Here is a 56,813-nt window from a genome sequence, read left to right on the forward strand (position 1 = left end):
GCGCCCCCCGCGATGTACCGGGCGCCCCCCCCTCTCCCCCTACCCGCGGCTGGGCGGTGCCCGGCCGGCGCCCCCGACCCCCAAACCCCACCCCCCCCCCCCCCCGGGGGGGGGCGCCCCCCGCCCCCACCCACCGCACCCGGCCCCAGCGACCCCCGGAACGAAGAAAGCTCAGCCAACGACGGAGAACAACCGCCGCCGCGCCCCCAGCAACGCGACGGAAGCCAGCACCAGTCCGACCCCCATCGTGACCAGCAGCGGGCTGGGGTCGCCCGGCAGCAGCCCGGCCACCGACCGCGACGCGGTGCCCAGGGCGAGGTAGAGACCGGCCCAGGCGGCCGCGCCGACCGTCGCGCAGCCGAGAAATCGGCGGTACGACATCCGCAGCCCGCCGGCCGCCAGTGGCAGCAGCGCGTTGAAGACCGGCAGGAACGGCGCGACCATCATCATCCGGCCGCCGCCGCGACGCAGGATTCCTTCGGCCGCTGTCCAGCGGGCCTCGCCGATCCAGCCGCCGACGCGGCTGTCGCGCAGTCGGTCGGAGTAGCGACGGCCGACCAGGAAGCTCAGCGACCAGCCGGCCAGGCAGCCGATCAGCACCGCGGTGAAGGTGGCCAGCCCGGTACTCGGGCGGCCGACCCCGACGGCGGCGAGGATCGCGATGTCGCCGGGGATGAGGACACCCAGCAGGGGTACGGCGTCGAAGAGCATGACGAGCCCGAGCGCACCCATCAGCAGCAGAATCGGTAGTTCTCCGATCTGGGCCAGCCATTGCGTCATGCGTCGACGCTATGGCCGGAGCACCACTTCGGACATCGGGTTGTAGCCCCAGTGACCCCTGGTATCCGCCTCGGGGTCGCCCCTGAGTCGGGGGTCGCCTCAGGCGGGGCGCAGCACCTGCACGTGGCGTAGCGACGAGTCGACCGACGGTTCGGTGGTGGGCACCGGATAGTCGGCCAGCACGGTCAGGCGGTCCGTCGGTAGGTGTCCGCGGCCGGGGTCGCCGACCAGCACGTCGGCACCTGCGGCGGCTGCCCGCTGCAGGAAGGGCAGCATCCGGTCGGCCATCGCGCGGTCGTAGAAGACGTCTCCGGCGACGACCAGGTCGACCTTCGCTTCGGTGCTGTCGAGCAGGTCGTCCCCGGTGGCGTCGACGGCGACGTGGTTGGCCCGCGCGTTGAGGGTGACGGCGGCGACGGCGTACGGGTCGATGTCGTTGGCGGTCACCTCCGCGGCGCCGGCGAGCGCGGCGGCGATGGCCACCAGCCCGGACCCGGCGGCGAGGTCGAGCACACGGCGGCCGGCGGCCAGCTCCGGGTGGTCGAGGAGGTGGCGGGCCAGGGCTTGGCCGCCAGCCCAGGCGGACGCCCAGTACGGCGCGGGCAGGGCGTGCCCGGCGGCGGCTTCCATCCGGGCCCACCAGACGATCGCGTCCTCGGCCAGGTACAGCCGCACCTCGGGGACGAACGGGGTGGGCATCAACCGGAGCCGGTCCAGACCGGCGCCGGGCGCGTGGATCTCGCCTTCCAGCTCGGTCAGCGCGTCGGCTGCGGCATCTCTCATCGGCGCAAGCATGCCCCAGCGGCGGTTGGTCGGGGCGCGTTTCGCATGCCGCCGCGCAGAGTTCACCCGACTTCACACAAAGACCTACGGCACTTCGGCCAGCGGATCGGGGTTTTGCCCGTTACTGTCGAACAGGTACGGGCGATCATCGGCCAGAGGCCGAGGGTCAGCCGCTTTGAACAGGGAGAGATGCATGGCAACCGGCACGGTTAAGTGGTTCAACTCGGAAAAGGGCTTTGGCTTCATCGAGCAGGACGGTGGAGGGCCGGACGTGTTCGTCCACTACTCCGCCATCGCTTCGAGCGGCTACCGGGAGCTCAACGAGGGCCAGAAGGTCGAGTTCGAGGTGACCCAGGGGCAGAAGGGTCCGCAGGCGGACAACGTCCGCCCGATGTAGCTCCGTGCCGGTGACGGCGGCCGGTCCTCCGGCCGCCGTCGCAGCGCACTCAAGACGCCGCCGGGGCGGCGGGCAGGTCCCGCCGCCTCCGGATTGGCCCGATGAACAGAATCAACGGGGTGAGCGCCAACCAGGCGGTCATCACGAATATTGCTGTCGCGACGCCGTAGCGCGCGCCGATCGCACCGGCCAGCAGGGCCGCCAGCGGGATCGTTCCGTAGTTGAGCAGATGCATGCTCACCGTCACCCGGCCCAGCAGGTGGTGCGGCGTGTAGGTCTGCCGGAAGGCGCCCTTGACGACGTTGCCGATGGCGACCCCGAGGCCGATCAGCAGACCTCCGAGGGCTGGCCAGGCCAGCCCGATGCCGGGTGCGGCGAGCGGAATGAGCAGAGCCGGCGGGCCGGTGAACGCCGCCCCGATCAGCACCGCCCGCGCGGTGCCGCAGCGCCGGCCCAGCGTGGTGGCGAGCAACGCCCCGATGATCCCTCCGGCGCTCATCACAGCGATCAGGACGCCCACCAGGCCCGGTTCGAGACGCAACTCACGGACGAGGAAGACCACCAGGACGGCCTGGTAGCCGGTCAGCCCGATGTTGCTGGCCGCGCCGAAAACCGTCAGCACCCGCAGGTACGGGTCTCGGGCGACGAAGCGCAGCCCCTCGGCGATGTCGCGGCGCAGTGACCGGGACTGGTCCACTCGGCGAACGCGCGGTTCGACGGTGCGGATCCGCAGCAGGCACACCGCGGAGACCAGGAAGCTGATCGCGTCCAGCAGCAGAGCGGTGACCGCACCAATGAGCTGGGCGATCAGACCTGCGACGCCGGGGCCGACGACATAGCTCGCGGTCTGGGCGGCGTGCAGCTTCGCGTTGCCCTCCGGCAGTTGCTCGGGTCGCAGCAGCACCGGCAGGTACACCTGGTCGGCTGTTTCGAAGAAGACCCGGGCGACGCCGGCGCTGAGCGCCACCAGGAGCAGGTGCCAGACGGTGAGCCGGTCGAGTGCGGCGGCCAGCGGCACGCTGATGAAGAGCAGGGCGCGGAACAGGTCGCACGCCACCATCACGGGTCGACGGGGCAGCCGGTCGACCCACGCGCCGGCCGGCAGGCCGATCACCAGCCAGGGCAGCCAGGCCGCGGCGGTGAGCACCGCCACCTGGAAGGTGCCGGCGTCCAGGACGGCGACCGCGACCAGCGGAAGCGCGACAGTGGTGACGTTGCTGCCGATGCTGCTGACCGTCTGGCCGGTCCAGAGCAGCCGGAAGTCGCGGTGCCGCAGCAGCCCGCCGGCCTGGCGCACGGGGGTCGGGCCGCTGCGGGTGGCGGCGGTCACGGTCGCGCCGGCACGCCGTGGACGAACACGAAGACCGGTCGGCGCTCGGCGTCGTCGTCGGGCAGGTCCCGGTTGGCCCAGCGCGAGAGGAGGCCGATCATCTCGCGGCTCAGCTCGGCCAGTTCCTCGGGCGTGAGGCGCAGCCAGTGGTCCGTGGAGAACGCGGCGTCGTGCCAGGATGCCTGCTCGGTCTCGTCGGCGGCGTGCCATGCGCGGGCCAGTGCGACGTGCCGGTCGAGGTTGAGCGAGGTGGCCGCGTCGGCGACCGCCCGGGCGGCGGGGTCGGTGTCGAAGTCGGTGTTGGACCAGCGCAGCCCTCGGGTGACCAGACGCCACCACCGCTCGCGCCGGTCCCGGGCCAGCTCGGGGGCCTCGGTGACCAGGTCCGCGGCGGCGAGGACCTTGAGGTGGTGGCTGACGTTCGCGGGGGCCTGGTCGGTGCGCTCGGCGAGCAGCCCGACGGTGGAGGGGCCGTGGACCTTGAACACGTCCATCAGCCGGCGGCGCAGCGGGTGGGACATGGCGGCCAGCACCCGGGAGTCGGTGATCTGGCGTACGTCGGAGCTGTCCATGCCGACAGCCTGACATCCGCAACGACTGTTGCGCAACAGTTATTGCCTAACAGTCGTTGCGGATTGCGTCAAGAGGGACGGCCCGGCGGCTACGAGCCGCCCCTCGCTCAGGCGACGAGCCGGCGGGCCAACTCGTCGGCTACCTGCTTGGCGATCGTGGGCGGGATCGCGGCAGCGATCTCCTCCGGCGTCAGCCCGGCCAGCACGCCCTGGATGATTGCGTCCTCGTCGGTGAAGTCCCGGTTGGACAGCTCCGTCAGCGCGGCCTGCAGGGCGGTCACCTGCAGGCCTAGCGACTTCAGGGTCGGGTGGGCCGATTTGAAGTTCGGAACGGTGGCGTCCTCACCCATCGCCATCCGGGTGTAGATCTGCCCGATCGGGTTGCGGCCGTCCAGGACGGTGAGGTTCTTGTGGACGGTGGCCAGCCAGTTGTGCTCTTCGGGGGTCATGTCGTCGTCCTCCAGGAGTCCGATGGAACTGAGGTAGCGGCGGAACAGGGGCCGCTGGTCGCGGCCCGCCTTGATGGCGTCGCGGAAGAAGCTGAAGTGGGTGTGCCAGCGGTGTGAGCTGTCGCCGGTGGTGCGCTTGCCCAGGCGATCCCACCGCTTCACCGTGCTGCCGTCGGGGCTGTAGATGATCTCCCGGATGTCCCGGGTGTCGGCCGCGTTCGCGACGCACTGCGCGACGCACCAGACCGAGAAGCTGGACAGGGTGTTCGATCGGCCACCGGAGCGGACGTCGAACTGGCCGACGTCCAGCGCCGCCGCGTCGAGGGTCAGCCCGGCCCGGTCCCGGGGCGACTCGACCACCGAGTAGTCGTTGGGGACCACCCGGTCCGATCCGCAGTGGTAGCCGCCTCGGTGGGACGAGTCGCCGACGATGCCGACCTCGCCCGGGTCCAGGTCGTCGGGCCCAGGGGCGTTGTCGAGGTGAGTGAGGAGCAGGCTTCGGACGGCCAGAAGATTAGCCGGGGCCCGGGTCATGGGGTCCCCCTTTCCGAGAGGCGGGGACCGGGCACGACGTCACACCGCGTACGCGGTGCTGGGCTTCGGGCGAGCCCGGCCTACTGGTGCACGGCGCCGGGCGTTGACCCAACCATAGCCCGCATTTTCGGTAAACGCCCAGCTCAGGATGGGTCTGTTCAGATTGGAGGTTGCTGCGGAGCAGAGTGGACGATCGGCAGCAGCAGCGCCGAGGGGTGCGCCGGGTCGTGCAGAACCTGCCGCCAACCGGCACGCAGCGTCACCGCCGTGCCGAGCGATTCCCCGGTGCCGGGGTTGCGCGCCCACCGTGGATGGGCGCCGCCGGAGACCTGCACGCGCAGTCGGTGCCCGGCGGCGAAGCGGTACGCGGTCGGCCAGAGCGGCACCGGGATCCGCAGCGCCCCGGAAGGGTCGGCCGGGAAGCGCTCGGGCGTGACCCGCACCAGGCCGTCGCACACGTTCCACGAGCGACCCCGGCGGTCCACGTCGCACAGACGAACGAAGACGTCCAGGTACGGGAGATCGCTGCGGACGTGGATCTCGGCGCGGACCGGGCCGATCACCTCGACCGGCGCGGTCAGTGGGGCGCTGGTGTAGGTCAGCACGTCGGGGCGGGCCTCGACACGCCGGTTGTCGACCGGGCCGGCCCGCTGGGCGACGAGCAGTGGACCGCCGAGCGACGGGGTGGGGTCGGCGGGGTCGTAGCGGAGTGCGTCCGGTGTCGACGCGACAGGTGGGCGCGCCGCCAGCTCGCCACCGGGTTGCAGGTGCCAGGCGGTCTCGACCGCCGGGGGTGGCCAGTCCGGCAGGTCCCGCCAGCCGCCACCGGCGCCGCTGACGTGGATGCGCACGGGCGGCCGGGCTGGTCCCGCCGGGACGGGCGACCGCGGCGCGGCCGGCAGGTGCTCGTCGAGCCAGGCCAACCCCTCTCGCAGCGCGGCCACGAACAGGCCGGGGGTGCCGTGCGTCCACGGGCCGATCACCAGGCGCGGCGGTGTGCCGGCGGCGCGCAGAACGGCGTGGTCGTCGAGCTGGGCGGGCAGGAAGATGTCGTGCCAACCGGTGACCATGACCACCGGGGCCTGCACCTTCGCGACCTGGTCGGCGAAGACCCGGGTTCGCCAGTACGCGGCCTGCGGGGTGTGGTGGCGCAGCCACTCCTGGAAGAACGGGATGGTCACGCCGGTGGCGACCCGGTCGGCGTCGGTCAGGGGGAGGTGCTCCAGCGCGGCGGCCAGCCGGGGTTGCCCGCGCTTGAGTTCCCACTGCCGGGCGAGCCACGGCACGGTCTGCGCGTGCAGCAGCTCCGCCCAGGTCAGCACGGTGTCCAGGGCGAAGGACTCCCCCGCGTACGTCGAGTCGCGGGTGGCCGAGGCGGTCACCACGGCGACCATCGCGCGCAGCTCCTCGCCGGCGTCGGCGGCCAGGGCCCACTGGGCGAAGCCCTGGTAGCTGACGCCGAACACGCCGAGTTGCCCGGACCACCAGGGCTGGCGACGCAGCCAGTCCAGCGTGTCCGCGCCGTCGTCGCGCTCGTGCACGAGCGGGGCGAAGGTCCCACCGGAGCCGTCGGTGCCCCGGCAGGACTGGATCACCGCGTGCCGGCCCCGTGCGGCGAGCAGCCGACCGAGCAGCCGCGGCGGTCCACCCCGCCCGTACGGGGTGCGGATCAGCACGGTCGGCGCGCTGCGGACGGCCGGGGCGTAGTGGTCGGTGCGCAGCACCACGCCGTCGCGGGTCCGTACCGGGATGTCGCGGGTGACCCGCACCGAACCGGACCGGACCGGTGGCAGTCGCAGTGCAGCGGCGGCGAGCCGTTGCGGCACCGGTCAGCCCGTCGGGCGGCGGGGCGACTCGGGCCGGGCGGCGCGTACCGCGTCGCGGTGGCCCCGCAGAGACTCGCTCATCTCCGCCATGAACCGCTGGACGATCTCCAGCTCGTCCTCGCTGAAGCGGGCCATCACCTCGTCGGTACGGGCGCCCAGCGGCCGGAAGAACTGCATGGCCAGGGCGGCGCCCCGGTCGGCGTAGTGCAGCAGCACCTTGCGCCGGTCGACGGTGTCACGGTCGCGGCGGATGTGGCCGGCCCGCTCAAGTCGGTCGATCAGGGCGGTGACCGAGCCGGAGGAGAGGTTGAGTTGCTCACCGAGACGGCCGGGGGTGATCGGGTCACCGAGCCTCTCGGCGTCCATCACGGCGATCAAGGCCTGCAGGTCGGTCGGGTTGAGGCCGTGCAGGTTGGCGAAGGCGTGGCCGACCTGCTGGGCGTCCGCCGAGTACCGCCGGAGGCTGTTGGTGATCTCCGCGGCCAGCTGCTCGCGGCGCGTGTCGCGCCGTCGGTACATGCCGTGAGTCGCCACCTCGCGCCGCTCTTCCCGTCGTCGGTCTCTCGGGTTGCAGCATAGAACAACCGTCGATAATCTCGAAAGCCAAGATACTCGGCTTTCGAAGGACTTCGAGGTCAACTGATGTCTGTGTTCACCAGAGTCGCCCGCGGCAGGCTGGCTGCCTGGCTCACCGTGGCTGCGGCGATTGTCGTCGCCGCGGCCGTCTTCGGGACACCCCAGCCGGACAACCCGGCACCGGTCTCCGCCACCGGACTGTCGGTGGAGTGGCAGTCGACCCAGGTGCAGCGCCTACAGGACCAGCTGCCGTCCAGCGACGTGCAACCGGCGATCGTGGTGGTCAGCCGAGGCGACCGGGGCGCGTTGAGCGAAGCCGACCGGGCCAGCGTCGACGCCCGCGCCGGCGAGCTGGGCCGCCTCGCAGTGGGTGGGCAGGTCAGCCCCGCACAGGTCTCCCCGGACGGCACGGTGGCGCTCATCGCCATCCCGATCGACACCGCTGGCGGGCAGGAGGCCGTCACCGAGACGGTGACCCAGCTGCGCAACGCCCTGGCGGACCTCCCCGGGCTGACCGCCGAGGTGACCGGCTCCCCCGCCTTCACCGCCGACCTCTCCTCGGTGTTCGACGGCGCCGACATCACCCTGCTCGCGGTGACCGCGGCCGTCGTGGCGCTGCTGCTGCTCATCACCTACCGCAGCCCGTTCCTGTGGATCGTGCCGCTGGTCGTGGTCGCCGCCACCGAGCAGCTCACCCTGCGCGCGGTGGACGTCATCGTGCCGGGCGTCGGCATCAACCTCCAACAGGGTCAGGTCACCGGCATCGCCAGCGTGCTGGTCTTCGGCGCCGCCACCGACTACGCGCTGCTTCTCATCGCCCGATACCGGGAGGAACTGCGCCGCGATGAGGACCGGTTCGCGGCGATGCGCGCCGCGCTGCGCCGCACCGCGGAGCCCATCCTCGCCAGCGGCGGCACCGTCGTGCTCGGCGTCCTCACCCTGCTGCTCAGTGAGCAGGAGACCAATCGGGCGCTGGCCGTGGCGTGCGCCACCGGTGTGGTCTTCGCCATGCTCTCGGCCCTGTTCGTGCTCCCCGCCGTGCTGGTGCTCTTCGGTCGCGGACTGTTCTGGCCGTTCGTACCCCGGGTCGGCGGCGCGGTGCGCGAGGGTCGGCTCTGGGGTCGACTCGGCGCCGCCGTGCAACGCCGCCCGGTGGTGGTCGCGACGCTGGCCACCCTCCTGCTCGGCGGCCTGGCACTGGGTGGGCTCGGCATCCGTACCGGCCTGTCCGAGACCGAACAGTTCCGGGCCGAGCCCGAGGCGGTGAGCGGGGCACAGACCCTGGCCAGGGCCTTCCCCGCCGGCAGCACCCAACCCGTCGCTGTGATCACCACCCCGGCGGCGGTGCGGGCGGTCACCGACGCCGCCACCGCGGTACCCGGTGTCGCCTCGGCGCGCCCCGGCGACACCGGCGCGGCCGTCGCCCAGGTCGACGTGGTCCTCGACGCGGAACCCGGCACCACCGCCTCGGACCGGGCGATCGAGGCGCTGCGCGCTGCCGTCGCCGCCGTGCCCGACTCCGCGCCGCCGGCCGCCGCCGGCGCCGACGCCCCGTCCGGGGCGCTCGTCGGTGGCTCCGTGGCCGCCACGTACGACTCCGACGAGGCCAACGACCGTGACCTACGCCTCATCCTGCCGATCATCCTGCTGCTGGTCGGCGCCGTGCTCGTGCTCCTGCTGCGCGGCCTGCTCGCACCGCTGCTGCTGGTGCTCACCGTGATCGCGTCGTTCTTCGCCAGCCTCGGCGCGGCCTGGCTGCTCTTCGACCACGTGCTGGGCTTCCCCGCCCTGGACAGCGGGGTGCTGCTGCTCGCCTTCGTGTTCCTGGTGGCGCTCGGGGTGGACTACAACATCTTCCTGGTCACCCGGGCCCGGGAGGACGCCCGCAGCACCGGCACCCGCGCCGGCATGCTCTCCGCCCTGAAGGTCACCGGCGGCGTGATCACCAGCGCCGGAGTGCTGCTCGCCGCGGTCTTCGCCGTGCTCGGTGTGCTGCCGCTGATCACCCTGACCCAGATCGGGATCATCGTCTGCATCGGTGTCCTGCTCGACACCCTGCTGGTCCGTACGGTCCTGGTGCCGGCGCTGGCGTTCCTGCTCGGCGACCGCTTCTGGTGGCCCGGCCGGATCACGCGCGACCCGGTGCAGGCCACCCCGAGCTCACCCAAGCCGGTCAGCGCGCACGTCTGACCGACACGTCGGGGCCGTGGCGAATCCGCCACGGCCCCGACGAGGTCAGTACGCCAGGCAGACGCACTCGCTCATCAGCGCCCGCACGTTGCGCACGTACGACGGGTTGGGGATGGCCAGCGGCTTCCCCTCCTGCGCCACCGCACCGTGCCCGAAGTTGTACGCGGCGATGACCGCGTTCAGCAGGCAGGAATTCAGTTCGCTGGTGCACAGTGCCGGGTCGAGCCGGAAGTCGGACTCGAAGTACATGTCGCCGATGTACTTCGTCGCCCAGGCCAGGTAGGTGGCGCCGAGGTAGGCGTTGTCCTGGTAGTCGTCGATCTTGTAGCTCTTCTCGAACCGCTGGTTCATCCAGGTCGCGGTGTCCGGCATCACCTGCAACAGCCCGACCCCACCGTCGCAGGCGTAGATGTTGGACTGCCAGCCGCTCTCCTGCCACGCGGTTGCCTTGAGCAGGTTGAGCGGGATCTTGATGTCCGGTGCCGAGACCGGCCAGTAGGTGCGGTTGGCCGCGTCGGTCAGCGCCGCCTTCACCTGGGCCCGGGTCGCCTGGGTGCCCTTGTAGGTCGGCTTGCAGGAACTCGGTGCCGGCTTCGGTGGCGCCGGCGGAACCTCGGTCTCGGTGGGCGGCTTCGGCACCGGGCGCGGCTTCGGTGCCGTCCGCGTCGGCTTCTTCGTCGGCTTCGGCTTCGGGGTCGCGCTACGACTCGGCGCGGAGCCCATCGACTCCACGGCGCTCACCGACGGGCTCGGCTCCCCGCTGACCTCGTCGGACGGCATATCGGTCGAACCGTCGGTGACGGCGACCGGCGCGGCCAGGCCCGATGGGCTCTCCCCCTTGGCGGCGCAGCCGACCAGCGCGCTCGCCAGCAGAAGCCCGGCGAGCACCGCGGCGCCCAGCCGATCGGCGCGTCGAACCATGCCGTTGCCTCCCCCGTGTGATCGTCGTCGCACCCTAACAAGGTTCGACCGGTCGGCGGTGCCCCTGCGACGGCCGCCGGGGGGCCTGGTCCACCGGGGGTTGACCGTTGCCCACCGCCCGGTCCCGAGTCGCCCAGGCGACCATGAACACCACAGTCCAGAGCACCCCGAGCAGCACCGCCGCGGCCGTCCCGCTCGCCGTGTCCAGTCCGAGGTAGAGCCGCGCGCCGCCGATCCCGAGCACCCCCGCCGCCGCAGCGGTCCAGGCGGCCACCGCCACCGGCCAGCGGGCGCTACGCGACACCAGCCAGGCCAGGGTGCAGAAGCTCGCCGCGACCACGGCGTTCTGGGTCGAGAGCGGAGCCGCCTCACCGCCGCCCGGGGCGGTCCCGTTCGGGCCGGTCAGTTCGGCCACCACGGCCAGCACCACCAGCGGCACGAACGCGCCCACCGTGCCGACCACGCTGAGCAGGTCCGCCCGCCAGGGTCGGTTGCGCCACGCCAGCACCGCCGCCACCAGCGCCACCAACAGGATCAGCACCGACCCGCGTACCACCGACACCACGACCAGTGTGGCGTCGGCGGCGTCCGGGGTACGCCGGGCGGCGAACCACCCCGCGATGGCACCGTCCAGCGCGGCCAGCCCACTGTTGCGGACCGCCACCGCGAGCAGACCGGCGATGGCGAGCCCGGCGGCGAACAGCAGCAGCAGCCCGGCGGCCAGATTGAGCAACAGCGTCCAGGCCGGGCCGACCCGCATGGCCACCAGGAAGAACAGCACCCCGTAGCGGGCGGTGAGCCACCGCACCGGGGGCAGAGCGCCGGCCCGGGACAGCAGGGCGCGCACCGGGTCGGGATTACGGCCCAGCCACCGACCCACGAGCACCACACCCACCAGGCCGGCCAGCAGCAGGAACGCCACCCCGCTGGCCCGGCCGAGGAGCCGGGAGACAGTGTCGTACGACTCACCGGCGAGGTGCCCGAGCAGCACCGATCCGCCCACCCAGGTCACCACTCCGGCCAGGTTCCAGAGGGCGAACCGCCGGTACGGCATGCCGGCCGCACCGGCCAGCCGGGGCACCAGGGTCCGGGCGAAAGCCACCCAACGGGCGGCGAACACCCCCCGCCCGCCCAGGCGGGCGAGCATGGCGTCGGCGCGGGCCCACCGCCCGGGCCCGACCCGGTGGCCCAGACCGGCGCGCAGCCGAGGGCCGTACCGCCGCCCGGCACGAAAGGCCAGCCCATCGCCGAGGACCGCCGCGACGATCATCGCGAGCAACGCCGGCCCGAGCCGCAAGGTACCGTTGTAGGTGAGGAAGCCGACGAGCAGCAGGGTAGCCTCACCCGGCACGAGCAGGCCGAAGATCACCGCGGTCTCGCCCGCCACGATCAGCGCGGCGACCAGGTAGATCCACAGGGTGGGCAGACCCTGCACCCAGGTCAGCAGGTCGTGCACTCAGGCCCCCGGGACACGGGTGCCAGCATGCCAGCCGGGGGAACCACCGGCACAGCGGTTTCACCATAGATCAGGGGCACCTGGGGGTGACCCCGACGCAGCCTGCGCGAGCGCAGGCGGAAGGATAGAGGGTATGCAGCTTCGCACCGACCTCCGCAACGTCGCCATCATCGCTCACGTCGACCACGGCAAGACCACCCTGGTCGACGCCATGTTGCGGCAGGCCGGCGCGTACGGCGCACGCGGCGAGAACACCGAGCGGGTGATGGACTCCGGTGACCTGGAGCGGGAAAAGGGCATCACGATCCTGGCCAAGAACACCGGTGTGCGTTACCTGCCGGCGGACGGCTCCGACCCCGTCACCATCAACATCATCGACACCCCCGGCCACGCCGACTTCGGTGGCGAGGTGGAGCGCGGCCTGACCATGGTCGACGGTGTGGTGCTGCTCGTCGACGCCAGCGAGGGCCCCCTGCCGCAGACCCGCTTCGTGCTGCGTAAGGCGCTGCGGGCCCGGATGCCGATCATCCTGGTGATCAACAAGGTGGACCGTCCGGACGCCCGGATCAAGGAGGTCGTGGACGACACCTACGAGCTCTTCCTCGACCTGGACGCCGACGAGGAGCAGATCGACTTCCCGATCGTCTACGCCTGCGCCCGCGACGGTATCGCCTCGCTGACCCAGCCCGCCGACGGCTCGGTGCCCGACGACAGCACCTCCCTGGAGCCGCTGTTCCGCACCCTGCTGGACACCATCCCGGCACCCTCGTACGAGGACGGCGCGCCGTTGCAGGCGCACGTCACCAACCTGGACGCCTCGCCGTTCCTCGGCCGGCTGGCGCTGTGCCGGGTCCGCCAGGGCACCATCAACAAGGGTCAGACGGTGGCCTGGTGCCGTACCGACGGCAGCACCCAGCGGGTCCGCATCTCCGAGATGCTGATGACCGAGGGCCTGGAGCGCACGTCGGCCGAGACCGCCGGCCCGGGCGACATCATCGCCGTCGCCGGCATCCCCGAGATCATGATCGGTGAAACGCTCGCCGACGTCGAGAACCCGGTCGCGCTGCCGCTGATCACCGTCGACGAGCCGGCCATCTCGATGACCATCGGCACCAACACCTCGCCCCTGGTCGGCCGGGTCAAGGGCTCCAAGGTCACCGCGCGGATGGTCAAGGACCGGCTCGACAAGGAGCTGATCGGCAACGTGTCCCTGCGGGTCCTGCCCACCGAGCGGCCGGACGCCTGGGAGGTGCAGGGCCGCGGCGAGCTGGCGCTGGCCATCCTGGTCGAGCAGATGCGCCGGGAGAGCTACGAGCTGACCGTCGGCAAGCCGCAGGTGGTCACCCGGGAGATCGACGGCAAGACCTGCGAGCCGGTCGAGCGGCTCACCATCGACGCCCCGGAGGAATACCTGGGCGCGATCACCCAGCTCCTCGCCACCCGCAAGGGCCGGATGGAGCAGCTGGTCAACCACGGCACCGGCTGGATCCGGATGGAGTGGCTGGTGCCGGCGCGCGGCCTGATCGGCTTCCGCACCGAGTTCCTCACCGACACCCGGGGCACCGGCATCCTGCACCACGTCTTCGAGTCGTACGAGCCGTGGTTCGGCGAGCTGCGCACCCGTAACAACGGTTCGCTGGTCGCCGACCGGGCCGGCGCGGTCACCGCCTTCGCGATGATCAACCTTCAGGAGCGCGGCCAGCTCTTCGTCGACCCCACCACCGAGGTGTACGAGGGCATGATCGTCGGGGAGAACTCCCGCTCCGACGACATGGACGTCAACATCACCAAGGAGAAGAAGCTCACCAACATGCGGGCGTCGACGTCCGACGAGACGGAGAAGCTGATCCCGCCGCGCAAGCTCTCGCTGGAGCAGGCCCTGGAGTTCTGCCGCGAGGACGAGTGCGTCGAGGTCACCCCGACCGCGGTGCGCATCCGCAAGGTCGTGCTCGACCAGCAGCAGCGGGGCCGCGCGGCCGCCCGCCGCAAGCACGCCGGCTGACCCACCAGCACCCGACACCGGGCGCGTCGACCGCTTGCGGTCGGCGCGCCCGTCGTTTTTACCCCGACGGGTACGCGAGCCCACCCCCGCTTGATCCGCTACGGTCACCGGCATGACCTGGGATGATCTCGACGCCCACCTGGACCGGGTGCCCGGCACCGTCTCCGCGTACGTGGGGCGACTCGACGCGCCGCCGACCTGGACCCGTCACGCGGACGCCGGCCACTACGCCGCGAGCACCATGAAGGTGGCGGTGCTCGCCGCGCTGCACCGCGCCGCCGAGGCCGGCACCCTGGACCTGGACGCTCCGGTCCCGGTCGTCAACGACTTCGACTCCGCCCGGCCCGGCGCACCCCGCTTCGCCAACGCGCAGCACTACGACAACGACGACGCGGTCTGGGACCGCATCGGCGGCACCGCGTCGCTGCGCTGGCTGGCCGACCGCATGATCGTGCGCTCCAGCAACCTCGCCACCAACCTCGTCCTCGGCCACATCGGGCTGCCCGCCGTCGCCGAGGTCTGGGCGCTCGCCGGTGCCCGCAACAGCGTCACCGGCCGCGGTATCGAGGACTTCGCCGCCCGCGAGGCCGGCATCACCAACACGGTCACCGCCGCCGACCTGGCCGCCCTGCTCGGCACCCTGGCCACCGGGGCAGACACCCCCGGCCCACTCGCCTCACCGGCCGCCTGCACCACCATGCTGGACGTCCTGCTCGCCCAGGAACACCGCGAGGACCTCGCCGCCGGCCTGCCCGAGGGCACGCCCATCGCGCACAAGAACGGTTGGGTACGCGGCGTCCGCCACGGGGCCGGCGTGGTGCTGCCCGACGACGCCCCGCCGTACCTCATCGCCGTCTGCACCACCACCGAGCTGGCCGAGGGCGACGACCAGGTCGAGGACGACGCCTGCCTGCTGCTCGCACACATCTCGGCACAGGTCTGGGCCGCCCGCCACCAACTCTGACCCCGACAGCCTCGGCGGCGAGGCCAGCGCCGCCGACTGCGGCTAAGCTGCTCGGCACCCCCACCCCGGAGCCGCAGATGCCCCGCAGTCGCACCATCCTCGTCGCCTTCCTCGTCGTGACGGCGGCGAACCTGCTGGCCAACGCCACCGATGGCCGCGTGGCCGAGGTGCTCACCAAGCCGTTGCTGATGCCGCTGCTGGCCGCGTACCTCTGGCGGGTCAGCGCCGAACGCGCGGCCCGACCGGACCGGCTGGTGCTCGTCGGGCTGGCCTTCTCCACCGGGGGTGACGTGTTTCTGCTCGGCGACGGCACCGGTTGGTTCATCGCCGGCATGGCCTGCTTCCTCGGTACGCACCTCTGCTACATCGCGGCGTTCACCCGACACGGCGCCGCGACCGCGCTGCGGCGTGCGCCGCTGCTCGCCGTCCCCCTGGGGTACGCGGTGCTGACCGTCGTCGCGCTGTGGTGGATGTGGGCGGGGCTGACCGACGTCGGGCTCGCCGTGCCGGTGGCCGGCTACGCGCTCGCGCTGGCCGCGATGGCCACCACCGCCACCACAAAGGGCTGGCGGGTCGGTCTCGGCGCCGCGCTCTTCCTCGGCTCCGACCTGCTGATCGCCGCCGGGGTGGCCGAGGTGGCCCAGCCACCCGGCGCGCCGGTGCTGGTCATGGCGACCTACGCCGCCGGCCAGGCACTGATCGTCCTCGGCCTGGCCGCCCGCATCGGCGCACCCCCGCAAGCACCGGTCACTCCAGCAACTGCGCCCGCAATGCCCTGAGGTCGGAGTCGGTGAGCCCCAGCCCGTCACGCAGGTACGCGTCGAACGAGCCGTGCACCCGACGCACCTCGGCGTAACCGGCGTCGAGGTACTCGGCGCGGACCTCCAGCACGGGCAGCACCGCGTCGACGTCCAACTCGGGATTCCGCCGACGCATCGCCTCGACGATCACCGCCCGCAGGCTGTCGGTCAGCTCGTTGTTGCGCAGGTAGTCGGCGCGAATGGCCGCCTCGTCCACCCCGAGCGCCGTCAGCAGGATGACGGTCAGCCAACCGGTGCGGTCCTTGCCGGCGGAGCAGTGGTAGAGCAGCGGCAGATTCTCCGGCCGGGACGCCAGCCGCACCGCCTCGGCGAAACCGACCCGCGCCGACTCACCGGTGACGAACCAGCGGTAGATCGCCGCCATCGCTCCCGCCGTGCCCTGCCGGGCCAGCTCCGCGTACGCGTTCAGGTCGTGACCGAGCAGCACCGCCGAGACGTACGTGAAGACCGGGTGCTCCGCATCGTGCACCGGCAGGCACACCACCCGTGGCTCACCGGCGAACCGGTCCTCCGGCGCGACCGTGATCTCCGAGGCGTCGCGCAGATCCACCACGCACGCCGGCCCCAGCTTCGCCAGCACCGGTAGGTCCTCGTCGGTCAGCCGACCCAGCGCCGGAGTGCGGATCAACTGGCCGACCCGGACCCGCCGCCCGTCCGCGCCGACGAGCCCACCCAGGTCACGTGCGTTCGGTGCACCCACCAGCTCCCAGCCCTGCCCGGTCATCCGGTCTCCCCTCCGAAGATGAACCTCCGTATAGGGTGCCCCATATGACGATCTCGGCGGTACGCACCCACCGGGTTTCCGCCCCCTTACACACCCCATTCGTCACCGCGCTACGCCGCACCACCACAGTGGACACGCTGGTCGTCGAGCTCGTCGACAGCGACGGCCGGTCCGGCTTCGGTGAGGCGCCCCAGGTCTGGCAGGTCACCGGCGCGTCCGTCGCCGGCGCGCAGGCGTGCGTCCTCGAGTTGCTCGGCCCACAGCTGATCGGCCGCGACCCGGACGACCTGGTGACCCGTTGCGCCGAGGTGCAGCGCGCCGTGGTCGGCAACGAGGCCGCGAAGGCGGCGGTGGACGTCGCCCTGCACGACCTCGCCGCGCGGCGGTTGGGCGTACCCCTGGTGCGGTTGCTCGGGGGCACCACGCTGCGGGTCCCGACGGACGTCACGCTGGCGGCGGGCGACGCGGTGGACCTGGCGACCGCGGCACGGCAGCGGCAGGCCGACGGCTTCGGCGTGCTCAAGCTGAAGGTCGGCACCGACGCGGCCGGTGACCTGGACCGGGTGCGCGCGGTACGGGCAGCCGTCGGCCCCGGCACCCGGATCCGGCTGGACGCCAACCAGGGCTGGACGCCCCGGGAGGCGGTCCGGGTGATCCGCGGCATCGAGGACGCCGGGCTCGACGTGGAGTTGGTCGAGCAGCCGGTGGCCCGCTGGGACCTGGACGGGCTGGCCTGGGTCAGCGACCGGGTGTCCGTGCCGATCCTGGCCGACGAGGCGGTCTTCGGGGTTCGTGACCTGGTGGAGGTGATCCGCCGCCGGGCCGCCGACCTGGTCAACGTCAAGCTGGCCAAGTGCGGTGGGCTGCATCCGGCCCGTACCCTCCTCGACCTGGCCACCGCGCACGGGCTCGGCACGGTCGTCGGCTCGATGATGGAGAGCCAGGTCGGCATCGGGGCGGCGGCGAGCCTGGTCGCCGCGTACGGCACCACAGCGGTCGCCGACCTGGACGCCGCCTGGTGGCTGGCCTGGTCACCGGTGCAGGGCGGCATCCGTTACGACGGGGCGACCGTGGTGCTGCCGGACGCCCCTGGCCTGGGCATCTCCGGCCTTACTGAAGCAAAAGTGCAGACTCGTGGTTGATGACCGTCGGTTTCTTTCATAGGGTTTCCCTGGACAGCCGACACGATCTGGGGGTTGACGTGGAGCTGCAACCGGGCCGCGAGGCCGTCGTCCGGGTCGCCGTGGCGACGCTGTGGACCTCCCCCGAGGCAGTCCGCCCGGTCGACCGTCCGGCGCTGACCGCCGGCGCCGACATCCCGACCTGGGTCTCGGGCATGGACACCGACCAGCAGGTCGGCGACTGCGTGCTGAGTCAACTCCTGCTCGGCGAACGGGTCCTCGTCAGCGAGCTACGCCCGGACGGCTGGGCCCGGGTCGTCGCCGTCGAACAACCAGCCGCCAAGCTGGACCCCCGCGGCTACCCGGGCTGGCTCCCCGCCGAGCAGTTGGCCGTTCTCGACCCGGCCCACACCAGCATCGACCACCCGCTGATGGTGGACGCCACGGTCACCGGGCTGCACGCCGCCCCGGACGGGCCGGTGGTGCTGCCCGGCGTCGTCGTCGGCACCCGGCTCGTCCCGGCCGGCCCCACGCTCGACGACTGGCGGCCGGTGCACGTCCCCGGCCGGGCCACGCCGCTCTGGCTGCCGGACGGGCACCTGGTCCCGGCGTCGGCCGCGTCGCCGGCCGCCGAGCAGGCGCTCGCGGTGGCGCAGCGACTGCTGGACGTCGTCTACATCTGGGGCGGTCTCTCCGCGCACGGCATCGACTGCTCGGGGCTGGTGCATCTGGCCTGGCGGCGGTTCGGGGTGCTGCTGCCCCGCGACGCCGACGACCAGGCAGTGGCCACCACCCCGCTGCCATTGGGAGCGGAGCGCCCCGGCGATCTCTACTTCTTCGCCCGACCCGGCCGCAAGATCCACCACATCGGCATCGTCACCGCCGCCCCCGGCGACGCCGGGCAGCGCCGGATGCTGCACGCCTGCTACCGGCGGCGGCGGGTCATCGAAGAGGAACTGCCGGCCGACCGGACCGCCACGCTGGTGGGCGCGCACCGGGTCTAGGGCGCGTTTCCGAACACGCCCTTCACCGGCCGGGCGCGTGTCCGCACCCGGCCGGTGGCCGGTCAGCGGCGGGCGTCGGCCAACTCGCGACGCCGGTCCCGGGAGGACTTGATCAGGCTGGCGGCGGTGGCGATGCCCAGGGTGCCGATGATGACCAGCAGCGACAACCAGATCGGGATGTGCGGCGCCCAGCCGACGTGCTCGCCACCGTTGATGAACGGCAGGTTGTTGTCGGCCAGCGCCTCCAGCACCAGCTTGACCCCGATGAAGCCGAGCACGACGGCCAGGCCGTAGCTCAGATAGATCAGCCGGTCCAGCAGGCCACCGAGCAGGAAGTAGAGCTGCCGGAGGCCCATCAGCGCGAAGACGTTCGCGGTGAAGACCAGGTACGGCTCCTGGGTGATGCCGAAGATCGCCGGGATCGAGTCCAGCGCGAAGATCAGGTCAGTGGTGCCGATCGCGATCATCACGATCAGCATCGGGGTGAACAGGCGCCTGCCGGCCACCTGGGTGGTGAGCTTCGCGCCGTCGTAGTCCTTCGAGATCGGCAGCGCCTTGCGGCTCCACCGGATCAGCAGGTTCTCGGAGAACTCGTCCTCGTCCGGCTCACCCTGCCGGGCCAGGTTCACCGCGGTGTAGATCAGGAACGCGCCGAAGATGTAGAAGACCCAGGAGAACTGCGTGATAAGCGCCGCACCCGCGGCGATGAACCCGCCGCGCATCACCAGCGCCAGCACGATGCCGACGAGCAGCACCTTCTGCTGGTACTGCCGAGGCACCCCGAAGCGGGCCATGATGATCACGAAGACAAAGAGGTTGTCCACCGAGAGGCTGTACTCGGTGAGCCAGCCCGTGTAGAACTGGCCGGCCGCGCTGGCCCCGGAGGTCAGCCAGACACCCGCACCGAAGAGCAGGGCGAGACCGACGTAGAAGCCGACCCAGAGGCTCGACTCCCGCACACTCGGCTCGTGCGGGCGTCGACCGATGATCAACAGGTCGACGAGCAGGACCGCAGTCAGTGCGACAAGCGTCCCCGCCCACACCAATCCGGACACGTCCAACGTTCATTCCTCCGGCAGACACGCGGCGTCGGGCACACCGTACGCCCCTGCGGGAGCCGGCGTGCCGCTGTCGCTCACTCTGGTGACTGTCGGAGGTCTCTTCCGCCGTCGCCCCGGTTCGGGGCGGCGACCTACGGGGCCGGGTCGGGCCGCCGTGGTTCCGGCGATCGACCGTGCTGACGACTCCGTTGCGGGGGAATACTCCCCTCCTCGATGACCATTGTTGCCCACCACGCCCCGTGATCACACCCCGGGCACCCGGTGGCGCCGCACATCGTTCGACGTGTCACACCGGCCAGGGCTTCCTAGGAGGCTAGTGCACGTCGGGTGCGGCGATCGGGTCGGCGAGCGACCAGCCGGCGGCGAGCAGGTCGTCGCAGGCCCGCACCGCTCGGGCCACCCGATCGGCGTGCGACCCCGCCAACTCCACCACCGGCACCCCGCACCCGGCCAGCTCGGCCCGGAAGCGCTCGGTCATCCAGGCCCGCAGGTGCTCACCGTCGCGCAGACCGTCATCGGTGAACGGCACCCCCCGGTGATCCGTCAGCAGATACAGCGCCGGCCGGCGGGCCGCCGCCCGTACCTCCTCCGACGCGCTGCCCAGGTAGCGCTCCTCCCACACCGCCGTCGCCCGCGCGTCGGTGTCGCAGACCAGCAGCGGCCCACTCGTCCGGGCCGCCGCGTCCTCGGCCGCCTGCTGCTCGCGGACCACGGCGCGGAAGTCGTCCCGGTCCCAGGCGACATCGAAGACGGTCGCCTCCGGCATGCGTTCCCGCAACCGGGCCAGCTTGCGAGCGGTCAACTCCCGGCCGTACTCCGGCACCCAGGACGTGCCGTAGTGCGCCGCGAGCGCCGCCGCCATCGTCGTGGTCCCGGTCGACTCGGCGCCGACCACCACCACCCGCCGGACGAACCACTCCCGCACCGGCGGGCTCAGCCACCGCCAGTGACCCGCCGGGTCCGCGCGCACGGCCGTCCCGGACACCGGCACTGTCCGCCGATCCGGATCCACCGCCACGGGTACCGCGTGGAAGCGGCGCGCCAACTCGGCGCCGTACGCCTCAGAGGAGAAGACCGCGTCCACCGACCCCGACCCGACCGCCTCGCGGAACACCGCGCAGTGCGCGTCCCAGACGGCCGGATCGGCGTAGTCCACCGGGTGGTCGTCGTACCGGCCGACGAAACGGACCCACGGCGTGTCCGCGTGCACCTCGCGCAGCCAGTCCAGGCGCAGCGGGAGCGGAATGGACTCCCGACGCGAGGGCGCCACGACGACGGTCACCTCGGCGCAGCGGGCGGCGGCGGCCCGGATCAGCGCGTGGTGCCCGGCATGCGGTGGATAGAACTTGCCCACCACCATCCCGTGCTCGAACTCCGCCGAGCGGGACGGCCCACGAGGCGTCGGTGCGCGGCCGGACGTCTCGGCGTTCACGCGGTGACCGGGGCCGGGCCGGGCGGAACCGCGCTCGGCCGGTCGGCCCGACGCAGGTCGGCGCGCCAGGCCCGCAACCCGAGTACGCACAGAGCGAGGAAGACCAGGTAGAGGACGGCCGTCAGGTGTAGCCCCTTGTACGCGTACAGGGGGATGTAGATCAGGTCGGCGGCGATCCAGAGCCACCAACTCTCCACCCGCTTGCGGGTCTGCCCGTACGTGGCCAGCAGGGACAGCGCCGTGGTCAACGCGTCCGGCAGCGGAACTGTCGAGTCGGTGGCCCGGTCCAGCAGCACCCAGAGCGCGCCGGTGAGCAGCAGCCCGGCGGCGGCCAGCGCCAGCCACTCCCGCCGCCCCGTCCGGCTGACCGTGAGCCGGGTACGCCGCTCGCCCCCGAACAGCCAGTGCCACCAGCCGTAGCAGCCGAGCGCGACGTAGACGACCTGAAGCCCCGCGTCGGCGTACAGCCCGGCGGTCCAGAACAACACCATGAGCAGCAGCACGTTGGCGATGCCGATGGGCCAGTTGGCGATCTTCTGCCGGGCCACCAGCCACACGTTGAGCACACCGGTCACGAACCCCAGCAGCTCCGCCCAGGTGGTGCCCGTACCGGCCACCCGAAACGCGGTGCCGGTGAGCCAATCGATGATCACGAGGCCACCCTAGGGTCTGTGTCAACGTCCTCGGTCGAGCCGAGCGGAGTCCAGGCAGTGGTCGGCACAGACCCGCGACACCGACTGCCCCGACCGCCGTGGGAGGCTGTCCGACATGGTGCTTGAGGTTGCGCTGATCGACGTACTACCCGGACACGAGGACGCTTTCGCCGCCGCGTACGCCGAGGGTCACCCGGTGCTCGCCGGAGCGACCGGCTGCCGGTCCGTGCGGATGACCCGAGGAATCGAGTCACCGACCCGCTTCGTGCTGCTCGTCGAATGGGACTCGGTCGAGGCGCACGAGAAGAACTTCCGGGCCACCGAACGGTTCGACAAGTGGCGGGCGCTGATCGGGCCGCACTTCGCGGGACCGCCCGTGGTCGAACACTTCCTCGACGTACCGGCCTGAGCCGAACTGTCGTACCCCGCGGTTATCGTGCCGGGCGCACGCGCCGGCCGCCGGTCCCGACGGGCTCGGGGGCGCCGGGCCCGGTGGCCGCGCGGCGCGTCACCGTCGGCACCGGTCAACCGTTACTCGCCGACGCGGCGGGCCAGCACGGTGACCGTCTCCTCCGGTGACAGCGCCGCGGCCAGCAGCGCGGCTGTCATCCGCTCGTAGCGGCCGACGTCGAGCACGGTGGCCAACCGGACGTCGGTGGTCAACGCCTCGAGCATGACCGTGCGCGGGTCCGCCGGGTCGGGAAAGGCGTAACAGGAATACGGTGTGAGCGGATGCAGCCCGCCACCGGCCGCTCCGCGTGGCAACAGCCGCACCGTGACGTGGGACAGGCCGGTCACCGCGACCAGATGACGCAGCTGTTCACGCCAGACCGCCACCGGCAGGTCACCCCGGTCGCAGACGGCCTCGGCGAGCACCGCCGTGTAGCGCGGCGGGTAGGCCCGCCGAAGCACCTCCTGCCGCAGTGCCCTTGCGCGCACCTCGGCCTCCACATCGACCTCCGGCGTGAGCTGGGCGCCGGCGGTGACCAACACCCGGGCGTACGCGGGCGTCTGGAGCAGCCCCGGCACCACCGACGGCTGGTATTCGACGATGTCGGCGGCGCCCGCCTCCAACTCGGCGTAGGTGCGCTGCCGTTCGCTCATCTCGCCCAGCGTCTTCCACCAGCCTCGACTGGTCGCCGCGTCCCGGGCGATGACGATCAGCGCCTCCCGGGCGGGCGTGGGCACCTTGTAGACATCCAGCAGATCGAGCACGTCGGCGAGGTCCGGGCGACTCTGACCCAGCTCGATGCGGGACAGCTTCGACGTCGAGGCCCAGCCCAGCCGGTCGCAGACCTGCTCCAGGGTCAGCGACTCGCGCCGACGGAGTTGGCGCAATTCTGCGCCGAGACGTGCACGTCGAATGACAGGACTTGTTGGCAGCGGCATCCCGGCCTCCCCACCGAGGGAGACTACGCAGGACGATCACCCAGTGCAATAGCTCGCTCGCGCACCGCAATCAGGGCATTCGACGCCGCCGGCCGGTCGGGCCAGCCCGAACACACCGTTTCCGCAGGTCAGTGCGGTTCAGGACGCTGAGGCTGGTCCCGCCGGGCCGCCCATCCCAGGTCGGCGTGGCCGGCTCAGGGTCGGTAGGTGCCGAAGGACCAGACGTTGCCGGCCAGATCGCGGGCTGAGTAGTCACGGGAGCCGTAGTCGGTGTCGAACGGCTCGCGGATGATCTCGGCGCCGGCCGCGCGGGCCTGGGCGCAGTGGGCATCGACGTCCGGCACGGCCACGTAGACCGACCAGTCGTCGTCGGCCGGCCGGGGCGGGGCGTCGGCCCGAGCACCCAGCATGATCATTCCGGTGTCGAGGACCAGCTCGGCGTGCGCGACCGTACCGTCCGGCGCCTCGTGCACGGCATGCACCCGGAAACCGAAGGCGGCACCGAGCCAGTCGATCGCGGCGCGGGGATCGGGATAACGGAAGATCGGATAGATGGTTCGCATGAACCGATTCTGCGGCCGGCGGCGCGGCTCCGGATTGGACGAATGTGACCTCGGCGGGTCGCCGGCCCGGCTCCGGTCGGCCGGCGGGTCGCCGGCCCGGCTCCGGTCGGCTCGGCGGGTCGCCGGCCCGGCTCCGGTCGGCCGGCGCTCGTCAGCGGCCGGAGAGCAGCGCGGCCGGCGTGGCCCCCGCGAACTCGTGGAAGTCCCGGATCAGGTGGGACTGGTCGTAGTAGCCGCAACCCGCCGCCACGGCGGCCCAGTCGACTCCCCGCCCGACCTCGCCGGCCTGGGTCGACGCGGCGTGAGCCTGCTGAAAACGCAGCAGCCGGGCGGCCATCTTGGGCGGCAGCCCGACCTCCTGCCGGAACCGGGACGCGAGGTGCCGGCGGCTCCAGCCCAACTCGTCGGCGAGCACACCGACGCTCCCCCGACCACCGCTGGCGGCCAGCCACCGCCACGCCCAGTCGAGCCGCGGGTCCACCGGCGGGGACGCCGCCAGCCGGGCGGCGAGCACCCGGTCGAGCAGGTCGAACCGTTCCGACCAGCCGGTGGCCTCGGCGAGCCGGCCGCGCAGCCGATCCAGCCAACGGCCCGGGAGCTGCCCGACGCCGACGGCCCGATTGGTCAGCTCACTCAGGGGCAGACCGAGAAGCCGGCGGGCGGTCAGGGGGGCGAGCAGCAACTCCACGCCCTCCCCCACGCCCACGGTGCGCGTGGTGCACCAACTGTCGAAGGTGCCGGCCACGAACGAGTCGACCGCGGTGACGCCGCGCTGCGCGCTACGCGGGTCGGTCACGTCCAGCGGAGCACCCCAGCCCAGGATCAGCACCACGAAGACGCCCGCCGACTCCCGGCGGACCAGTGGCACGTCCGCCCGTTCCCGGTAGCCCACGTACCGGTCGACGAACGGACGCAAACTGGCATCGGGCAGCCCGAGGACCATCTCGCCGATCGGCGCCACCGCTGTCAACCGTGCCCGCCCTTCGGGTGCCCCGGCCGGCCGGGCCCGAGCGGAGCGCTGGGCGGGGCCGACCGGGTGGCCGTCACTTCACGCCGGCGGCGTCCATGCCGCGCAGCTCCTTCTTCAGGTCGGAGACCTCGTCGCGGATCCGGGCCGCCAACTCGAACTGAAGCTCGCGTGCGGCGGCCAACATCTGGTCGTTGAGCTCCTGGATGAGCTGGGCGAGGTCGGCGCGGGCCATCCCCTCCCGGGAGGTGGTGCTCGCGGCGGACCGGCTCCGGCTGCGGGTCTCCTTGACCGGCGCCTTACCTCGGGAAAGCTGACGCACCGCGCCGCCGACCCGGGAGTTCTCGGTGTCCTCCGCCTCGCGGTAGATGTCGTCCAGGATGTCGTGGATCTTCTTACGCAGCGGCTCCGGGCTGATGCCGTGCGCCTCGTTGTGCGCGATCTGCTTGGCCCGACGCCGATCGGTCTCGTCGATCGCCGCCGCCATCGACGGAGTGATCTTGTCGGCGTACATGTGCACCTGGCCGGAGACGTTACGGGCGGCCCGCCCGATGGTCTGGATCAGCGACCGGCCGCTGCGCAGGAAGCCCTCCTTGTCGGCGTCGAGAATCGCCACCAGCGACACCTCGGGCAGGTCCAGACCTTCGCGGAGCAGGTTGATGCCGACGAGCACGTCATAGTCGCCCTTGCGCAGCTCGCGCAGCAGCTCCACCCGGCGCAGCGTGTCGACCTCCGAGTGCAGGTAGCGCACCCGGATGCCGTTCTCCAGGAGGTAGTCGGACAGGTCCTCGGCCATCTTCTTGGTCAGCGTGGTGACCAGCACCCGCTCGTCCCGGTCGGTCCGCAGCTTGATCTCGTGCATCAGGTCGTCGATCTGGCCCTTGGTCGGCTTGATCACGACCTCCGGGTCGACCAGACCGGTGGGTCGGATCACCTGCTCGACGAACTCGCCCTGGGCCTGCTCCATCTCCCAGGTGCCGGGGGTCGCGGAGAGGTAGACCATCTGGCCGACCCGCTCCAGGAACTCGTCGAAGCGCAGCGGCCGGTTGTCGGCCGCGCTGGGCAGCCGGAAGCCGTGGTCGATGAGCATCCGCTTCCGGGACGCGTCGCCCTCGTACATGCCGCCGATCTGCGGGATGGTCACGTGCGACTCGTCGACCACGGTGAGGAAGTCGTCGGGGAAGTAGTCGAGCAGGGCGTGCGGCGGGCTGCCGGGCAGCCGCCCGTCCATGTGCATCGAGTAGTTCTCGATGCCGGAGCAGAAGCCCACCTGCCGCATCATCTCGATGTCGTAGGTGGTGCGCATCCGCAGCCGCTGCGCCTCCAGCAGCTTGCCCTGCCGCTCCAGCTCGGCGAGGCGCTCGGCAAGCTCCACCTCGATGTCGCGGATCGCCCGTTCCATCCGCTCTGGACCGGCCGCGTAGTGGGTGGCGGGGAAGATCACCAGCTGGTCGACCTCGCGGACCACGTCACCGGTCAGCGGGTTGAGGTAGTAGAGCTTCTCCACCTCGTCACCGAACAGCTCGATCCGGATCGCCAGCTCCTCGTACGCCGGGATGATCTCCAGCGTGTCGCCGCGGACCCGGAAGGTGCCCCGCTGGAAGGCCATGTCGTTGCGGGTGTACTGGATGTCGACCAGCCGGCGCAGCAACTGGTCGCGGTCGAGCTCCTGCCCGATCTGCACCTTCACCGCCCGGTTGAGGTACTCCTCCGGGGTGCCCAGGCCGTAGATCGCCGAGACGGTCGCCACCACGATCACGTCGCGACGGGTGAGCAGCGACATCGTCGCCGAGTGCCGCAGCCGCTCCACCTCCTCGTTGATCGAGGAATCCTTCTCGATGTAGGTGTCGGTCTGCGGGATGTAGGCCTCGGGCTGGTAGTAGTCGTAGTACGAGACGAAGTATTCGACCGCGTTGTGCGGCAGCAGCTCGCTGAACTCCTTGGCCAGCTGCGCGCAGAGCGTCTTGTTCGGGGCGAGCACCAGGGTGGGGCGCTGCAGTCGCTCGATCAGCCACGCCGTGGTGGCGCTCTTGCCGGTGCCGGTCGCGCCGAGCAGCACGGTGTTGCGGTCGCCGCGCCGAACCCGACGCTCAAGGTCATCAATGGCTGCCGGTTGGTCGCCGGCCGGCTGAAAATCACTGACGACCTGGAAGCGGCTGTCCAGCCGGGGAATGTCGAGCGCCATGCCGTCAACGGTACGCCGGAGGTCCGACAGGAACGGCCGTCACGCCAGGTACGTGATCAGCTTCAATATTCCCATTGTGTGGCCCATGTCACCGGGACTACCCTCTTCATGTAGGCCGCTCGCGGCGGCCGACCGGGCCGGTGGCCAGGCCAACATCATGGCCAGTCACCCCCGGCACTGCGGTCGCAGCACCCGGCTCGTCCGGCGTGCGCACCCGTGTGGTCGCGCTCGAGGCGCAGACCGGCCGCCGCGAGCGCCCCTGCTCGTCACCCCGGTGCCTCCCCGCCCGTTTCATCTCCGTGGACACCTCTCCGACCCCGGCGCCCGACACCGCCTGCACCGCCACCCCCCGGCCGGACGACCCGGGCACCGCCCGCACCGCCACACCCCCGCCGGACGACCCGGGCACCGCCCGCAGCGGGCGGCACCGCACCGGCCCGGCCGGCAGCGCCTCGGCGGCCAACCGGACCCCCAGCGACACCGGAGGTAGGCCCACTGCCGGCCGGACCAGCGGCGGCGCGCGCCGAGCCACCCCCGGCCGCACGACCGACGACACGCGGCGGGCCGTCGCCGAGCGAAGCCTCGCGGCAAACCGCGCGACCACCCGCCGCGACGACACCCCGGACAACGCCGACACCACAGAGGCCGCCGACACCACCGGGCCGTCCTCGGCCGGCCGTCGTCGGCGTACGGTGCTGCTGTTGCTCGGTCTGACGGCGGTGACGTCCGCGACGGCGCTGGTGCTCGGGCTGTTGAGCTGGGCGCCCGACCCGCCCGAGCCGGCCCGGCCGCTGACCCTGGGGGAGGGCGAGCGGCTGGCCGCCGTGCGGGTCACCAACCTGCGGGACCTGCGCGCCGGCGTACGGGTCACGGCCGGCACCGGCGCCGCCCGCATCGAACTGGTGGGCTGGGTGGACTGGTCCCGGTCACTGCTGTACCTCGACGTGGGCGGGCCGGGAGCGGGTGCGGAACGCGGGCTGTTGCAGAAGAGCGGTCCGGTGCTGGTGATCCGGCCCGACCCGGCGGCGGTGCCCACCCCCGCCGCCCCACCACTGATGCCCCCGGCGGACCGGTGGCGGCTGCACCGGCTGGCACCCGGGGCGCACCTGGCACCGGTGCTCGACCTGCTCCTCAATCTTGCCGCCGACCGGCCGGACACCACGACCCGGACGGCACCGCCCGACGGGGCGCGCTGGATCACCCGGGAGACCGTCCCGGCCGGCCCACTGGACGTCATACAGGCACCACTGCCCACCGGCGCGCCAGCCGCCAGCACGGCGATCGGCACCCCCAGCGCCGCGACGCCCGCCCCGGACGGACAGACCCGGTACTGGCTCGATCAGGATGCCCGGCTGCACAAGCTGGTGACCCGGCTGCCCGACGCCGGACCGGTCACGATGATCTTCAACCGCGCGGACCGGCCGACACTACGGCCGGTCGACGCACTCGGCGGCCGCTCCGGTCTGCCCCGCGCGCTGACCGACGCCGAGCAACGTCGGCTCGACCGGCTGCCGGCCCGGCTCCGCGCCCACGGCGGTGCCACGGTGACGCTGACCGCGCCGATGGGCACGGACACGAACCTGCGGGGCGCCGGCTGGTTGAGCTGGACCGCGCGTACGGCGTACCTGGCGGTCGCCGACCTGGGCGTACCGGACCGCCGGACCCTGCTGCGCCGCGACGCCGCCGGTCTGGCCCGGGTGGACCTGCCCGCTGCCGATGCCGGCGGCGGCACCGCGGAGGCACCCGCCCGGCCGCCGCTGCCGCCCCCGGCCGACGGATGGCGGGTCTCCCGGCCCGCCCGGGACGACCTGAGCGTGCTGATCGACGCCGCAATCGCCGCCGGGTCCGTCGGGCAGCGCGGCGCGGCCGTGCGGGTACGCGAGGACGTCACCGCCGGGCGGACCGTGGACGTCATCGAGTCGGGTCCCGCCGACGCGCGGTTGCGCTACTGGCTCGACCGGGACGGGTCGCTCCGCCGGCTCGAGTTGCAGACCGACGCCGGTGCGTGGGCACACCTGGATCTCCAGCCCACCGTCGTGCCCCGACTGGCTGCCAATCCTCGGCCCGCCGCCCCTCGACCTTCGGCCCCTCGACCTTCGACCCCTCGCCCCGGTGCCCGCTGACCCACGCCTCAGGGGTGCCAGCCGGTCTGCTCCGCCCACTGCTCGGCCCGCAGGTACTCCTCGTCGAACCATGGGTTGCGGGCCGTGCCGGAATCGCCGGCCTCCGGCGCCGCGTCCACCAGGTCCCGCTTGAACAGCAGGTACGCGGCCCGCTGATCCGGGTCGGCACGCAGGTGGTCGCGCATCAGCAGCGCGTACCGCCAGCCCGGCGAATCCGCCAACCGCACGTGCAGACGAACCGGGCGGGCCGGGTCCGCGCTGCCGTGCAGCCGCTTCTCCCACCGCCCCTTGCCGGCCGGGCGCGGGTCGTCCCACCACTGCCCCGGCACCCGTGGGAACCCGGCGTACGCCAGCCGATCGGCCAACGGCCCGTCGGCGTCGGCGAGGCTGGAGACCGCCACCTGCACGTCGATGACGTTCTGGGCGGCCAGGCCGGGCACCGCCGTCGAACCGATGTGATCGATCCGTAGGGCATCCGAGCCGAGCGCATGCTGGATCCGGGCGGCCAGCCGCGCGTACTGCTCCGGCCAACTCGCGTCGGCCCCGGCCCGCTCGGCCGCGTCCGGCGGGACCACCCGCCGCTGGCGCAGGTTGTCCTCGTAGGGCACCAACCGCTGCTTCCAGAGCAGGTCGACGGCGTGGTGCAGCGCCGAAAGGCTCCCGTCGTTGGTCAGCACCACGTCCGCCGCCGCTCGGCGGCGGGCGTCGTCGGCCTGGGCGGCGATCCTTCGCTCGGCCTCCGCGCGACCCATCCCCCGGTCGCGCGCCAGCCGCTCCAGTCGGGTCGACACGGCCGCCTGCACCACGACCACCAGGTGGTACGTCGGCGCGAGACCCACCTCGACCAGCAGCGGTACGTCGTTGACGACTATCGCGTCGGGTGCCGCCGCGGCGGTCAGCTCCGCGGTGCGGGCACGGACCCGGGGGTGGGTGATCGCCTCCAGCCGACGGCGGGCGGTCTCGTCGGCGAACACCACCGCTCCCAGTGCGGCACGGTCCAGTGCGCCGTCGGCGTCCACCACCGCGTCGGAGAAGGCGGCGATGATCTCGGCCAGCCCGTCCGTACCCGGCGCCACCACCTCCCGGGCCACCCGGTCGGCGTCAATCAGCACCGCGCCCCGCTCGACGAGCCGCGCCGCCGCCGCGCTCTTGCCTGACCCGATCCCGCCGGTCAACCCCACCCTCAGCACCCGAACAGTCAACCGGATCGACAAGCCCGCCGCCAAACCCACCCAGGCCCGGCGACTTCCTAACCACCCCGCCCCGGCCGCAACCCCGCTCGCGCCGCGACGCCCGGCCCACGCCCCACGCCCCGCGCCCCGCGCCCCGCGCCCCGCGCCCCGCGCCCCGCGCCCCGCGCCCCGCGCCAAGATCGTGCTCGAACCAGGATGTAGTGGTGTGCGGCGCCCGGGAGGCCCCTACATCATGGATCGAGCACGATCTTGGCGGTCCGCACCAGCCGCAGGACCAACCGCGCCCGCAAAAGCGCCCCGGACGCCGCGCACCACGCCCGCAACTCGCGCCCCCGCAACTCGCGCCGCCTGCGGCGAGCACGGGGCGCGGCGAGCACGGGCACGGCGAGGGCCCCGCCCCCAGCGATCCGGAGATCGCGGGGACGGGGCCCGTCGTCGTTCAGCGGGTCACTTACCGCCGGCGAGCTTCTCCCGCAGTGCGGCGAGCGCCTCGTCGGTGGCCAGCGTGCCGGCCGGCTCCTCGGCCTGCCGGCTCGGGGCCGGGCTGGACGAAGAGGTGGTGCCACCGCCACCGCCGCCGGCAGCGGCCGGAACGACCGGAGTCGGGTTGGCGGCAGCCTCGGCGTCGGCGGCCCGAGAGGTCTGCACCTGCTTGGTGTGGGCCTCCCAGCGCAGACGAGCCTCGGCGTACTGGTTCTCCCAGGTCTCGCGCTGCTTGTCGTACCCCTCGAGCCACTCGCCCGTCTCCGGGTCGAAGCCCTCGGGGTAGATGTAGTTGCCCTCGGTGTCGTACGTCGCGGCCATGCCGTAGAGGGTCGGGTCGAAGTGCTCCTCGCCCTCGACGAAGCCCTCGTTGGCCTGCTTGAGCGACAGCGAGATCCGGCGGCGCTCCAGGTCGATGTCGATGACCTTGACCATGACCTCGGAGCCAACCTGGACGACCTGCTCCGGGATCTCCACGTGGCGCTCGGCCAGCTCGGAGATGTGGACCAGGCCCTCGATGCCGTCGTCCACGCGGACGAACGCACCGAACGGAACCAGCTTGGTGACCTTACCCGGCACGATCTGCTGGATCGCGTGGGTGCGGGCGAACTGCCGCCACGGGTCTTCCTGGGTCGCCTTCAGCGACAGCGAGACCCGCTCGCGGTCCAGGTCGACGTCCAGGACCTCGACCTCGACCTCCTGGCCAACCTCGACGACCTCGGACGGGTGGTCGATGTGCTTCCAGGACAGCTCGGAGACGTGCACCAGACCGTCGACGCCGCCCAGGTCCACGAAGGCGCCGAAGTTGACGATCGAGGACACGACGCCCTTGCGGACCTGGCCCTTCTGCAGCTTGTTGAGGAACTCGGTGCGCACCTCGGACTGCGTCTGCTCCAGCCAGGCCCGGCGGGACAGGACCACGTTGTTGCGGTTCTTGTCCAGCTCGATGATCTTGGCCTCGAGCTCCCGCCCGACGTACGGCTGCAGGTCGCGCACACGACGCATCTCGACCAGGGACGCGGGCAGGAAGCCGCGCAGCCCGATGTCGAGGATGAGGCCGCCCTTGACCACCTCGATGACCGAACCGCGGACGACGCCGTCCTCGTCCTTGATCTTCTCGATCGTGCCCCAGGCCCGCTCGTACTGCGCCCGCTTCTTGGAGAGGATCAGACGACCCTCCTTGTCCTCCTTCTGGAGGACCAGGGCCTCGATGTGGTCGCCAACCGTCACAACCTCGGCGGGGTCCACGTCGTGCTTGATCGACAACTCCCGAGAGGGGATGACACCCTCGGTCTTGTAGCCGATGTCGAGCAGGACCTCGTCCCGATCGACCTTGACGACGGTGCCTTCGACAATGTCGCCGTCGTTGAAGTACTTGATGGTCTCGTCGATCGCGGCGAGGAATGCCTCCTCGGAACCGAGATCGTCGTGGGTGACCCGGGTGGCGCTCGAGGGGGCCTCGATGCTGCTCGTCATGTGGGCGGTTGCTCCGGTCGGTGGGTTGTCACAGCAGGCTGGTGTGTCGCAGTGACCTGTTCGCGCCAGCGGATCCGTCGCCGGGCACACCGAACGATCGCCTAGTGAGATCATGATGTGGCTCCGTCGACCGCGCACCTGCTCCCTGCCGAGGCAACGCGATCCGCGAGCGCATCGTCTAGCCTACCGTGCGCATTACCACAGCGTGCAAGCCCTCCCGGGTTCTCTTCATGCGATGACCTGCGAAAGCCGAACAATCGCCCGGAAAAGACCCCTGCTGTTTCCTGCGTCACAGCAGCCCCTCCCGCCCCGCCGGCGCGCACCGCGGAGGCCGCGCCTGACCGACCCGGCATCCTGGATGCCGGCGCGGCCCGCCGGCTCGGACAGCGCGACGTCACCGAAGACGAGCCGATCAGGCCGGCCGTGCGAGGGGGTCGCGCAGATCGTGGACGCGCGCCGCCGTACCCAATGGGCTGGGTGGGGCCTAGCGTGAGCGCGTGGATGACGACAGCCGGGTTACCCGGCGCCGGGTGGGTGACGCCGAGGCCCGGCGCGCCAACCGCGGCTGGTGGGACACCGACGCCGACGACTACCAGGCCGAACACGGCGCGTTCCTCGGCGACGTGGACTTCGTGTGGTGCCCCGAGGGCCTGCGCGAGGCCGACGCCCGGCTGCTCGGCGACCTGTCGGGGCGGCGGGTGCTGGAGGTGGGCGCCGGCGCCGCGGCCGCCGCCCGCTGGCTCGCCACCCAGGGCGCCCGACCGGTCGCCTTCGACCTGTCCGCCGGCATGTTGCGGCACGCCGCCGAGGCCGCCGACCGCACCGGGGTACGCGTACCGCTGGTGCAGGCCGACGCGCTCGCCCTGCCGTTCGCCGACCGGTCGTTCGACGTCGCCTGCACCGCGTTCGGCGCGATCCCGTTCGTGGACGACTCGGCGGCGCTGCTCGCCGAGGTGCACCGGGTGCTGCGCCCGGGCGGTCGGTGGGTGTTCTCGGTGACCCACCCGATGCGGTGGATCTTCCTCGACGACCCCGGCGAGGGCGGCCTGACGGCTGTGCACTCGTACTTCGACCGCTCCCCGTACGTGGAGCAGGACGAGGCCGGCGTGGCCACCTACGTCGAGCAGCACCGCACCCTCGGCGACCGGATCCGCGAGCTGGTCGGCGCCGGGTTCCGGCTGCTGGACCTGGTGGAGCCGGAGTGGCCGGAGGGTCACGAGGGGATCTGGGGGCAGTGGAGCCCGCTGCGCGGACGACTCTTCCCCGGCACCGCCATCTTCGTCACCGAGAAGCCCGCCGACTGAGCGCCGCACCCGTCGTCCGAGGTGATCGAGCTGGCCGAGCCGTTCGACATCAAGCTGCCGATCGCTGAGATCACCCTGTAGTCGTTTCTCCCCGGCCGGGTCGGGTAGCCGAGGACCATGGCCGAACAGAGATTCCACCAGGGCGATCATGTCTCCTGGTCGGCCCATGGCAGCCGCGCGTACGGCGTGGTGCAGGGGACGATCACCGAACGGACGCGGATCCGCGGGCGGGCCGTGAACGCGGCCCCCGAGGACCCGCAGTACCGGGTCCGCAGTGACGGCACGGGCCGCGACGTGGCCCACCGCCCCGAGGCGCTGCGCCATGAGCAGAAGTGACGATGGCCGGGACACCTACCGGGAGTTCACCGAGGCGGTGAACATGAAGCCCGGTGAGCTGTCCACGTGGCTGGAGACCGACGAGTCGAAGCAGGTCGGCTGGCACAAGGGCGGTCGCGCCGGTGGTGGCGAATCCGTCGGGCACGAATCCGGTCGGAAGATCATCAACCTGCTCCGCCGCAAACGCGGTGACCTGTCCGAGGGCGACTACAAGCACATGCGCAAGGTGGTCGGCTACGTACGCCGGCACATGGCGCAGCGCCCCTCCGGCAACGTCCGCGACACCAAGTGGCGCTGGTCCCTCATGAACTGGGGCCACGACCCGATGAAGTAGGAACCGGCGCGCGGCCGTCGGTGCACGCCGGGCGCTGTGGGGACGGACGGGCGGCGCGGGGGCTCCGCTCGATCTGGTTAGCGCGTACCACGCCTACGGCCGCGACCAGGGCGACCCGGTCAGGGGTTCCGGGGCAGCCCGACCACGCAGGGCGCAAGCCTGACCGCCCGGAGTGGGTCGGGCTGCCCCGGAACCCCCACCCGCAACCCAGAATCAGTGATCGGCGCTGTTCCAGTCCCGGCCCAGACCGACCGACACCTCCAGCGGCACCGACAGCGGGTACGCCTCGCCCATCTCCCGCCGGACCAGGGCCTCCAACGACTCCCGCTCACCCGGGGCGACTTCGAAGACCAACTCGTCGTGCACCTGCAACAGCATCCGTGAGCCCAGCCCGGCCTCGGCGAGCGCGGTGTCGACGTGCAGCATCGCCACCTTGATGATGTCGGCGGCGGAGCCCTGGATGGGGGCGTTGAGCGCCATCCGCTCCGCGATGTCGCGGCGTTGCCGGTTGTCGCTGACCAGGTCGGGCAGGTAGCGGCGTCGGCCGAGGATGGTGGAGGTGTAGCCGTCCTGGCGGGCCCGGGCGACCACCTGCTGGAGGTAGTCGCGCACCCCGCCGAAGCCGGCGAAGTAGTTCTCCATCAGCCCGCGCGCTTCTTCGGTGCTGATGCTGAGCTGTTGGGACAGGCCGAAGGCGCTCAGGCCGTACGCCAGGCCGTAGTTCATGGCCTTGATCTTGCGGCGTTGGTCGGGGGTCACCTCGTCGAGTGGCACCCCGAAGACCGACGAGGCGGTGGCGGCGTGGAAGTCGGCGCCGGAGTTGAACGCCTCGATCAGCGCGTCGTCCGAGCTGAGGTGCGCCATGATGCGCATCTCGATCTGGCTGTAGTCGGCGGTGAGCAGAGACTCGTAGCCCTCCCCCACCACGAAGGCCCGACGGATCCGACGGCCCTCCTCGGTGCGGATCGGGATGTTCTGCAGGTTGGGCTCGGTGGAGGAGAGCCGACCGGTGGCCGCCACGGTCTGGTTGAAGGTGGTGTGGATCCGGCCGTCGTCGGAGACCGATTTCAACAGCCCGTCGACTGTCGACTTGAGCTTGGCCACGTCCCGGTGACGCAGCAGGTGGGCCAGCACCGGGTGCGGCTGCTGCGCGTAGAGCCACTGCAGGGCATCGGCGTCGGTGGTGTAGCCCGTCTTGATCTTCTTGGTCTTCGGCAGACCCAGCTCGGTGAAGAGGATCTCCTGCAACTGCTTGGGCGAGCCGAGGTTGAACTCCCGACCCACCGCCTCGTACGCGCCCTGCGCGGCGGCCTTCACCTCGGCGGCGAAGTGGGCCTCCAGCTCGGAGAGATAGTGGGTGTCGGCGGCGATGCCGGTGCTCTCCATGGTGGCCAGCACCCGCATCAGCGGCAGCTCCACGCCGGCCATCAGCCGGGCGGACTGCTCGCCGTCGCGGGACAGCTCGGCGTCGATCGCGTCGGCCAGGTCGAGGGTGGCCCGGGCCTGGAGCATCAGGTTCTGCTCGACCACCCCTTCGTCGCCGAGGCCGTCGAGGGTGAGCTGGCCGGACTCCGGGACGTCCACCCGCAGCTCCCGGTGCAGGTAGCGCAGCGCCAGGTCGGTCAGGTCGTAGGACCGCTGGTCGGGGCGGGCCAGGTACGCGGCGATCTGGGTGTCCCTGACGATGCCGGCGAGCTGCCAGCCGTGCGCGGCGCAGGCCAGCACGGCCGGCTTGCTGTCGTGCAGCACCTTGGGGCGCTGCGCGTCGGCCAGCCAGCCGGCCAGGGCGCCCTCGTCGGTCGGGTCGAGCTGCGCCGGGTCGACCCAGGCAGCCGCGCCGCCGGCGGTGGCCAGCGCGAGACCGGTGATCGAGGCGGTGTGCCGGCGGTTGGGGCCGGTGTCGAGCTTGACCGCCAACCCGACCGGGGTGCCGGTCGGAACGTGCGTGGCCAGCCACCCGGCCAGCGCACCGGGCTCGGTGAGCACCTCGCCGGTGAGGTCGAAGCCGGACTCGGCCTCCGGCTCGACCGCCTCCAGGTACTGGTAGAGACGGTCGCGCAGGATGCGGAACTCCAGGGTGTCGAAGACCTGGTGCACCGCCTCCCGGTCCCAGCCCGTCCAGCGGGTGTCCTCCGGGCGCAGCGGCAGCTCCAGGTCGGCGACGAGGCGGTTGATCTCGTAGTTGCGGATCACGTCGGCGAGCCGCTCCCGCAGGCTGTCGCCGGCCTTGCCCTTGATCTCGTCGGCCCGGGCGATCACGCCCTCGACCCCGCCGTACGTGGTGATCCACTTGGCCGCGGTCTTCGGGCCGACGCCCGGGATGCCGGGCAGGTTGTCACTGGTCTCGCCGACCAGCGCGGCGAGGTCCCGGTACTGCTGTGGCGGAACGCCGTACTTCGCCTCGATCGCCGCCGGGTCCATCCGGGCCAGGTCGGAGACGCCCTTACGCGGGTAGAGGACGGTGATCTGATCGTCGACCAGCTGGAACGCGTCGCGGTCGCCGCTGCTGATCAGCACCGACATGCCCTGGTCGCGGGCCTGGCAGGCGAGCGTGGCGATGACGTCGTCGGCCTCGAAGCCCTCTTTCTCCACCACCGGGATCTGCAGCGCGGCCAGGACCTCCTTGACCAGGCTGACCTGGCCCTTGAAGTCGGTCGGGGTCTCACTGCGGCCGGCCTTGTACTCCGCGTACTTGTCGGTGCGGAAGGAGTGGCGGGAGACGTCGAAGGCCACGACGATGTGGGTGGGCTGCTCGTCTCGCAGCACGTTGATCAGCATCGAGGTGAAGCCGTACACCGCGTTGGTCGGCTGCCCCGTCGTGGTGGAGAAGTTTTCCACAGGCAAGGCGAAGAAAGCCCGGTATGCCATGGAATGTCCGTCGACGAGGAGCAGGCGCGGTGTCGTAGCTGTCACGGCAGCGACTCTAGTCCGTAGCCCTGACAGATCCGCCGACCACCTCGCGCTGAGGGGTCACCACCTCAACCACTTCGCGAGCTGAGGTCGAACGGTGCGGCCGGCAGGACCTCTACCGGCCGCATGCCCGTCGTCGGCGACGACCCTGCCGCCGAACGGGGCAGCGACAATGGCGGCCATCGATTAGTTTGATCGCAACGTCGATCAACGGGGGTTTCGAATGCGTAAGACGATCATGCAAGTCGTCGTGGCGATGCTTGTCGCGGTGGGTGGGCTCACGGCCACGGCCGCCCCGGCTCAGGCGGGTGGCTGGATCACCATGTCCTTCTACTATCCCTCGGAGGAGAAGCAATGCGAGGCCGACGGCAAAGCGAAGGTGGCCGCCGGTTACACCACCTACTGGTGCATGCCGGGGTTTAGCGGCGACCGTCCAGTCGCGGCTGAGCGCATCGCCGGTTCGGCAACCACCCAGGCTGACGGCTGTCGGTGCGGTACGCGCGGCTTCTGGCTCCGGCTCTACATTTCCTAGCCCGATTCGGCAAGATGGCGAAACGCTTGGCGGTTCCTCCGCCGGAGCGCGTGTGCGCGCTCCGGATCCAACTGACCGACAGGGCGCGGATCCCGGTCTGATGGATGCGAGCCGGCCGGTGAGGGGCACCCCTCACCGGCCGGCTCGTTCGTTTCGCAGGGGCTGTCAGGCCACGCCGAGGTACGCCTTATTGACCGCCGGGTCGTGCAGGAGTTCCTGACCCCGGCTCAGAGCACCTTGGCCAGGAACGCCTTCGTCCGGTCGTGCCGGGGGTTGGCGATCACCTCGCGCGGCGGGCCGGACTCCACCACCACGCCGTCGTCCATGAAGACCAGCGAGTCGCCGACCTCCCGGGCGAAGCCGATCTCGTGGGTCACCACGATCATCGTCATGCCGTCGCGGGCCAGGTCCTTCATCACGTCGAGCACCTCGCCGACCAGCTCCGGGTCCAGCGCGCTGGTGGGCTCGTCGAAGAGCATCAGCTTCGGCTGCATGGCCAGGGCCCGGGCGATGGCCACCCGCTGCTGCTGCCCGCCGGAGAGCTGCCCAGGGTAGTTGCCCAGCTTGTCGCCCAGCCCGACCCGTTGGAGGAGCGCGGCGGCCCGGTCCCGGGCGGCGCCCTTGCGCTCCCGGCCCGTCAGCACCGGCGCCTCGGCGACGTTCTGCAGGGCGGTCATGTGCGGAAAGAGGTTGAACCGCTGGAACACCATGCCGATCGCGCGGCGCTGGGCGGCGATCTCCTTCTCCCGCATCTCGTGCAGCTTGCCGCCGCGCTCCCGGTAGCCGATCAGGTCGCCGTCCACCCGGATCCGGCCAGCGTTGATCTTTTCCAGATGGTTGATGCAGCGCAGGAACGTCGACTTGCCCGAGCCGGAGGGCCCGAGCAGACAACAGACCTCGCCGCTGCGGACCTCCAGGTCGATGCCCTTGAGCACCTCCACCGGCCCGAACGACTTGTGCACCTGCTCGGCGCGGACCATCACGCCGTCGCCGGCCGTTCCCGCGGCCCCCGCCGCCGGTGTCGTCGTCACCTGTGTCATCAGCGACCCGCCTCGCTCGCGCTACCGCCGGCCTCCGCGGTGATCCCGCGCAGTCTGATCTTCGCTTGGGCGCTCTTGCCGAACCCCTTGGAGAAGTGCCGCTCCAGGTAGTACTGCCCGACGAGCAGCACGCTGGTCAGCAGCAAGTACCACAGGCAGGCCGCCACGTACATCGGGAAGACCTGGAAGGTCCGGTTACCCACGGCCTTGAGCTGGAAGAACAGCTCGGTGGAGACCGGCACGAAGGCCACCAGCGAGGTGTCCTTGAGCATCGCGATGGTCTCGTTGCCGGTCGGCGGGATGATCACCCGCATCGCCTGCGGCAGCACGATGCGCCGCAGGATCTGGGTACGGCTCAGGCCCAGCGCCTGTGCCGCCTCGGTCTGCCCCTCGTCGACCGACTGGATCCCGGCCCGAACGATCTCGGCCATGTACGCCGCCTCGGAGAGCCCGAGCGCCAGCATGCCGGCCACGAATCCCGTGAGGATCTCCAGCGCGGAGAAGCCGAACAGACGTGCCTCGAAGTCGTCGACGCCGAAGAGCGCGCCGATCTGCCGATCGAACGGGAGCCCGAACTCGATCCGGGCCCAGAGGATGCCGAGGTTGCCGAAGAGGATCGCCAGCACCAGCCGGGGCACCGCTCGGAAGAACCAGGTGTACGCCCAGGAGACGCCCCGCAGGATCGGGTTCTCCGACAACCGCATGATGGCGACGACAACGCCGAGACTGACGCCGATCACCATCGCGAGCACGGTCAGCGCGAGCGTGCCGCGCAGACCCTCCATGATCGGCGGCCGGAACATCTCGTCGACCATGAACGCCCAGTTGAACGCCTTGTTCGTCACCAGCAGGTGGACGAACATGGCCACCAGCACCCCGATCACGGCGACCGCTACCCAACGCCCGGGATGCCGGACGGGCACGGCCTGGATGGGTTCCGGCCGTGCCCGTTCGGTTGTGTCCGTTTCCAACGACATGCGTCAGTTGGCGGGGTTCAGCGCCGAGGTGGTGATGGCGCCACCCTCGACGCCCCACTTCTTCAACGCGGTCTGGTACGAGCCGTCAGCGATGACCGCCTGGACGGCCTCCTTGAGCACCTCGGCGAAGGCGGTCTGGTCCTTCTTGACGGCGTAGCCGTACGGGGCGGACTCGTAGATCTCGCCGACGACCTCCAGCGAGCCGTTGCTCTGCTTCACCGCGTACGCCCCGACCGGCGAGTCGGCCAGCATGGCGTCGTTCTTGCCGCTGAACACGGCGGCCGTGGCGTCGCTCTGCGCCTGGTACTGGTCGATGGTGATCGCCGGCTTGCCGCCGGTGGTGCACTTCTTCGACCGGGCGGTGATGTCGTCGAACTGCACGGTGCCGGTCTGCACGGCGATCTTCTTGCCGCAGGCGTTCTCAATGTCGATCTTGGCCGCGTTGCCGGCCTTGGTCACCCACTGGGTGCCTGCGGAGAAGTAGCTCACCATGTTGACGCTCTTGAGCCGCTCGGCGTTGATCGTGAACGACGACACGCCGATCTCGTACTTGCCGGAGTCGACACCGGGCAGGATCGCGTCGAAGGGCGACGACTCGTACTCGGCCTTGAGACCCAGCTTCTGCGCCACCGCGTTGAACAGCTCGACGTCGAAGCCGACCACCGTCTTGCCGTCGGCGTCGAGGAACTCCGCCGGGGCGTACGTCGAGTCGGTGCCGACCTTGATCACACCGTCGGACTTGATGGCGTCGGGCACCTTCCCGGCCAGCGCCGAGTCGGCTGCAGCCGTGACGGTCGGACCGGCACCGGGCGAGCCGCTGTTCTCCTTCTCCCCACACGCCGTCAGCGAGAGGGCGATCAGCGCCGCACTGGCGGCACCGAGCGCCGCCCGGCGGGCACCGTTGGTATTGAACATGTCTCTGCACTCCTTGCGTGAGGGGTGTGACGGCCGCTCAGGCCACGCCGAGGTATGCCTCTTTGACCGCCGGGTCGTGCAGCAGCTCGGCGCCGGTTCCGGTCTTGACGATCTTGCCGGTCTCGAGCACGTACGCCCGGTGCGCTCGGGCCAGCGCCTGCTGCGCGTTCTGCTCCACCAACAGGACGGTGGTGCCCTGCTCGTTGATCTCCTTGATGATGTCGAAGATCTGTTGGATCAGCATTGGCGCCAACCCCATCGAGGGCTCGTCGAGCAACAGCAGCTTGGGCCGGCTCATCAACGCCCTACCGACCGCCAGCATCTGCTGCTCGCCGCCGGAAAGGGTACCTCCGGCCTGCTTACGTCGCTCCGCCAGCCTGGGGAAGAGGTCGAGCACCCGGGCCAGGTCCTCGGCGATTCCGGCGCGGTCGCGCCGGGTGTACGCCCCCATGTCCAGATTCTCGAGCACCGACATGCCGGGGAAGATCCCCCGGCCCTCGGGAGCCTGGCAGAGCCCCCGCCGGACCCGCAGGTCGGCCCGGAGCTTGGAGATGTCCTCGCCCTCGAAGCGAATGCTGCCGGTGGCGATCGGCCGAATCCCGGAGATCGCCCGCATGGTGGTCGACTTCCCGGCGCCGTTGGCACCGATCAGCGCGACGATCTCACCCTCGGCCACGGTCAGGCTGATGCCGTGCAGCGCCTGGATCCGCCCGTAGAGCAGGCTCACATCCTCGATCTCAAGCAACATCGTCCGGCACCCCCAGGTACGCCGCGACCACCTTCGGGTTGTCCCGCACCTCGGCGGGCAGCCCCTCGGCGATCTTCTTTCCGAACTCCAGCACGACGATCCGGTCAGTGACGCCCATGACCAGGCGCATGTCGTGCTCGATCAGCAGCACGGTCACGCCGGTGTCCCGGACCTGCCGGATGAGCTGGAGCAGCTCCTCCTTCTCCGCCGGGTTGAAGCCGGCGGCCGGCTCGTCCAGGCAGAGCAGCACCGGATCGGTGGCCAGCGCCCGGGCGATCTCCAACCGCCGCTGCTCCCCGTAGGAGAGGTTGCGGGCGAACTCGTGCAGCCGGTGCCGGATGCCGACGAACTCCAGCAGCCGCTCGGCCTTCTCCCGTCCCTCGCGCTCCTCGCGCCGGTGCCGAGGCAACCGGAACAGAGCGGAGAGCACGCTGGTCTTGTGGTGCGCGTCCGCGCCGACCTGGACGTTCTCCAGGGCGGTCATCTCCGGGAACAGACGGATGTTCTGGAACGTCCGGGCCATACCCATCTGAGTGATCTGGTGGCGCTTCTTCCCGCTGATCTTGCCGCCACGGAACCGGATCTCACCCTTGGTGGGCTGGTAGATGCCGGTCATCGCGTTGAAGCAGGTGGTCTTGCCAGCGCCGTTCGGGCCGATCAGCCCGAGGATCTCACCCTTGTAGAGAGTGAAGTTGACGTTGTCGAGCGCGACCACGCCGCCGAAGCGCAGCGTGACGTCGTCGACCTCCAGCAGCGGCTCCCGGCTGGGGACCGCCTCCATCGCCGGCGCGCCGGCCTGCGCCGGAACAGCCGGCGTCTGATCGGTGTCACTCACCGACGATCACCTCCTTGCGACGGTCTTTGAACTCCGCCGCCCGTCGTCGGTTCGGAATCAGGCCCTCCGGCCGGAAGATCATCATCACCACGAGGACCAGACCGAAGATCAGGAACCGGTACTCGTACAGCTCCACGCCGAACAGCTCGATGCCGCGGAACCGCTCGATCATGTACGCCACCAGGCCGCCACCGACGATCGCGCCGACGATGTTGCCCGAACCACCGAAGATCACCGCCGCCAGGATGATGATCGAGTTGAGCAGCTCGAAGTTCTGCGAGTTGACGAAGTTCTGCTTACCCGCGAAGAGCGCGCCGGCCAGGCCGGCGATCGCGGCACCCGAGGCGAACGCCCAGAGCTTGAACTTGAACGTCGGCACACCCATCAGCTGCGCCGCGTCCTCGTCCTCCCGGATCGAGATCCAGGCCCGACCGACCCGACTGTGCGTCAGGTTCCGCACACCGATCACCACCAGGATGATCAGCGTGAGCACCAGCCAGTAGTACGGCCGGGCGTCCAGCACGCCGAAGAACGGCTTGCCGTCGGCGTACTTGCCGGGCGGGTGCGGGATCTGGTTGAAGCCCCGCTGGCCCTTGAGGAACTCCGAGCTGACCGCGGCGATCCGGATCATCTCGGCGAAGCCGAGCGTCACGATCGCCAGGTAGTCGCCACGCAGTCGCAGCGTCGGCGTACCGAGCATCACACCCGAGAGCATGGTCAGCCCGATCGCCAGCGGCACCACGAGCAGCCACGGCCAGAGCGTCTTGAGGTTGCTGCTCGGCGAGGTCAGCACCGCGACGGTGTACGCGCCGACGGCGAAGAAGCCGAAGTAGCCCAGGTCGAGCAGGCCGGCGAAACCGACCACGATGTTCAACCCGACGGCCAGCAGCACGTAGATCGAGACGGTGAACAGCACCTGCGTGAAGTTCGCACCGGGGGTCGGGATCGGCCCGAGATACTGGTAGAACTCCCTGTTCGGCAGCGCGTAGAAGAACGCGATCACCGCGACCAGCAGCGCCCAGCGCACCCAGCGCGGCGCGCCACGCCACCGTTCTCCGGCCGCCTCGCGGCCGGAACGCACCCTCTCCAGGACGGTCGTCATGCCCGTGCCCTCCCCAGCGATTCGCCCAGCAGACCGGTCGGCCGGAACATCAGCAGCACCACCAACACCGCGAAGGCAGCGAAGTCCTTCCACTGACTGCCGAACAGACCTGCGGCGTAGTTCTCCACCACGCCCAGCAGCAGGCCACCGATCAGCGCGCCGCGCAGGTTGCCGATACCACCCAGCACCGCGGCGGTGAAGGCCTTGAGCCCCAGCAGGAAACCGACGCTGTAGGTCAGGGTCTGGATCCGCACGTCGTAGAGCAGACCGGCCACGCCGGCCATGGAACCACCGGTGATGAAGACCATCAGGATGATCCGGTCCTTGTTCACACCCATCAGCGCGGCGGTGTTGGCGTCCTGGGCCACGGCCCGGATGCCCCGGCCGGTACGGCTGCGGTTGATGAAGAGGTCCAGCAGGACCATCATCAGCAGCGCCGCGCCGATCGTCAGCAGTTGCACCGAGTCGATCGGCACGCCGAAGAGGTGGAACAGCGGTTTGCTGCTCACCAGACTGGGCGCGCCCTCCGGCAGTCGGCGGGTCCAGATGCCGAAGGCCTCGGAGATCGCGATCGAGGCGCCGATCGCAGTGATCAGGAAGGCCAGCGGCGGGGCGTTGCGCTTACGCAACGGCCGGTACGCCACCCGCTCGATCACCGTCGCGGTGCCCGCCGAGGCGATGGCGGCGACGATCATCGCCACCAGCAGGTAGAACAGGATCGATCCAACCCCGCTGACCTGTGAGTTCTGGTCGAGTCCAAAGCCGTTCCAGGTCCAGATCGCCGCGAACGCGCCGGCGATGAAGACCTCGGAGTGAGCGAAGTTGATGAGTCTCAACACGCCGTAGACCAGCGTGTAGCCGAGCGCGACCAGGGCGTAGATCGCGCCCTGGGTCAGGCCGGTCGTGGTGAGTTCCCCGAAGTTGGAGAACAGTCCATTGAAGTCCAAGGGAGGGACGCTCCATCACGTCTGGAGAGAAAATTGGGGTGCGGCCGGGAGCGAGCAGCTCCCGGCCGCACCCGCGATCACAACTCAATCGCCGTAGCAGCGACCAACATCAGGACTTCGGGATCTCCTGATCCGGGACAACCTTGCCGCCGGTGACCTTGAAGGCCCAGACCTTGACCTGTGCCGGGTCCAGCTCGCCGGTCTCGGTGAACTTGTAGCTCGCCGCGACACCCTCGCCGCTGTAGCCCTTCACGAACTCCAGCAGGCCCTCACGGGTGGTCTTGCCAGCCTTGATGCCGGCCAGCAGGATGTTCGCCGCGTCGTAGGCGGTGTCGCTGTAGGTGCCCGGGTCGGTGCCGTGGAGCGCCTTGAACTCCTGCACGAAGGTGCCCCGGGCCTCAGCGGCCGGCGCGCACGGGCAGGTGAGGATGGTGCCCTCGGCCGCCGCCTGACCAGCGGAGGTGATGTACGCACCGTCGTTGACGCCGTCGCCGGCGACCAGCGGCGCGGTGACCCCGGCAGCGGTGAGCTGCTTACGGATCAGGCCGGCCTCCTGGTAGTAACCGCCGTAGAAGATCGCCTTCACGTTGGCGGCCTTGACCTTGGTGACCACGCCGGAGAACTCGGTCTGCTTGCCCTCGCCCTGGACCTTGTCCGAGCCGACAACCGCCGAGCCGAGCACCTTCTTGACCTCGTCGGCCAGGCCGGCGCCGTACGCGGACTGGTCGTCGATGACGTAGACCTTGTCGGCCTTCATCACGTTCTTCATGTAGTTGCCGGCCGCCGGGCCCTGGCTGAAGTCGTTGCCGACCGCGCGGAAGAAGGTCTTCCACTTCTGGTCGGCCAGGCTCGGCCGGGTCGCGGACGGGGTGATGGTCACCAGGCCGGCCTCGCTGAACAGCGGGCCGGCCGCCTCGGACTCACCCGAGTACGCCGGGCCGACGATGCCAAGGATCTTGGTGTCGTCGATCGCCTTCTGCGCCAGACCAGGCGCCTGGTCGGGGCTGCCCTGCGAGTCCAGGCCGGCCAGCTCGACCTTGCAGTCGGCGTTTTCCTTGTTGTACTTGTCGACGGCGAGCTTGACACCGTTGTTCTCGTTGATGCCGAGCGCGGCCGAGCTGCCGGTCAGCGCGCCGAAGAATGCGATCTTGCTGCCGCAGGCGTCACCGCCCCCGCCTGCCGCATCGTCGCCACTGGAGCATGCGGTTCCGCCGGCGACGAGCGCCACCATGGCGACCCCACCGATAACGCGCGCGAGCTTTTGCCTCAAGGCCCGAACCCTCCTCGTCCCATGGTCCGAACCACCCGCTGGCTATTGGCCCTTGCGGGGGCGGACGAACCAGACCGTCGTCGCCGGTCTGGGGCCGGACGTTATCCCACCGTGGAGCTGTGACGTAAGCCCCAAGCGAGCGGGTTGACCGAACCGTTACACGCCGTGGCGGATTGGAAACGATCCCTGTAAGAACCTTCGGTCGTGAAGCATTTTCACCTTTGTTTCTTCGGCGCCGGCCAGCGGGCTTCCGTCAGCTACCGATCAAGGTCCGACACCCCCGCCCACCAGGCACGCGACGTTTTCCCATCGTCCGTCACCAGCAGCAGTCGATCTCCCGTCGAGGTCACCGCGACCGCAGTGTCTCCGCTGTCCGGTACCGGCTGCGGCATGGTCATCACCCGCCATGACTCGCCCACATCGACCGAGAGCCACAGTGCGTGACGGTCCCCGTCCCTCGTCACCGCCACCAACCTCTGCCCGACGGCCACCAGCCCGGCCGCCGACGCCACACCTGGTCCGGCCGCCCCGAATCCGCCCGCAGGCCGCCAGCCCTGCGGGGTCAGCCGCCAACTGCCGAATCCAGCCCGCACCGGCCCGACCGCCACCGGCACGCCGCCAAGCACCGTCACCCGTTGCGCCTGCCCCCGCCCGTCCACCACCGGCAGGGCGGCCCGCTGCCAGCTCCGGCCGTCCGCCGAGGACCAGGCCAGCGGCGCCAGCGCGGTACCCCCGGGCGGCAGCAGCGCACCCACCATCAGCCAGCCCGACGGCACGGCGACCGCGTCGTACGCCGCCGTCCGCCCCCGCTCATCACCAGCCAGCTCCGGTGCGCCCTCCACCAGCGCGAACCCGGCCGCATCCGGGGAGATCCAGACCGCCGCACCGTCGATCCGAGTACCGGCGATCAACCAGCCCTGCGGCCCCGCCGCCAGCCGGGCCACGTTGACCGCGCGCGGCCCGGCGTACCGCTCGAAGGGCGCGTCCACCTCGTGCAGCGTGCCGTCCGACGCCTGCCTCCAGGTGCCGGTGCGGGGATTGCCGTGCGCGCCCCCGCTCTTCGCCCCGACCGCCGCCAGCCGTCCGTCCCGGCAGGCCGCCGCGGAGAGCACGTGCTGTCGGCCGTAGAACGTCACTGGCACCGTCGGCAACGGCACCCAGGAAATGGCGTCCGGGCTGCTCCAGGCGGCCGGGCGGGTCTCCCCGGCCGGATCGACCACGCCCCCGACCACGAACAACCGGCCGGCACAGGCGGTGGCGTCGCGCAGCACCGGTCGACCCGGAACACCCGGCGTCTCCGGCAGGACCACCGACTGCCAGGCCGGCCGGACCGGTCGCGGCGGCTCCTCGCAGTCGGGACAGGCCGCGGCCTGACAGGCGGCCACCAGCACGGCGACAACGCCGAGCACTGCCCCCATCCGCCGCGACATGAATCGACGCCGGTCAGGGTGCCGGGAGGGTCACCTCGCCGCCGGCGGTCTCCGCGAGGATCCGCTCGGCAACCTCTTTCATGGTCATCCGGTGGTCCATCGCCGTGCGCTGGATCCACTTGAACGCCTGCGGCTCGGTCATCCCGTACGTGGTCATCAGCGCGCCCTTGGCGCGCTCCACCGACTTACGGATCTCCAGGCGGTCGGTCAGGCTCGCGACCTCCGCCTCCAGGGCCGCGACCTCCGAGTAACGCGACAGCGCGATCTCCACCGCCGGGACCAGGTCGCTCTTCTGGAAGGGCTTCACCAGGTACGCCATGGCGCCCGCCGCCCGCGCCCGCTCCACCAGATCACGCTGGCTGAACGCGGTCAGGATGATCACCGGGGCGATCCGGGCACCGGCGATGCGCTCGGCGGCGGCCAGCCCGTCCATGATCGGCATCTTGATGTCGAGGATGACGAGGTCGGGCTTCAGCTCCTCGGCGAGGCGTACGGCTGTCTCGCCGTCACCGGCCTCCCCCACCACCTCGTAACCCTCTTCGACCAGCATCTCGGCGAGGTCCAGCCGGATCAGCGCCTCGTCCTCGGCGATCAGTACGCGCCTACGCTCGGCATCCGTCGGCATCTCAGCCACCAGCCCTACCCCCACCATCGATCACTGCACGGCTACCACCCATGCTCCCGCATGAGAGTAGTCGGGTACAGTAGGCGCCACCCGCCGGGATGGTGGAACGGCATACACGGAAGTCTCAAACACTTCTGCCCGAAAGGGCTTGCGGGTTCGAATCCCGCTCCCGGCACTTTGTCATACGCGTGTTCGACGATGTGGGCGTGCATCCACCGCAGATGCGGGCACAGGCCCGCGCCCTCCGCGCTCGCGGACACAACATCCACGCAGTAGCTCGCACGCTCTCCCTGCCTTACGCGACCGTCTGGCACTGGTGTGTCGATCGACCGGAACCGGTGAAGCGCGGCACGGAGCTACGGTGCTTCCGATGCCGGTCGGATGTCGAGAATCCGACGGAACCCGCCGCCTATGCCTACCTGCTCGGTCTCTACCTGGGCGACGGTCATCTGGCCGTCTCACCGAAGGTCCCGGTGCTGCGGATTGCTTGCACGGCGACGTATCCGGATCTCATCGACGCGTGCGAGGCCGCCATGCTCGCGGTGCTCGCCGCGCGTGTGCAAAGGATCACCAAGCAGGGCTGCGTCTCGGTCGAAAGCAGCGGCCTCCACTGGCCCTGCCTGCTCCCGCAGCACGGTCCCGGCAAGAAGCACAAGCGACCGATCGTCCTCGCCGACTGGCAACGACCGATCATCGAACAGCACCCCGGCGACTTCCTGCGAGGGCTGTTCCACTCCGACGGCTGCCGCATCGCCAACCGGGTCACGACGAGAGGCCGGCACTACATCTACCCGCGCTACATGTTCGTCAACGAGTCGGCCGACATCATGCGGCTCTGCCAGTGGAGCCTCGACCTGCTCGGCGTCGCCTGGCGGATGAACCGACGCAACTCGCTGTCGGTGGCGCGCCGCGACGCCGTCGCCACGCTGGACCGGCACGTCGGCCCCAAGTCCTGACCGGTGCCGCGCGGATCACGCCGACCGTGGCAGCCTGGCTGACGCGCGGCCGGATGGCCGGTGGCAGCGGCGGCGACAGGGGTGGATCTGATGCGGGTGGTTGTCTTCGGTGCGACCGGGATGGTCGGTCAGGGCGTGTTGCGCGAGTGCCTGCTCGCCGACGACGTGCGCGAGGTGCTCACTGTCGGTCGGCGGCCGACCGGTGCGCGTGATCCGAAGCTGCGGGAGCTGACGGTCGCGGACGTGGGCGAGTTGGACGCGGTGCGGGCCGAGTTGACCGATGTGGACGCGTGTTTCTACTGCCTGGGGGTGTCCTCACTGGGTCTGGACGAAGCCGCGTACACGCGGGTCAGCTACGACTACCCCCTCGCTGCGGCACGGTTGTTGGCCGAGGTGAGCCCGCAGGTCACCTTCGTCTACGTCTCGGGTCAGGGCACCGATTCGTCGGGTCAGGGTCGGGTGATGTGGGCGCGGGTCAAGGGGCGCGCCGAGAACGCGATCATGGATCTTCTGACCAACGGTTACGCGGCGCGGCCGGGGTTCATCCAGCCGACGTACGGGGCCGTGTCGAAGACGCGGTGGTACCGGTTCGGGTACGCGGTCACCCGCCCGCTGTTTCCGGTGCTGCGTCGCTTGCTGCCGAACCAGGTCACCACGACCGACGGGATCGGTCGGGCGATGTTGCGGGTGGCCCGGGAGGGTTCGCCGGTGCGGGTGTTGGGCAACCGCGAGCTGCGCTGAGGGTCAGGCGATCGTGTCGAGGGCGTGGGCCAGGTCGGCACGCAGGTCTTCGGGGTCTTCGAGGCCGACCGAGAGGCGCAGCAGGGCGGCAGCGGGTTTGGCGTCGCCCTCGACCGGCCGGTGGGTGAGTGAGGCGGGGTGCTGGATGAGGCTGTCCACGCCGCCGAGGGACACCGCGTGGGTGATGAGGCGGCAGGCGCCGGCGACGGCGGCCGCGGCGGGCGCGCCGCCGCGTACCTCGAAGGCGAGCAGGCTGCCGGGGCCGGACATCTGCCGCCCGACCAGCGCCGCCGGGTCGTGCACCGAGGGGTGGTGCACCCGGTGTACGGCGGGGTGGTCGGCGAGCCAGCCGGCGACTTTCTCGGCGGTGGCCTGTTGGGCGCGGACCCGCAGCGGCAGGGTTTGCAGGCCGCGGTGCAGCAGGTAGCCGCCGAGGGGGTGCAGGATCGCGCCGGTGACCGCGCGGACCTGGCGCAGGCGTACGGCCCAGGTGTCGTCGCAGGCGACGACGCCGGCGAGGACGTCGCCGTGTCCGCCGATGCTCTTGGTGGCGCTGTGCAGGACGAGGGTGGCGCCGTGGCGGGCGGGTTGTTGCAGTACGGGGGTGGCGACGGTGTTGTCGACCAGCAGTGGGATGTCGCCGGCCGCGGCGGCGAGGGCGGCGATGTCGACCAGGTCGAGGGTGGGGTTGGCGGGTGTCTCGACGATGACCAGTGCGGTGTCGGGGCGGATGGCGGCGGCGACCTCGTCGGGGCGCGTCCAGGTGACGGTGGTGCCGAGCAGGCCGGTGGCGAGGACGTGGTCGGTGCCGCCGTAGAGGGGTCGGACGGCAATGACGTGTCGGCGGTCGTCGCGGGTGGCGGCGAGCAGGGTGGCGGTGAGGGCGGCCATTCCGCTGGCGAAGGCGACGGCCTGGGCGGTGCCTTCCAACTCGGCGAGGGCGGTTTCGAAGCGGGCGACGGTGGGGTTCCAGAGCCGTTGGTAGACGGCGCCGCCGTCGGCGGGGAGCGTGCCGCCGGTGGCGAGTTGCTCGTACGCGGCGCCGCCGTCGTCGACGGAGGGCAGCGGGTTGGTGGTCGACAGGTCGATGGGTGGTACGTGCACGCCGAGGGTGCGCAGGTCCTCGCGACCGGCGTGGACGGCCCGGGTGTCCATCGTTGTCATGGCGGTAGCGTCGAACATCTGACCTCTGATGGGCAACGGTTCGGCAGATGATTCTGCGAATCGGCTGGTTTTCGTGTTGGATTCGGGCGAGGATGGCTCAATGCCCCCTGAGCCGAATGATCTGCGGCCCTACCCGGCCCTGGATGAGGTGGACCGCGCGATCCTGACCGAGCTGGCGGCGGATGGCCGTCTGCCGAACAACGCCCTCGCCGAGCGGGTGGGTGTGGCGCCGTCGACGTGCCTGACGCGTACCCGGGCGCTGCGCGAGCGCGGTGCGATCCGTGGGTTCCACGCCGAGGTGGATCCGGCGGCGCTCGGTCTGCCGTTGCAGGCGTTGGTGTCGGTGCGGTTGACCGCGCACGAGCGGGCGGCGGTGGACGCGTTCCGGGCCCGGTCGGTGCGGCTGCCGGGGGTGGTGTCGGTGTTCCACGTGGCCGGTGCGGAGGACTACGTGCTGCATGTGCGGGCGGCGTCCGGCGACGCGTTGCGGGACTTCGTGCTGGACCATCTGGCTGTGGACCCGGTGGTGCAGCACACGCAGACCAGTCTGATCTTCGAGCAGGCGCGCGGGATGGGCTGAGCGACGGGTGAGTTGGCCGACGAAAACCCGCATGTTGGAACAAAGCCGGTCGGTGACGGGTTGGCTGACCGTGTGATCACCGTACCGTTGTCTGTTCTTGATCTTGCCCCGGTCGCCAAGGGCACCACCGCTGGCGCGGCGTTGCAGGCCACCACGGAGCTGGCCCGCCGCACCGAGGAGTTGGGCTACCACCGGTTCTGGGTGGCCGAGCACCACAACATGCCGGCGATCGCCAGCTCCGCCCCCGCGGTGCTGCTGGCGCACCTGGCGGCGAACACCTCGACGATCCGGCTGGGGTCGGGTGGGGTGATGCTGCCCAACCACGCGCCGCTGGTGGTGGCCGAGCAGTTCGGCACCCTGGAGGCGCTGCACCCGGGTCGGATCGACCTGGGCATCGGGCGGGCGCCGGGCACCGACCAGGTGACCGCGCTGGCGTTGCGGCGCACCATGGAGGGCCTGTCGGCGGAGGGCTTCCCGCGCGAGCTGACGGACCTGATGAACTACTTCAGCGGGGAGAAGCCGGGGCAGATCATCGCCACGCCGGGCCGCGGTGAGCAGCCGGCCGTGTGGCTGTTGGGCTCCAGCGGTTTCAGCGCCCAGCTCGCCGGTCTGCTCGGTCTGCCGTTCTCCTTCGCGCACCACTTCAGCTCGCAGAACACCCTGCCGGCGTTGGCCCTGTACCGGCAGAACTTCCGGCCGTCGCAGTGGCTGGACAAGCCGTACGCGATGGTGGCGGTCAACGCCGTGTGCGCGGAGACCGACGAGCGGGCCGAATGGTTGGCCGGGCCGAGCGCCCTGTCGTTCTTGAAGTTGCGCTCCGGGCGGCCGGAGCCGCTGTCCACGCCCGACGAGGCGGCGGCCTACCCGTACTCGGAGATCGAGCGGGAGTTCGTCCTGGCGCGCCGTGACGGCCAGGCGATGGGCTCGCCGGAGACGGTGCGTCGGCAGCTGACCGACCTGGTGGAGCGCACCGGCGCGGACGAGCTGATGCTGACCACGCTGGTGTACGACGTGCAGGACCGGGTGCGGTCGTACGAACTGATCGCCGAGCAGGTGGCGGGCGGTCTACGCCAGGGCGCGTGAAACACGATCTTCACGTCGGCGTCACCCCGCCGACCCGGACGGTGCCTAATGTTGGTGCCGGTGGTGGTACGGCATTCCCGGTCGGGACGGGTTGGGAATGCCGCGGTGTGGCGCACCGGGCCGGAGCTGAGCGGATTCCGCGGCTGCGGCCCGGTGCCTGCCACCCTAGGCGACCCCGCTCGGGGCCGCCAGGGGCTGCATCACCGTAGGTGGATGTCCGGCGTGGGCGGGGTGCCCATTCCGTTGCCGATGAAGAACCCCGGGTGCGGCGGTTGGTTGTAGGCGGTGTTCTGCCACGCGATCGCCACCCGATACTGCGGGTCGTGCATCAGGGTGTAGATCCGGGTGCTGGTCGGGGTGGGTGTGCTGTAGATGCGCAGAGCCCGGCTGTCGGTGGTCCGCCAGATCACCTCCTCGCGCCAGTCGCCCAGGATGTCGCCGGAGAGCGCCGGCGTGGACTTGGTGCCGTTGTTGGAAGCCACCCCGCTGCCGTCGAGCAGCCGGGTCTCGCCGCCGGTGCCGTACTTGTCGATCTTCGTGCCGTCGAGCAGTTCCCGCACCGGGTCGCCGTCCCACCAGGCGAGGAAGTTGGCCGAGGACGGCTTGCGCCCGACGTTCTGCCCCCTGGTGTTGGCCAGTCCGGCGACCGCCGACGACCACGACTCCGCGCCGGGGCTGCCCGCCCAGATGTCCGCGGAGACGCCCCGGCCGTTGTCCCCGGACGCCGGCGTGGACCAGAGGACCTGACCGGTACGGGCGTCGGCGAAGTAGGAACTGGGCTTGCTGGCGTCCTCGTCGACCTTGAACACCTCCAGGCCGGCGCGGCCCGGGTCCAGGTCCCCCACGTGCATCGCGTCGCCGTGGCCGTTGCCCGTCGAGTGGAGCAGCCGACCGTTGTCGTCGATGGTGGCGGCCCCGTACACGATCTCCTGGCGACCGTCGGCGTCGACGTCGGCCACGGAGAGCTGGTGGTTGCCCTGCCCGGCGGCGGCGCCGTTGCCGGAGGAGTTCGAGTCGAAGGTCCAGCGCTTGGTCAGCGTGCCGTTGCGGAAGTCCCAGGCGGCGATCACCGCGCGGGTGTAGTAACCCCGGGCCATGATCAGCGAGGGGCGCTGCCCGTCCAGGTACGCGGTGCCGGCGAGGAACCGGTCCACCCGGTTGCCGTACGAGTCGCCCCAGGACGACACGGTGCCGCGCGGCGGGTCGTAGTTGACGGTGGAGGCGACCGCGCCGGTCTGCCCGTTGAACATGGTCAGGTACTCCGGGCCGGAGAGCACGTAACCGCTGGAGTTGCGGTGGTCCGCCGACGACGAACCGATGACCTGACCGGTGCCGGAGCGGGTGCCGTCGGCGGTCTTCATGGCCACCTCGGCGCGGCCGTCGCCGTCGTAGTCGTACACCTGGAACTGGGTGTAGTGGGCGCCGGCCCGGATGTTGCGGCCCAGGTCGACCCGCCACAACCGGGTGCCGGTGAGTGTGTACGCGTCGACGTAGACGTTGCCGGTGTAGCCGGACTGGGAGTTGTCCTTGGCGTTCGACGGTTCCCACTTGAGCACGATCTCGTAGTTTCCGTCGCCGTTGAGGTCGCCGACGGAGGCGTCGCTGGCGCTGTAGGAGTAGCTCTCGCCGCTGGGGGTGCTGCCCCCGGCCGGGACCTGCAACGGCACGTCCAGGTAACCCGCGCCGAACTGCAACGCCGGCGGTGACGCCGCCTGCTCGGCGCCGCCCACCACGGCCCGCACGGTGTACGCCGAGCCGGCCGCCGCGCCGCTGTCGAGGTAGTTGGTGGCGCCGGTGATCGGGCTGGCGTTGATCTTGGTGGTTCCCCGGTAGAGGTTGAACGCCACTCCGGAGGTCTCGGTGCCGAGCAACCGCCAGGAGACCAGGTTGCCGCTGCCGGAGCGGACGCTGACCAGCCCTCGGTCCAACTTCTCCATCTGCACCACCCCGGCCGACGGCGGAGGCGTGGTCGGAGGTGGCGTGGTCGGAGGTGGCGTGGTCGGAGGTGGCGTGGTCGGAGGCGGGGTGGTCGGAGGCGGGGTGGTCGGCTCGTCGGTGGGTGGGGCGCCCGTGCAGGTGGTGCCGTTGAGCGCGAAGCTGCCCGGCACCGGGTTGCTGCCGGTCCACGAACCGTTGAAGCCGAACGAGGCGCTGCCGTTCGTGGCGATGGCGGGGTTGTGGTCGACGTTGCGCGCGGTGACCTGGGCGCCGGACTGGGTGACGGCGGCGTTCCACGCCTGGGTGACCTGCTGGCCCGCGGCGTACGACCACGTGACGGCCCACCCATTGAGCGGGTCGCCGAGGTTGGTGACGGTGACGTTGGCGCCGAAGCCACCCTGCCACTGGTTGGTGATCTGATAGTCGACCCGGCAGCCGACGGCGGCGGCCGAGGCGACGACCGTGCCGAGGGTGCCGGCCACGACGGTGGCCGCCGTCATGACGGCGAGCAGGGTCAGCCGATGTCTGGACGGGTGCATGCGCTGCCTCCGGGGATCCGGTGATGATCGCTACGACCCACCGGCCCTGCCCGGGAAGCACAGTGGACCAACCCACCGCGACGGCGGCGGACGGCGATCTGATCGGGGTGAAACGCCCTGGAACTCACGGATCCGACTCACCGCGCATCGTAAGGCAAGCGCTTTCCGGCACGCAACATCGATCATCGTCGCTTGGTTGCGCGTCCTGCTCCTGCGTGGGGTCTCGCTCTTACCCCGGTGGGTCTCGCTCCTGCGTGGCGTCTCGCTGTTGCCTCGGCGGCGTCTCGCTCTTGCCTCGGTGATCGATGCCTGATCAACTCGTCCGAGTGAGCGCTCACCACATGGATCCCGCCGAATTCCGTCGCGCCGGCCACGCCGTCGTCGACTGGATCGCCGACTACTGGGCGACAGTGGAGCAACGACCGGTCGCCCCGGCCGACCCACCGGGCACCGTGTCCGCCGCCCTACCCAGCGAGCCGCCCACCACCGGCGGCGAACCGGTCGAGGCGATCCTGGCCGACCTGGACTCGATCGTCGTACCGGGGCTGACCCACTGGCAGCACCCGGGCTTCTTCGGCTACTTCCCCGGCAACACCTCCGGCCCGAGCGTGCTCGGGGACCTGGTCAGCTCCGGGCTCGGCGTCCAGGGCATGCTCTGGGCCTCCAGCCCGGCCTGCACCGAGCTGGAGACGGTGATGATGGACTGGCTGGCCCACCTGCTGGACCTGCCACAGCGGTTCCGCTCCACCGGCACCGGCGGTGGGGTCATCCAGGACTCGGCGTCCTCGGCGACGCTGGTGGCCACCCTGGCCGCACTGCACCGGGCCAGCGGCGGCCGCTGGCGGCACACCGGCATCAACCGGCGCTATCGCGCCTACACCTCCATCCACGGGCACTCGTCCATCGAGAAGGCGGTACGGATCGCCGGGCTGGGCAGCGACGGAATCCGGTCGATCGAGGTGGACCCGGACACCCAGGCGATGCTGCCCGGCGCGCTGCGGGCCACCATCGAAGCCGACCTGACCGCCGGTGACGTACCGGCCATCGTGGTGGCGACCATCGGCACCACCTCCACCACCGCCGTCGACCCGCTGCCGGAGATCGGGGCCATCTGCGCCGAGTACGGGATCTGGCTGCACGTGGACGCCGCGTACGCGGGCGCCGCCGCCGTCTGCCCCGAACTGCGGTGGACGCACGCCGGCCTGGAGTACGCCGACTCCTACTGCTTCGACCCGCACAAGTGGCTGCTCACCGGCTTCGACTGCGACGCCTTCTGGGTGGCCGACCGGGCCGAACTGATCGAGGCGCTGACCGTACTGCCGGAGTTCCTGCGCAACGCGGCCTCCGAATCCGGCGCGGTGATTGACTACCGGGACTGGCAGGTGCCGCTGGGCCGGCGGTTCCGGTCCCTCAAGCTGTGGTTCGTGCTGCGCTGGTACGGCGCCGAAGGGCTGCGGGCGCACATCCGCTCCGGGGTGGCGCTGGCCGAACGGTTCGGCGAGCGGGTCCGCACCGACGGCCGGTTCGAGCTGGCCGCGGCGCACCCGTTCTCGCTGGTCTGCTTCCGACTACGCGCCGACGACGACACCAACGCGGCGTTACTGGCCTCGGTCAACGCCACCGGACGGGTGCACCTCACGCACACCCGCGTCGCCGACCGCTACACGCTGCGGCTGGCGGTCGGTTCACCCCAGACCACCGAAGCGCACATCGACGAAGCCTGGACCCTGCTCTCCGAGGCAGCCAACACCCTGCATACCCCCTGACCGGCCGTCGCCCCGTCCCGCTCCCCCACGTTCCCCACGCCCTCACGCCCTCACGCCCTCGCGTCCTCGCGTCCCGCGCAAGATCTGCGCACCATCCCTGATGGAGCGCGGATCTCGACGACGAACACCGTGCCCGACCGACCGGGGGCAGGGTGCAGGGCGCCCACCGCCGCCAAGGTCACGCTCAAACCAGGATGTAGTGGCCACGGAACGCCGGGAAGCCACTACATCCAGGATGTTGCGCGATCTTGGTGACTCAACCTCGGCGATGACGGCGTTTGACCGGGCATCGGCGGGTGGGTGGGCGCAACGGGGTTCAGCGTGGGTTGGGCGTACCCGTTGCGGCCAGATCGGCCGGGATTTCGTCGACGGTTGCAGCGTCGGAGGCCTCGGCGGACACGCCGGCAGCGGCGGCGGGAGCAGCGGTGGCGGCTTCGGCGGCCTCGGCGCGGGCGCGGCGGGTACGGCGTAGGGCGCGTACGGCCAACACCAGGGCGGCCAGCCAGCCGGCGGCGAGCAGGGCGTACAGGGCGGGGCGGACCGGACCGTCCAGTTCGGCGGAGCGGATCAGGGTGCGGGCGTTGGTCAGCACGATCACGCCGCCGACTGCCGCGCCGAGCAGTTGGGCGGGCACGATTCGCACCAGCCAGGCGGCCAGTGGGGCGGCGATGAGCCCACCGATGAGTAGCGCGGCGACGGTGGGGAGCAGGAATCCCTCCGAGCCCAGCCCGATCAGGAAGCCGATGCTGGCCGCGCCGGCCACGAC

The 56,813-nt window shown here is 71.1% G+C and carries 50 protein-coding genes, 1 tRNA gene and 1 pseudogene (1 of these 52 running past the window's edge); 19 read left to right on the plus strand and 33 right to left on the minus strand.

Translation table 11 applies throughout. The features are described 5' to 3' along the window. Positions 1-171 precede the first annotated feature (171 nt). Both ACFYP0_RS11135 and ACFYP0_RS11140 read right to left on the minus strand, forming a co-directional pair. Positions 172-780 (minus strand): DedA family protein, encoded by a 609-nt coding sequence (locus ACFYP0_RS11135; protein WP_124858822.1) that lies wholly within the window; start codon positions 778-780, stop codon positions 172-174. A gap of 99 nt (positions 781-879) precedes the next feature. Continuing rightward, on the minus strand, positions 880-1,563 hold the full coding sequence (locus ACFYP0_RS11140) for a class I SAM-dependent methyltransferase (RefSeq protein ID WP_386995526.1): 684 nt from the start codon (positions 1,561-1,563) through the stop codon (positions 880-882). A 193-nt stretch (positions 1,564-1,756) separates the two neighbouring features. Here ACFYP0_RS11140 and ACFYP0_RS11145 point away from each other — a divergent pair, with 193 nt between their 5' ends. Further along, a complete protein-coding gene (locus ACFYP0_RS11145) occupies positions 1,757-1,960 on the plus strand; it encodes a cold-shock protein (protein ID WP_007462771.1) in 204 nt (67 codons plus the stop codon). Between the two features lie 49 nt (positions 1,961-2,009). Here ACFYP0_RS11145 and ACFYP0_RS11150 read toward each other — a convergent pair whose 3' ends face one another. From ACFYP0_RS11150 to ACFYP0_RS11170, 5 genes are all read right to left on the minus strand, one after another. Beyond that, entirely contained in the window at positions 2,010-3,290 is a 1,281-nt protein-coding gene (locus ACFYP0_RS11150) for an MFS transporter (protein WP_386995528.1), read from the minus strand. Next, a complete protein-coding gene (locus tag ACFYP0_RS11155; RefSeq protein ID WP_386995529.1) occupies positions 3,287-3,862 on the minus strand; it encodes an ArsR/SmtB family transcription factor in 576 nt (191 codons plus the stop codon). The genes ACFYP0_RS11150 and ACFYP0_RS11155 overlap by 4 nt, the downstream gene beginning before the upstream one ends. A 107-nt stretch (positions 3,863-3,969) precedes the next feature. Further along, positions 3,970-4,845 carry a hypothetical protein gene (locus ACFYP0_RS11160; protein ID WP_386995531.1) on the minus strand — a complete coding sequence of 292 codons (876 nt, stop codon included), beginning with the start codon at positions 4,843-4,845 and terminating at the stop codon, positions 3,970-3,972. Positions 4,846-5,003: 158 nt separating this feature from the next. Next, positions 5,004-6,671 carry a CocE/NonD family hydrolase gene (locus ACFYP0_RS11165; protein WP_386995533.1) on the minus strand — a complete coding sequence of 556 codons (1,668 nt, stop codon included), beginning with the start codon at positions 6,669-6,671 and terminating at the stop codon, positions 5,004-5,006. Between the two features lie 3 nt (positions 6,672-6,674). Continuing rightward, entirely contained in the window at positions 6,675-7,190 is a 516-nt protein-coding gene (locus tag ACFYP0_RS11170) for a MarR family winged helix-turn-helix transcriptional regulator (RefSeq protein ID WP_386995536.1), read from the minus strand. Positions 7,191-7,313: 123 nt separating this feature from the next. Between ACFYP0_RS11170 and ACFYP0_RS11175 the strand changes: the two genes are divergently transcribed. Further along, a complete protein-coding gene (locus ACFYP0_RS11175) occupies positions 7,314-9,437 on the plus strand; it encodes an MMPL family transporter (protein WP_386995538.1) in 2,124 nt (707 codons plus the stop codon). Positions 9,438-9,482: 45 nt separating this feature from the next. On the opposite strand, the gene ACFYP0_RS11180 is transcribed toward ACFYP0_RS11175, so the two are convergent. Together ACFYP0_RS11180 and ACFYP0_RS11185 are read right to left on the minus strand one after the other, a co-directional pair. Continuing rightward, positions 9,483-10,358 carry a transglycosylase SLT domain-containing protein gene (locus ACFYP0_RS11180; RefSeq protein ID WP_386995540.1) on the minus strand — a complete coding sequence of 292 codons (876 nt, stop codon included), beginning with the start codon at positions 10,356-10,358 and terminating at the stop codon, positions 9,483-9,485. A 34-nt stretch (positions 10,359-10,392) separates the two neighbouring features. Then, the gene (locus ACFYP0_RS11185; RefSeq protein ID WP_386995543.1) at positions 10,393-11,814 is read right to left on the minus strand and encodes a DedA family protein; all 1,422 of its coding nucleotides are present in this window, start codon (positions 11,812-11,814) and stop codon (positions 10,393-10,395) included. A 133-nt stretch (positions 11,815-11,947) separates the two neighbouring features. On the opposite strand from ACFYP0_RS11185, the gene typA reads away from it, so the two are divergent. From typA to ACFYP0_RS11200, 3 genes are all read left to right on the plus strand, one after another. After that, positions 11,948-13,816, plus strand: a complete 1,869-nt coding sequence (gene typA / locus ACFYP0_RS11190; RefSeq protein WP_356981031.1) for a translational GTPase TypA — start codon at positions 11,948-11,950, stop codon at positions 13,814-13,816. Between the two features lie 112 nt (positions 13,817-13,928). Further along, positions 13,929-14,780 carry a serine hydrolase gene (locus ACFYP0_RS11195; RefSeq protein ID WP_386995545.1) on the plus strand — a complete coding sequence of 284 codons (852 nt, stop codon included), beginning with the start codon at positions 13,929-13,931 and terminating at the stop codon, positions 14,778-14,780. Between the two features lie 77 nt (positions 14,781-14,857). Next, a complete protein-coding gene (locus tag ACFYP0_RS11200; protein WP_386995548.1) occupies positions 14,858-15,559 on the plus strand; it encodes a lysoplasmalogenase in 702 nt (233 codons plus the stop codon). Here the strand turns inward: ACFYP0_RS11200 and ACFYP0_RS11205 are convergent. Then, positions 15,528-16,325 carry a tyrosine-protein phosphatase gene (locus ACFYP0_RS11205; protein ID WP_386995549.1) on the minus strand — a complete coding sequence of 266 codons (798 nt, stop codon included), beginning with the start codon at positions 16,323-16,325 and terminating at the stop codon, positions 15,528-15,530. The two genes, ACFYP0_RS11200 and ACFYP0_RS11205, sit on opposite strands and share 32 nt — an antisense overlap. 44 nt (positions 16,326-16,369) lie before the next feature. Here ACFYP0_RS11205 and ACFYP0_RS11210 point away from each other — a divergent pair, with 44 nt between their 5' ends. Then, positions 16,370-17,467: a mandelate racemase/muconate lactonizing enzyme family protein gene (locus ACFYP0_RS11210; protein ID WP_356981039.1), complete on the plus strand. Its 1,098-nt coding sequence runs from the start codon at positions 16,370-16,372 to the stop codon at positions 17,465-17,467. Further along, positions 17,467-18,450, plus strand: coding sequence for a C40 family peptidase (locus tag ACFYP0_RS11215; protein WP_386995551.1), 984 nt, complete (start codon positions 17,467-17,469; stop codon positions 18,448-18,450). Before ACFYP0_RS11210 ends, ACFYP0_RS11215 begins: the two co-directional genes overlap by 1 nt. 62 nt (positions 18,451-18,512) lie before the next feature. Here ACFYP0_RS11215 and ACFYP0_RS11220 read toward each other — a convergent pair whose 3' ends face one another. From ACFYP0_RS11220 to pnuC, 3 genes are all read right to left on the minus strand, one after another. Next, positions 18,513-19,511 carry a TerC family protein gene (locus tag ACFYP0_RS11220; RefSeq protein ID WP_124858837.1) on the minus strand — a complete coding sequence of 333 codons (999 nt, stop codon included), beginning with the start codon at positions 19,509-19,511 and terminating at the stop codon, positions 18,513-18,515. Between the two features lie 313 nt (positions 19,512-19,824). Further along, on the minus strand, positions 19,825-20,943 hold the full coding sequence (locus ACFYP0_RS11225) for an AAA family ATPase (RefSeq protein WP_386995554.1): 1,119 nt from the start codon (positions 20,941-20,943) through the stop codon (positions 19,825-19,827). After that, positions 20,940-21,596 carry a nicotinamide riboside transporter PnuC gene (pnuC, locus tag ACFYP0_RS11230; RefSeq protein WP_124858838.1) on the minus strand — a complete coding sequence of 219 codons (657 nt, stop codon included), beginning with the start codon at positions 21,594-21,596 and terminating at the stop codon, positions 20,940-20,942. Before pnuC ends, ACFYP0_RS11225 begins: the two co-directional genes overlap by 4 nt. Positions 21,597-21,711: 115 nt before the next feature. Here pnuC and ACFYP0_RS11235 point away from each other — a divergent pair, with 115 nt between their 5' ends. After that, positions 21,712-22,005, plus strand: coding sequence for an antibiotic biosynthesis monooxygenase family protein (locus tag ACFYP0_RS11235; RefSeq protein WP_210785904.1), 294 nt, complete (start codon positions 21,712-21,714; stop codon positions 22,003-22,005). A 122-nt stretch (positions 22,006-22,127) separates the two neighbouring features. Here the strand turns inward: ACFYP0_RS11235 and ACFYP0_RS11240 are convergent, their stop codons facing one another. The 4 genes from ACFYP0_RS11240 to uvrB all read right to left on the minus strand — a co-directional run bounded on the left by ACFYP0_RS11240 (position 22,128) and on the right by uvrB (position 26,700). Continuing rightward, positions 22,128-22,985 (minus strand): helix-turn-helix domain-containing protein, encoded by an 858-nt coding sequence (locus ACFYP0_RS11240; RefSeq protein WP_386995556.1) that lies wholly within the window; start codon positions 22,983-22,985, stop codon positions 22,128-22,130. 194 nt (positions 22,986-23,179) lie between these two features. Further along, the gene (locus ACFYP0_RS11245; protein WP_112677378.1) at positions 23,180-23,548 is read right to left on the minus strand and encodes a VOC family protein; all 369 of its coding nucleotides are present in this window, start codon (positions 23,546-23,548) and stop codon (positions 23,180-23,182) included. Positions 23,549-23,699: 151 nt separating this feature from the next. Next, positions 23,700-24,509 carry an AraC family transcriptional regulator gene (locus ACFYP0_RS11250; RefSeq protein ID WP_244219072.1) on the minus strand — a complete coding sequence of 270 codons (810 nt, stop codon included), beginning with the start codon at positions 24,507-24,509 and terminating at the stop codon, positions 23,700-23,702. An 82-nt stretch (positions 24,510-24,591) separates the two neighbouring features. Further along, positions 24,592-26,700 (minus strand): excinuclease ABC subunit UvrB, encoded by a 2,109-nt coding sequence (uvrB, locus tag ACFYP0_RS11255; protein ID WP_124858842.1) that lies wholly within the window; start codon positions 26,698-26,700, stop codon positions 24,592-24,594. Positions 26,701-26,999: 299 nt separating this feature from the next. On the opposite strand from uvrB, the gene ACFYP0_RS11260 reads away from it, so the two are divergent. Next, entirely contained in the window at positions 27,000-28,823 is a 1,824-nt protein-coding gene (locus ACFYP0_RS11260) for a hypothetical protein (RefSeq protein ID WP_386995559.1), read from the plus strand. 8 nt (positions 28,824-28,831) lie between these two features. Here the strand turns inward: ACFYP0_RS11260 and coaE are convergent, their stop codons facing one another. Further along, positions 28,832-30,013: a dephospho-CoA kinase gene (gene coaE / locus ACFYP0_RS11265; protein ID WP_386995561.1), complete on the minus strand. Its 1,182-nt coding sequence runs from the start codon at positions 30,011-30,013 to the stop codon at positions 28,832-28,834. A 450-nt stretch (positions 30,014-30,463) separates the two neighbouring features. Continuing rightward, positions 30,464-31,975, minus strand: a complete 1,512-nt coding sequence (gene rpsA / locus ACFYP0_RS11270; protein WP_124815727.1) for a 30S ribosomal protein S1 — start codon at positions 31,973-31,975, stop codon at positions 30,464-30,466. 497 nt (positions 31,976-32,472) lie between these two features. Between rpsA and ACFYP0_RS11275 the strand changes: the two genes are divergently transcribed. From ACFYP0_RS11275 to ACFYP0_RS11285, 3 genes and pseudogenes are all read left to right on the plus strand, one after another. Beyond that, complete coding sequence (locus tag ACFYP0_RS11275) at positions 32,473-33,279, plus strand: class I SAM-dependent methyltransferase (RefSeq protein WP_386995563.1); 807 nt, start codon at positions 32,473-32,475, stop codon at positions 33,277-33,279. A 117-nt stretch (positions 33,280-33,396) separates the two neighbouring features. After that, the gene (locus tag ACFYP0_RS11280; protein ID WP_124853581.1) at positions 33,397-33,615 is read left to right on the plus strand and encodes a hypervirulence associated TUDOR domain-containing protein; all 219 of its coding nucleotides are present in this window, start codon (positions 33,397-33,399) and stop codon (positions 33,613-33,615) included. Beyond that, positions 33,602-33,946: pseudogene (locus tag ACFYP0_RS11285) on the plus strand (DUF3140 domain-containing protein); the annotation flags it as partial. The gene ACFYP0_RS11280 and the pseudogene ACFYP0_RS11285, both read left to right, overlap by 14 nt. 216 nt (positions 33,947-34,162) lie before the next feature. Here ACFYP0_RS11285 and polA read toward each other — a convergent pair. Next, positions 34,163-36,862, minus strand: coding sequence for a DNA polymerase I (gene polA, locus ACFYP0_RS11290; protein ID WP_386995566.1), 2,700 nt, complete (start codon positions 36,860-36,862; stop codon positions 34,163-34,165). Between the two features lie 220 nt (positions 36,863-37,082). Here polA and ACFYP0_RS11295 point away from each other — a divergent pair, with 220 nt between their 5' ends. Then, positions 37,083-37,391 (plus strand): hypothetical protein, encoded by a 309-nt coding sequence (locus ACFYP0_RS11295; RefSeq protein ID WP_124853578.1) that lies wholly within the window; start codon positions 37,083-37,085, stop codon positions 37,389-37,391. Between the two features lie 227 nt (positions 37,392-37,618). On the opposite strand, the gene ACFYP0_RS11300 is transcribed toward ACFYP0_RS11295, so the two are convergent. The 10 genes from ACFYP0_RS11300 to ACFYP0_RS11345 form a co-directional block, all read right to left on the minus strand. After that, a complete protein-coding gene (locus ACFYP0_RS11300) occupies positions 37,619-38,431 on the minus strand; it encodes an amino acid ABC transporter ATP-binding protein (protein WP_124853577.1) in 813 nt (270 codons plus the stop codon). After that, on the minus strand, positions 38,431-39,408 hold the full coding sequence (locus tag ACFYP0_RS11305) for an amino acid ABC transporter permease (protein WP_124853576.1): 978 nt from the start codon (positions 39,406-39,408) through the stop codon (positions 38,431-38,433). The genes ACFYP0_RS11300 and ACFYP0_RS11305 overlap by 1 nt, the downstream gene beginning before the upstream one ends. Before the next feature lie 3 nt (positions 39,409-39,411). Next, positions 39,412-40,323 carry an ABC transporter substrate-binding protein gene (locus ACFYP0_RS11310; RefSeq protein WP_124853575.1) on the minus strand — a complete coding sequence of 304 codons (912 nt, stop codon included), beginning with the start codon at positions 40,321-40,323 and terminating at the stop codon, positions 39,412-39,414. A 37-nt stretch (positions 40,324-40,360) separates the two neighbouring features. Further along, on the minus strand, positions 40,361-41,071 hold the full coding sequence (locus ACFYP0_RS11315; RefSeq protein WP_124853574.1) for an ABC transporter ATP-binding protein: 711 nt from the start codon (positions 41,069-41,071) through the stop codon (positions 40,361-40,363). Continuing rightward, positions 41,061-41,852 (minus strand): ABC transporter ATP-binding protein, encoded by a 792-nt coding sequence (locus ACFYP0_RS11320; protein ID WP_167493670.1) that lies wholly within the window; start codon positions 41,850-41,852, stop codon positions 41,061-41,063. Before ACFYP0_RS11320 ends, ACFYP0_RS11315 begins: the two co-directional genes overlap by 11 nt. Before the next feature lie 46 nt (positions 41,853-41,898). Beyond that, positions 41,899-43,008 (minus strand): branched-chain amino acid ABC transporter permease, encoded by a 1,110-nt coding sequence (locus ACFYP0_RS11325; protein ID WP_091407909.1) that lies wholly within the window; start codon positions 43,006-43,008, stop codon positions 41,899-41,901. Next, complete coding sequence (locus ACFYP0_RS11330; protein ID WP_124853572.1) at positions 43,005-43,955, minus strand: branched-chain amino acid ABC transporter permease; 951 nt, start codon at positions 43,953-43,955, stop codon at positions 43,005-43,007. Before ACFYP0_RS11330 ends, ACFYP0_RS11325 begins: the two co-directional genes overlap by 4 nt. A gap of 109 nt (positions 43,956-44,064) precedes the next feature. Continuing rightward, positions 44,065-45,225 carry a branched-chain amino acid ABC transporter substrate-binding protein gene (locus tag ACFYP0_RS11335; RefSeq protein WP_124853571.1) on the minus strand — a complete coding sequence of 387 codons (1,161 nt, stop codon included), beginning with the start codon at positions 45,223-45,225 and terminating at the stop codon, positions 44,065-44,067. Between the two features lie 257 nt (positions 45,226-45,482). Further along, entirely contained in the window at positions 45,483-46,655 is a 1,173-nt protein-coding gene (locus tag ACFYP0_RS11340; RefSeq protein WP_355502331.1) for a hypothetical protein, read from the minus strand. A gap of 13 nt (positions 46,656-46,668) precedes the next feature. Further along, entirely contained in the window at positions 46,669-47,289 is a 621-nt protein-coding gene (locus ACFYP0_RS11345; RefSeq protein WP_112582684.1) for an ANTAR domain-containing response regulator, read from the minus strand. An 83-nt stretch (positions 47,290-47,372) separates the two neighbouring features. Here ACFYP0_RS11345 and ACFYP0_RS11350 point away from each other — a divergent pair. The 3 genes from ACFYP0_RS11350 to ACFYP0_RS11360 all read left to right on the plus strand — a co-directional run bounded on the left by ACFYP0_RS11350 (position 47,373) and on the right by ACFYP0_RS11360 (position 48,977). After that, a tRNA-Leu gene (locus tag ACFYP0_RS11350) sits at positions 47,373-47,455 on the plus strand. Between the two features lie 163 nt (positions 47,456-47,618). Next, positions 47,619-48,236 (plus strand): transcriptional regulator, encoded by a 618-nt coding sequence (locus ACFYP0_RS11355; protein WP_355502328.1) that lies wholly within the window; start codon positions 47,619-47,621, stop codon positions 48,234-48,236. A gap of 90 nt (positions 48,237-48,326) precedes the next feature. Continuing rightward, the gene (locus tag ACFYP0_RS11360) at positions 48,327-48,977 is read left to right on the plus strand and encodes an NAD-dependent epimerase/dehydratase family protein (RefSeq protein ID WP_356979618.1); all 651 of its coding nucleotides are present in this window, start codon (positions 48,327-48,329) and stop codon (positions 48,975-48,977) included. A 3-nt stretch (positions 48,978-48,980) separates the two neighbouring features. On the opposite strand, the gene ACFYP0_RS11365 is transcribed toward ACFYP0_RS11360, so the two are convergent. Then, the gene (locus tag ACFYP0_RS11365; protein ID WP_355502323.1) at positions 48,981-50,159 is read right to left on the minus strand and encodes a trans-sulfuration enzyme family protein; all 1,179 of its coding nucleotides are present in this window, start codon (positions 50,157-50,159) and stop codon (positions 48,981-48,983) included. 82 nt (positions 50,160-50,241) lie between these two features. Here ACFYP0_RS11365 and ACFYP0_RS11370 point away from each other — a divergent pair, with 82 nt between their 5' ends. Both ACFYP0_RS11370 and ACFYP0_RS11375 read left to right on the plus strand, forming a co-directional pair. After that, on the plus strand, positions 50,242-50,721 hold the full coding sequence (locus ACFYP0_RS11370; protein ID WP_112582687.1) for an Lrp/AsnC family transcriptional regulator: 480 nt from the start codon (positions 50,242-50,244) through the stop codon (positions 50,719-50,721). Between the two features lie 72 nt (positions 50,722-50,793). Beyond that, positions 50,794-51,804: an LLM class flavin-dependent oxidoreductase gene (locus ACFYP0_RS11375; protein WP_350861084.1), complete on the plus strand. Its 1,011-nt coding sequence runs from the start codon at positions 50,794-50,796 to the stop codon at positions 51,802-51,804. A 200-nt stretch (positions 51,805-52,004) separates the two neighbouring features. On the opposite strand, the gene ACFYP0_RS11380 is transcribed toward ACFYP0_RS11375, so the two are convergent. Next, positions 52,005-54,281 (minus strand): rhamnogalacturonan lyase family protein, encoded by a 2,277-nt coding sequence (locus tag ACFYP0_RS11380; protein WP_356979621.1) that lies wholly within the window; start codon positions 54,279-54,281, stop codon positions 52,005-52,007. Positions 54,282-54,622: 341 nt separating this feature from the next. On the opposite strand from ACFYP0_RS11380, the gene ACFYP0_RS11385 reads away from it, so the two are divergent. Next, a complete protein-coding gene (locus ACFYP0_RS11385) occupies positions 54,623-56,047 on the plus strand; it encodes a pyridoxal-dependent decarboxylase (RefSeq protein ID WP_356979623.1) in 1,425 nt (474 codons plus the stop codon). Between the two features lie 316 nt (positions 56,048-56,363). Here the strand turns inward: ACFYP0_RS11385 and ACFYP0_RS11390 are convergent, their stop codons facing one another. Next, on the minus strand, positions 56,364-56,813 hold the 3' portion of the coding sequence (locus ACFYP0_RS11390; RefSeq protein ID WP_355502316.1) for a sulfite exporter TauE/SafE family protein. It continues 546 nt past the right edge of the window; the window shows 450 of its 996 coding nt (coding positions 547-996); its start codon lies beyond the right edge, outside the window; its stop codon occupies positions 56,364-56,366.

This window comes from Micromonospora arida (assembly GCF_042873195.1).
Lineage (GTDB): Bacteria > Actinomycetota > Actinomycetes > Mycobacteriales > Micromonosporaceae > Micromonospora > Micromonospora arida.

What these genes read in the sequence shown, in the direction of transcription:
- ACFYP0_RS11215 (WP_386995551.1), top strand. Translation starts at nt 17,467, where the DNA reads ATGACCGTCGGTTTCTTTCATAGGGTTTCCCTGGACAGCCGACACGAT.
- ACFYP0_RS11280 (WP_124853581.1), top strand. Translation starts at nt 33,397, where the DNA reads ATGGCCGAACAGAGATTCCACCAGGGCGATCATGTCTCCTGGTCGGCC.
- ACFYP0_RS11245 (WP_112677378.1), bottom strand. Translation starts at nt 23,548, where the DNA reads ATGCGAACCATCTATCCGATCTTCCGTTATCCCGATCCCCGCGCCGCG.
- ACFYP0_RS11180 (WP_386995540.1), bottom strand. Translation starts at nt 10,358, where the DNA reads ATGGTTCGACGCGCCGATCGGCTGGGCGCCGCGGTGCTCGCCGGGCTT.
- ACFYP0_RS11235 (WP_210785904.1), top strand. Translation starts at nt 21,712, where the DNA reads ATGGTGCTTGAGGTTGCGCTGATCGACGTACTACCCGGACACGAGGAC.
- ACFYP0_RS11360 (WP_356979618.1), top strand. Translation starts at nt 48,327, where the DNA reads ATGCGGGTGGTTGTCTTCGGTGCGACCGGGATGGTCGGTCAGGGCGTG.
- ACFYP0_RS11240 (WP_386995556.1), bottom strand. Translation starts at nt 22,985, where the DNA reads ATGCCGCTGCCAACAAGTCCTGTCATTCGACGTGCACGTCTCGGCGCA.
- ACFYP0_RS11315 (WP_124853574.1), bottom strand. Translation starts at nt 41,071, where the DNA reads ATGTTGCTTGAGATCGAGGATGTGAGCCTGCTCTACGGGCGGATCCAG.
- ACFYP0_RS11160 (WP_386995531.1), bottom strand. Translation starts at nt 4,845, where the DNA reads ATGACCCGGGCCCCGGCTAATCTTCTGGCCGTCCGAAGCCTGCTCCTC.
- ACFYP0_RS11300 (WP_124853577.1), bottom strand. Translation starts at nt 38,431, where the DNA reads ATGACACAGGTGACGACGACACCGGCGGCGGGGGCCGCGGGAACGGCC.
- ACFYP0_RS11295 (WP_124853578.1), top strand. Translation starts at nt 37,083, where the DNA reads ATGCGTAAGACGATCATGCAAGTCGTCGTGGCGATGCTTGTCGCGGTG.
- ACFYP0_RS11145 (WP_007462771.1), top strand. Translation starts at nt 1,757, where the DNA reads ATGGCAACCGGCACGGTTAAGTGGTTCAACTCGGAAAAGGGCTTTGGC.
- ACFYP0_RS11170 (WP_386995536.1), bottom strand. Translation starts at nt 7,190, where the DNA reads ATGTACCGACGGCGCGACACGCGCCGCGAGCAGCTGGCCGCGGAGATC.
- ACFYP0_RS11370 (WP_112582687.1), top strand. Translation starts at nt 50,242, where the DNA reads ATGCCCCCTGAGCCGAATGATCTGCGGCCCTACCCGGCCCTGGATGAG.
- ACFYP0_RS11340 (WP_355502331.1), bottom strand. Translation starts at nt 46,655, where the DNA reads ATGTCGCGGCGGATGGGGGCAGTGCTCGGCGTTGTCGCCGTGCTGGTG.
- ACFYP0_RS11320 (WP_167493670.1), bottom strand. Translation starts at nt 41,852, where the DNA reads ATGGAGGCGGTCCCCAGCCGGGAGCCGCTGCTGGAGGTCGACGACGTC.
- ACFYP0_RS11210 (WP_356981039.1), top strand. Translation starts at nt 16,370, where the DNA reads ATGACGATCTCGGCGGTACGCACCCACCGGGTTTCCGCCCCCTTACAC.
- ACFYP0_RS11385 (WP_356979623.1), top strand. Translation starts at nt 54,623, where the DNA reads ATGGATCCCGCCGAATTCCGTCGCGCCGGCCACGCCGTCGTCGACTGG.
- ACFYP0_RS11175 (WP_386995538.1), top strand. Translation starts at nt 7,314, where the DNA reads ATGTCTGTGTTCACCAGAGTCGCCCGCGGCAGGCTGGCTGCCTGGCTC.
- rpsA (WP_124815727.1), bottom strand. Translation starts at nt 31,975, where the DNA reads ATGACGAGCAGCATCGAGGCCCCCTCGAGCGCCACCCGGGTCACCCAC.
- ACFYP0_RS11205 (WP_386995549.1), bottom strand. Translation starts at nt 16,325, where the DNA reads ATGACCGGGCAGGGCTGGGAGCTGGTGGGTGCACCGAACGCACGTGAC.
- ACFYP0_RS11310 (WP_124853575.1), bottom strand. Translation starts at nt 40,323, where the DNA reads ATGTTCAATACCAACGGTGCCCGCCGGGCGGCGCTCGGTGCCGCCAGT.
- ACFYP0_RS11135 (WP_124858822.1), bottom strand. Translation starts at nt 780, where the DNA reads ATGACGCAATGGCTGGCCCAGATCGGAGAACTACCGATTCTGCTGCTG.
- ACFYP0_RS11365 (WP_355502323.1), bottom strand. Translation starts at nt 50,159, where the DNA reads ATGTTCGACGCTACCGCCATGACAACGATGGACACCCGGGCCGTCCAC.
- ACFYP0_RS11325 (WP_091407909.1), bottom strand. Translation starts at nt 43,008, where the DNA reads ATGACGACCGTCCTGGAGAGGGTGCGTTCCGGCCGCGAGGCGGCCGGA.
- ACFYP0_RS11155 (WP_386995529.1), bottom strand. Translation starts at nt 3,862, where the DNA reads ATGGACAGCTCCGACGTACGCCAGATCACCGACTCCCGGGTGCTGGCC.
- ACFYP0_RS11140 (WP_386995526.1), bottom strand. Translation starts at nt 1,563, where the DNA reads ATGAGAGATGCCGCAGCCGACGCGCTGACCGAGCTGGAAGGCGAGATC.
- typA (WP_356981031.1), top strand. Translation starts at nt 11,948, where the DNA reads ATGCAGCTTCGCACCGACCTCCGCAACGTCGCCATCATCGCTCACGTC.
- ACFYP0_RS11380 (WP_356979621.1), bottom strand. Translation starts at nt 54,281, where the DNA reads ATGCACCCGTCCAGACATCGGCTGACCCTGCTCGCCGTCATGACGGCG.
- ACFYP0_RS11200 (WP_386995548.1), top strand. Translation starts at nt 14,858, where the DNA reads ATGCCCCGCAGTCGCACCATCCTCGTCGCCTTCCTCGTCGTGACGGCG.
- uvrB (WP_124858842.1), bottom strand. Translation starts at nt 26,700, where the DNA reads ATGGCGCTCGACATTCCCCGGCTGGACAGCCGCTTCCAGGTCGTCAGT.
- ACFYP0_RS11195 (WP_386995545.1), top strand. Translation starts at nt 13,929, where the DNA reads ATGACCTGGGATGATCTCGACGCCCACCTGGACCGGGTGCCCGGCACC.
- ACFYP0_RS11305 (WP_124853576.1), bottom strand. Translation starts at nt 39,408, where the DNA reads ATGTCGTTGGAAACGGACACAACCGAACGGGCACGGCCGGAACCCATC.